The organism is Kitasatospora sp. NPDC097605 (assembly GCF_040302725.1).
Taxonomy (GTDB): Bacteria; Actinomycetota; Actinomycetes; order Streptomycetales; family Streptomycetaceae; genus Kitasatospora.
Genome location: NZ_JBEOSF010000007.1, coordinates 113,358 through 171,028, shown reverse-complemented (window position 1 = coordinate 171,028; position 57,671 = coordinate 113,358). Strand labels below are relative to the sequence as shown.

At 72.9% G+C, this 57,671-nt stretch carries 49 protein-coding genes and 3 tRNA genes (2 of these 52 cut by a window edge); 32 read left to right on the top strand and 20 right to left on the bottom strand.

The window, feature by feature from the left end; translation table 11 throughout:
• The 5 genes from ABTX81_RS11080 to trxA all read left to right on the top strand — a co-directional run.
• Nucleotides 1-1,583: the 3' portion of a protein kinase family protein gene (locus ABTX81_RS11080; RefSeq protein ID WP_350543114.1), read on the top strand. 430 nt of this gene lie to the left of the window's left edge; 1,583 of the gene's 2,013 nt are visible here — the last part of the coding sequence; its start codon lies off the left edge, out of view; it ends in the stop codon at nucleotides 1,581-1,583.
• Between the two features lie 46 nt (nucleotides 1,584-1,629).
• A complete protein-coding gene (gene sigM / locus ABTX81_RS11075; protein ID WP_350543112.1) occupies nucleotides 1,630-2,358 on the top strand; it encodes an RNA polymerase sigma factor SigM in 729 nt (242 codons plus the stop codon).
• A complete protein-coding gene (locus tag ABTX81_RS11070) occupies nucleotides 2,355-3,281 on the top strand; it encodes an anti-sigma factor family protein (RefSeq protein ID WP_350543110.1) in 927 nt (308 codons plus the stop codon). The genes sigM and ABTX81_RS11070 overlap by 4 nt, the downstream gene beginning before the upstream one ends.
• Before the next feature lie 173 nt (nucleotides 3,282-3,454).
• Entirely contained in the window at nucleotides 3,455-4,420 is a 966-nt protein-coding gene (gene trxB / locus ABTX81_RS11065; protein ID WP_350543108.1) for a thioredoxin-disulfide reductase, read from the top strand.
• Nucleotides 4,421-4,547: 127 nt separating this feature from the next.
• Complete coding sequence (gene trxA / locus ABTX81_RS11060) at nucleotides 4,548-4,874, top strand: thioredoxin (RefSeq protein WP_344330044.1); 327 nt, start codon at nucleotides 4,548-4,550, stop codon at nucleotides 4,872-4,874.
• Between the two features lie 94 nt (nucleotides 4,875-4,968).
• Here trxA and ABTX81_RS11055 read toward each other — a convergent pair whose 3' ends face one another.
• The 9 genes from ABTX81_RS11055 to rpmH all read right to left on the bottom strand — a co-directional run bounded on the left by ABTX81_RS11055 (nucleotide 4,969) and on the right by rpmH (nucleotide 11,831).
• The gene (locus ABTX81_RS11055; RefSeq protein WP_350543106.1) at nucleotides 4,969-5,586 is read right to left on the bottom strand and encodes a GNAT family N-acetyltransferase; all 618 of its coding nucleotides are present in this window, start codon (nucleotides 5,584-5,586) and stop codon (nucleotides 4,969-4,971) included.
• Between the two features lie 124 nt (nucleotides 5,587-5,710).
• Nucleotides 5,711-6,799 (bottom strand): ParB/RepB/Spo0J family partition protein, encoded by a 1,089-nt coding sequence (locus tag ABTX81_RS11050; RefSeq protein WP_350543104.1) that lies wholly within the window; start codon nucleotides 6,797-6,799, stop codon nucleotides 5,711-5,713.
• Nucleotides 6,796-7,770: a ParA family protein gene (locus ABTX81_RS11045; RefSeq protein ID WP_350543102.1), complete on the bottom strand. Its 975-nt coding sequence runs from the start codon at nucleotides 7,768-7,770 to the stop codon at nucleotides 6,796-6,798. Before ABTX81_RS11045 ends, ABTX81_RS11050 begins: the two co-directional genes overlap by 4 nt.
• 305 nt (nucleotides 7,771-8,075) lie before the next feature.
• Nucleotides 8,076-8,915, bottom strand: a complete 840-nt coding sequence (gene rsmG, locus ABTX81_RS11040; RefSeq protein WP_350543100.1) for a 16S rRNA (guanine(527)-N(7))-methyltransferase RsmG — start codon at nucleotides 8,913-8,915, stop codon at nucleotides 8,076-8,078.
• 173 nt (nucleotides 8,916-9,088) lie between these two features.
• Complete coding sequence (locus ABTX81_RS11035) at nucleotides 9,089-9,619, bottom strand: Jag family protein (RefSeq protein ID WP_350543098.1); 531 nt, start codon at nucleotides 9,617-9,619, stop codon at nucleotides 9,089-9,091.
• A gap of 84 nt (nucleotides 9,620-9,703) precedes the next feature.
• Complete coding sequence (yidC, locus tag ABTX81_RS11030; protein WP_350543096.1) at nucleotides 9,704-10,882, bottom strand: membrane protein insertase YidC; 1,179 nt, start codon at nucleotides 10,880-10,882, stop codon at nucleotides 9,704-9,706.
• The gene (gene yidD / locus ABTX81_RS11025; RefSeq protein ID WP_350543094.1) at nucleotides 10,879-11,250 is read right to left on the bottom strand and encodes a membrane protein insertion efficiency factor YidD; all 372 of its coding nucleotides are present in this window, start codon (nucleotides 11,248-11,250) and stop codon (nucleotides 10,879-10,881) included. Before yidD ends, yidC begins: the two co-directional genes overlap by 4 nt.
• Nucleotides 11,247-11,675: a ribonuclease P protein component gene (rnpA, locus tag ABTX81_RS11020; RefSeq protein ID WP_350543092.1), complete on the bottom strand. Its 429-nt coding sequence runs from the start codon at nucleotides 11,673-11,675 to the stop codon at nucleotides 11,247-11,249. Before rnpA ends, yidD begins: the two co-directional genes overlap by 4 nt.
• Nucleotides 11,676-11,693: 18 nt before the next feature.
• A complete protein-coding gene (rpmH, locus tag ABTX81_RS11015; RefSeq protein ID WP_030059672.1) occupies nucleotides 11,694-11,831 on the bottom strand; it encodes a 50S ribosomal protein L34 in 138 nt (45 codons plus the stop codon).
• Nucleotides 11,832-12,184: 353 nt separating this feature from the next.
• Between rpmH and dnaA the strand changes: the two genes are divergently transcribed.
• From dnaA to ABTX81_RS10950, 13 genes are all read left to right on the top strand, one after another.
• The gene (gene dnaA / locus ABTX81_RS11010) at nucleotides 12,185-14,038 is read left to right on the top strand and encodes a chromosomal replication initiator protein DnaA (protein ID WP_350543090.1); all 1,854 of its coding nucleotides are present in this window, start codon (nucleotides 12,185-12,187) and stop codon (nucleotides 14,036-14,038) included.
• Nucleotides 14,039-14,990: 952 nt separating this feature from the next.
• Nucleotides 14,991-16,121: a DNA polymerase III subunit beta gene (gene dnaN / locus ABTX81_RS11005; protein ID WP_350543088.1), complete on the top strand. Its 1,131-nt coding sequence runs from the start codon at nucleotides 14,991-14,993 to the stop codon at nucleotides 16,119-16,121.
• 128 nt (nucleotides 16,122-16,249) lie between these two features.
• The gene (gene gnd / locus ABTX81_RS11000; RefSeq protein WP_502892747.1) at nucleotides 16,250-17,245 is read left to right on the top strand and encodes a phosphogluconate dehydrogenase (NAD(+)-dependent, decarboxylating); all 996 of its coding nucleotides are present in this window, start codon (nucleotides 16,250-16,252) and stop codon (nucleotides 17,243-17,245) included.
• Between the two features lie 53 nt (nucleotides 17,246-17,298).
• Nucleotides 17,299-18,432 (top strand): DNA replication/repair protein RecF, encoded by a 1,134-nt coding sequence (recF, locus tag ABTX81_RS10995; RefSeq protein ID WP_350543084.1) that lies wholly within the window; start codon nucleotides 17,299-17,301, stop codon nucleotides 18,430-18,432.
• Between the two features lie 223 nt (nucleotides 18,433-18,655).
• Complete coding sequence (locus tag ABTX81_RS10990; protein WP_350543082.1) at nucleotides 18,656-19,177, top strand: DciA family protein; 522 nt, start codon at nucleotides 18,656-18,658, stop codon at nucleotides 19,175-19,177.
• Between the two features lie 250 nt (nucleotides 19,178-19,427).
• Nucleotides 19,428-21,458 (top strand): DNA topoisomerase (ATP-hydrolyzing) subunit B, encoded by a 2,031-nt coding sequence (gyrB, locus tag ABTX81_RS10985; protein ID WP_350543080.1) that lies wholly within the window; start codon nucleotides 19,428-19,430, stop codon nucleotides 21,456-21,458.
• Nucleotides 21,459-21,579: 121 nt separating this feature from the next.
• Entirely contained in the window at nucleotides 21,580-24,120 is a 2,541-nt protein-coding gene (gene gyrA, locus ABTX81_RS10980) for a DNA gyrase subunit A (protein WP_350543267.1), read from the top strand.
• 158 nt (nucleotides 24,121-24,278) lie between these two features.
• Nucleotides 24,279-25,010 (top strand): DUF3566 domain-containing protein, encoded by a 732-nt coding sequence (locus tag ABTX81_RS10975; protein ID WP_350543078.1) that lies wholly within the window; start codon nucleotides 24,279-24,281, stop codon nucleotides 25,008-25,010.
• 274 nt (nucleotides 25,011-25,284) lie between these two features.
• Complete coding sequence (locus tag ABTX81_RS10970) at nucleotides 25,285-26,679, top strand: class I SAM-dependent methyltransferase (RefSeq protein WP_350543074.1); 1,395 nt, start codon at nucleotides 25,285-25,287, stop codon at nucleotides 26,677-26,679.
• 16 nt (nucleotides 26,680-26,695) lie between these two features.
• Nucleotides 26,696-26,772 (top strand) — tRNA-Ile (locus ABTX81_RS10965).
• Nucleotides 26,773-26,916: 144 nt separating this feature from the next.
• Nucleotides 26,917-27,288, top strand: a complete 372-nt coding sequence (locus ABTX81_RS10960; RefSeq protein ID WP_350543265.1) for a DUF6191 domain-containing protein — start codon at nucleotides 26,917-26,919, stop codon at nucleotides 27,286-27,288.
• Between the two features lie 257 nt (nucleotides 27,289-27,545).
• Nucleotides 27,546-27,674, top strand: coding sequence for a DLW-39 family protein (locus ABTX81_RS10955; protein WP_014137031.1), 129 nt, complete (start codon nucleotides 27,546-27,548; stop codon nucleotides 27,672-27,674).
• 191 nt (nucleotides 27,675-27,865) lie between these two features.
• Nucleotides 27,866-27,938 (top strand) — tRNA-Ala (locus ABTX81_RS10950).
• 74 nt (nucleotides 27,939-28,012) lie between these two features.
• On the opposite strand, the gene ABTX81_RS10945 is transcribed toward ABTX81_RS10950, so the two are convergent.
• Nucleotides 28,013-28,696: a DUF5324 family protein gene (locus ABTX81_RS10945; protein WP_502892746.1), complete on the bottom strand. Its 684-nt coding sequence runs from the start codon at nucleotides 28,694-28,696 to the stop codon at nucleotides 28,013-28,015.
• A gap of 265 nt (nucleotides 28,697-28,961) precedes the next feature.
• Here ABTX81_RS10945 and ABTX81_RS10940 point away from each other — a divergent pair, with 265 nt between their 5' ends.
• Nucleotides 28,962-29,870, top strand: coding sequence for a rhomboid family intramembrane serine protease (locus ABTX81_RS10940; protein ID WP_350543070.1), 909 nt, complete (start codon nucleotides 28,962-28,964; stop codon nucleotides 29,868-29,870).
• 362 nt (nucleotides 29,871-30,232) lie between these two features.
• Here the strand turns inward: ABTX81_RS10940 and crgA are convergent, their stop codons facing one another.
• A complete protein-coding gene (crgA, locus tag ABTX81_RS10935; RefSeq protein ID WP_350543068.1) occupies nucleotides 30,233-30,481 on the bottom strand; it encodes a cell division protein CrgA in 249 nt (82 codons plus the stop codon).
• 120 nt (nucleotides 30,482-30,601) lie between these two features.
• Here crgA and ABTX81_RS10930 point away from each other — a divergent pair, with 120 nt between their 5' ends.
• From ABTX81_RS10930 to ABTX81_RS10910, 5 genes are all read left to right on the top strand, one after another.
• Nucleotides 30,602-31,357, top strand: coding sequence for a DUF881 domain-containing protein (locus tag ABTX81_RS10930; protein WP_350543263.1), 756 nt, complete (start codon nucleotides 30,602-30,604; stop codon nucleotides 31,355-31,357).
• Between the two features lie 73 nt (nucleotides 31,358-31,430).
• Nucleotides 31,431-31,610, top strand: coding sequence for a hypothetical protein (locus tag ABTX81_RS10925; protein WP_350543066.1), 180 nt, complete (start codon nucleotides 31,431-31,433; stop codon nucleotides 31,608-31,610).
• 55 nt (nucleotides 31,611-31,665) lie between these two features.
• Entirely contained in the window at nucleotides 31,666-32,328 is a 663-nt protein-coding gene (locus tag ABTX81_RS10920) for an aminodeoxychorismate/anthranilate synthase component II (RefSeq protein WP_350543064.1), read from the top strand.
• A 5-nt stretch (nucleotides 32,329-32,333) separates the two neighbouring features.
• Complete coding sequence (locus tag ABTX81_RS10915) at nucleotides 32,334-33,689, top strand: class E sortase (RefSeq protein ID WP_350543062.1); 1,356 nt, start codon at nucleotides 32,334-32,336, stop codon at nucleotides 33,687-33,689.
• Nucleotides 33,690-33,720: 31 nt separating this feature from the next.
• Nucleotides 33,721-34,617 (top strand): class E sortase, encoded by an 897-nt coding sequence (locus ABTX81_RS10910; RefSeq protein WP_502892745.1) that lies wholly within the window; start codon nucleotides 33,721-33,723, stop codon nucleotides 34,615-34,617.
• A 147-nt stretch (nucleotides 34,618-34,764) separates the two neighbouring features.
• On the opposite strand, the gene pknB is transcribed toward ABTX81_RS10910, so the two are convergent.
• The 6 genes from pknB to ABTX81_RS10880 form a co-directional block, all read right to left on the bottom strand.
• Entirely contained in the window at nucleotides 34,765-36,936 is a 2,172-nt protein-coding gene (gene pknB, locus ABTX81_RS10905; RefSeq protein ID WP_350543060.1) for a Stk1 family PASTA domain-containing Ser/Thr kinase, read from the bottom strand.
• 261 nt (nucleotides 36,937-37,197) lie between these two features.
• On the bottom strand, nucleotides 37,198-38,655 hold the full coding sequence (locus tag ABTX81_RS10900) for a peptidoglycan D,D-transpeptidase FtsI family protein (protein ID WP_350543058.1): 1,458 nt from the start codon (nucleotides 38,653-38,655) through the stop codon (nucleotides 37,198-37,200).
• Nucleotides 38,652-40,121: an FtsW/RodA/SpoVE family cell cycle protein gene (locus tag ABTX81_RS10895; RefSeq protein WP_350543056.1), complete on the bottom strand. Its 1,470-nt coding sequence runs from the start codon at nucleotides 40,119-40,121 to the stop codon at nucleotides 38,652-38,654. Before ABTX81_RS10895 ends, ABTX81_RS10900 begins: the two co-directional genes overlap by 4 nt.
• 141 nt (nucleotides 40,122-40,262) lie before the next feature.
• Complete coding sequence (locus ABTX81_RS10890) at nucleotides 40,263-41,936, bottom strand: PP2C family protein-serine/threonine phosphatase (protein WP_350543054.1); 1,674 nt, start codon at nucleotides 41,934-41,936, stop codon at nucleotides 40,263-40,265.
• A gap of 53 nt (nucleotides 41,937-41,989) precedes the next feature.
• Nucleotides 41,990-42,526: an FHA domain-containing protein FhaB/FipA gene (locus ABTX81_RS10885; protein ID WP_350543052.1), complete on the bottom strand. Its 537-nt coding sequence runs from the start codon at nucleotides 42,524-42,526 to the stop codon at nucleotides 41,990-41,992.
• A 13-nt stretch (nucleotides 42,527-42,539) separates the two neighbouring features.
• Nucleotides 42,540-43,403 (bottom strand): FHA domain-containing protein, encoded by an 864-nt coding sequence (locus ABTX81_RS10880; protein ID WP_350543050.1) that lies wholly within the window; start codon nucleotides 43,401-43,403, stop codon nucleotides 42,540-42,542.
• Nucleotides 43,404-43,821: 418 nt separating this feature from the next.
• On the opposite strand from ABTX81_RS10880, the gene ABTX81_RS10875 reads away from it, so the two are divergent.
• A tRNA-Leu gene (locus tag ABTX81_RS10875) sits at nucleotides 43,822-43,905 on the top strand.
• Between the two features lie 106 nt (nucleotides 43,906-44,011).
• On the opposite strand, the gene ABTX81_RS10870 is transcribed toward ABTX81_RS10875, so the two are convergent.
• Together ABTX81_RS10870 and ABTX81_RS10865 are read right to left on the bottom strand one after the other, a co-directional pair.
• Nucleotides 44,012-45,154, bottom strand: coding sequence for a sensor histidine kinase (locus ABTX81_RS10870; RefSeq protein WP_350543048.1), 1,143 nt, complete (start codon nucleotides 45,152-45,154; stop codon nucleotides 44,012-44,014).
• Nucleotides 45,151-45,804, bottom strand: coding sequence for a response regulator (locus ABTX81_RS10865; protein ID WP_502892750.1), 654 nt, complete (start codon nucleotides 45,802-45,804; stop codon nucleotides 45,151-45,153). The genes ABTX81_RS10870 and ABTX81_RS10865 overlap by 4 nt, the downstream gene beginning before the upstream one ends.
• 359 nt (nucleotides 45,805-46,163) lie before the next feature.
• Between ABTX81_RS10865 and ABTX81_RS10860 the strand changes: the two genes are divergently transcribed.
• The gene (locus ABTX81_RS10860; RefSeq protein ID WP_350543257.1) at nucleotides 46,164-47,933 is read left to right on the top strand and encodes a phosphatidylglycerol lysyltransferase domain-containing protein; all 1,770 of its coding nucleotides are present in this window, start codon (nucleotides 46,164-46,166) and stop codon (nucleotides 47,931-47,933) included.
• A gap of 219 nt (nucleotides 47,934-48,152) precedes the next feature.
• Entirely contained in the window at nucleotides 48,153-48,917 is a 765-nt protein-coding gene (locus ABTX81_RS10855; RefSeq protein ID WP_350543046.1) for a hypothetical protein, read from the top strand.
• Between the two features lie 65 nt (nucleotides 48,918-48,982).
• On the opposite strand, the gene ABTX81_RS10850 is transcribed toward ABTX81_RS10855, so the two are convergent.
• The gene (locus ABTX81_RS10850; RefSeq protein ID WP_350543044.1) at nucleotides 48,983-51,841 is read right to left on the bottom strand and encodes a SpoIIE family protein phosphatase; all 2,859 of its coding nucleotides are present in this window, start codon (nucleotides 51,839-51,841) and stop codon (nucleotides 48,983-48,985) included.
• Nucleotides 51,842-52,084: 243 nt separating this feature from the next.
• Between ABTX81_RS10850 and ABTX81_RS10845 the strand changes: the two genes are divergently transcribed.
• From ABTX81_RS10845 to ABTX81_RS10825, 5 genes are all read left to right on the top strand, one after another.
• On the top strand, nucleotides 52,085-53,254 hold the full coding sequence (locus ABTX81_RS10845) for a rhodanese-like domain-containing protein (RefSeq protein WP_350543042.1): 1,170 nt from the start codon (nucleotides 52,085-52,087) through the stop codon (nucleotides 53,252-53,254).
• 107 nt (nucleotides 53,255-53,361) lie between these two features.
• Nucleotides 53,362-54,048 (top strand): DUF5819 family protein, encoded by a 687-nt coding sequence (locus tag ABTX81_RS10840; RefSeq protein ID WP_350543041.1) that lies wholly within the window; start codon nucleotides 53,362-53,364, stop codon nucleotides 54,046-54,048.
• A 116-nt stretch (nucleotides 54,049-54,164) separates the two neighbouring features.
• Entirely contained in the window at nucleotides 54,165-55,295 is a 1,131-nt protein-coding gene (locus ABTX81_RS10835) for an HTTM domain-containing protein (RefSeq protein ID WP_350543039.1), read from the top strand.
• A 10-nt stretch (nucleotides 55,296-55,305) separates the two neighbouring features.
• Nucleotides 55,306-57,453: an FUSC family protein gene (locus ABTX81_RS10830; protein ID WP_350543037.1), complete on the top strand. Its 2,148-nt coding sequence runs from the start codon at nucleotides 55,306-55,308 to the stop codon at nucleotides 57,451-57,453.
• A gap of 34 nt (nucleotides 57,454-57,487) precedes the next feature.
• A protein-coding gene (locus tag ABTX81_RS10825; RefSeq protein ID WP_350543035.1) for a TrmH family RNA methyltransferase crosses the window boundary here: on the top strand, nucleotides 57,488-57,671 show its beginning. It continues 581 nt past the right edge of the window; the window shows 184 of its 765 coding nt (coding positions 1-184); its start codon is at nucleotides 57,488-57,490; its stop codon lies beyond the right edge, outside the window.

Here is a 57,671-nt window from a genome sequence, read left to right as displayed (position 1 = left end):
GGGACACCGCCACCCTGCCGCAGACCCTCCCCGCCCCGCTGCGGCACAGCGGCGACATGATCGGCCACCGCTACCGGCTGGAGGAGTGCATCTCCTCCACCGAGACCTTCAGCAGCTGGCGCGCCGTCGACGAGAAGCTGCGCCGGGCCGTCGGCGTCCACCTGATGGCCGCCGGCCACCAGCGCGCCCGCAAGGTGCTGGCCGCCGCCAAGTCCGCCGCCCTGCTCGGCGACCCGCGCTTCGTCCAGGTCCTGGACGCCGTCCAGGAGGGCGAGCTGGTCTACGTCGTGCGCGAGTGGCTGCCGCACGCCTCCGACCTCGCCAAGCTGCTCGGCGACGGCCCGATGGAGCCGCACGAGGCCTACCAGATGGTCCGCCAGGTCACCGACGCGGTGGCCGCCGCCCACCGGCGCGGCCAGGCCCATCTGCGGCTCACCCCGCGCTGCGTGCTGCGCACCGACAGCGGCCAGTACCGGATCAACGGCATCGCGGTGGACGCCGCGCTGCGCGGCCTGCCCGCCGAGGGCGGCGACGAGGACGCCGAGCGCACCGACACCCGGGCCATCGGCGCCCTGCTGTTCGCCGCGCTCACCCACCGCTGGCCCTTCCCCGAGGACCGCTACGACCTCCGGGGCCTGCCCAGGAACATCGGCGAGGTGGCGCCGGACCAGGTCCGGGCCGGGGTCCACAAGGGCCTGTCCGAACTGGCCGCCCGCGCCCTGTTCGACCACCCGCCGCACCACGCCGAGCCGATCACCACCCCCGAGGAGCTCGCCCGGGCGATCGCGCTGATGCCGCGCATCCGCCAGCCCGAACCCGAGCTGCCGGTCTTCACCAACCCGCCGCGCCACAACACCCACGCCCTGCCGACCGCGCCCAACCCGACCCGGGTGGTCGCCGCCCCCGGCACCGCGCCCGCCCCGGTGGTGGCCCCGGTGCGCAACGCCGGGCGACGACTGCGCCGGGTGGTCAAGGTGACCGCCTGGACGGTCGCCCTCGGTGCCATCGGCGTGGCCTCCTGGCAGCTGGTGGACAGCATGCGCCCGGGAAGCACGGCCTCCGCGGCCCCCCAGCCCAGCAGCACCAGCGCCACCCCCAGCGCCCACGCGGCGACCCACGACCCGGCGCCGGTCCAGGTCGCCGCGGCGATCTCCTACAACCCGCTGGGCGAGGGCCCCGAGGGCTCGGCCGGCCTGCCCAAGGCGATCGACGGGGACCCGAGCACCGAATGGGTCACCAGCTGGTACAACGACCCCTTCCCCAAGGCCAAGGACGGCACCGGGCTGCTGCTCGACCTCGGCACGGCGCAGCAGGTCTCCAAGGTGACCCTCAAGTTCGGCACCCCCACCACGGCCGAGCTCCGGGTGCCGAACAAGGGCGTCGGCAACCCGCCGGCGGCCAGGCCCGGTGACTACACGGTCCTCGGCAAGCAGGCCGGCACCACCCTCGAGTACCAGCTGGACAGCCCGGTCACCACCCGCTACCTCCTGGTCTGGCTGACCAGCCTGTCCACGAACCCGCCGGGGACCAAGGACGCGGGCAAGTACCAGGCCCACGTCCTCGACGCGAAGGTCTTCGGCTGACCCACGGACCGCGGCGGCGGCGGGGCACGAACGGCGAGGGGTGGACGTGGCGGACGACGGACCGGAGCGCGGCGACGACGACGCGGCGCTGCTCGCCCGGCACGTCGCGGGTGACCGGGAGGCCTTCGGCCGGCTGGTGAACCGCCACCGCGACCGGCTCTGGGCGGTCGCCCTGCGCACCCTCGGCGACCGCGAGGAGGCCGCCGACGCGCTGCAGGACGCCCTGGTCTCCGCCTTCCGCTCCGCGCACACCTTCCAGGGCCGCTCGGCCGTCACCACCTGGCTGCACCGGATCGTGGTCAACGCCTGCCTGGACCGCGCCCGGCGCACCGCCACCCGCCGGACCAGGCCGCTGGACGACGACCCGGGGCGGCTGGACGCCCTGGTCGGCGCCGCCGAGCCGGCCGACTCCCCGGTGGTCCGCGCCGAGGTGCACCGCGAGCTGTCCGCCGCGCTCGCCGAGCTGCCCGCCGAGCAGCGGGCCGCGCTGGTCCTGGTCGACATGCAGGGCTACCCCGTCGCCGAGGCCGCCGAGCTGCTGGGGGTGCCGGTCGGCACGGTGAAGAGCCGCTGCGCCCGCGGCCGGGCCCGGCTGCTGCCGCTGGTCCGGCACCTGCGCGAGGAGCGGACGGACGGGGTCGGTGTTTCACGTGGAACACCGACCGCCTCCGGGACCGCCCGCCCGCCCGGGAACCCACCGGGGCCCCGTACCGTCACAGGGACAGCCCCTGATCCAGCCCGGCCGATTCTGGAAGGAGACGCGAGCACGCGATGACGGCGCCCCTCTCCTCCCCCGATCCCGCCGCGGACGCGCACCCCGAGGTCGACGCGCTGGCCGACCTCGCCGAGGACCTGCTCGCCCCCGCCGACGCCGAGGCGCTCCGGCGGCACCTGGCCGGCTGCGCCGAGTGCCGGGAGACCGCCGAGGCGCTCGCCGAGGTGCGGACGCTGCTCGCCGGGGCCGAGCCGCCGGCCATGCCGGCCGATGTCGCCGCCCGGATCGACGCCGCCCTCGCGGCCGCGGCCCAGGAGGCCTCCGCCCCCGCCCCTTCCGCACCGGCCGCCCCGCCGACCGCTCCGCCGGCCCGGCCCGCCGCCGCCACCGGACCGGGCCGGGCCGCCCGCCCCCGGCGCCGCAGGGCGCTGCTGCTCGGCTCGGCGGCCGCCCTGCTCGCCCTCGGCCTCGGCGGCGCCTTCCTGTCGCTGTCCTCCTCCCCCCAGCGCGGGGACAGCCTCACCGCCAGCACGGCCGGCGCCCCCGCCGCCGCCTCGGCCGCCCCGGGCACCCCGGAGAGCGCCGACGCCAAGGCGGACCAGCCGGCCGGCGGCACCGTCTTCCAGGACGAGCGGCTCCCCGCACAGGTCCGGCAGCTGCTCGCCGGAGCGGTCACCGGCCGGCCGGAGCAGCCCGTCAAGCCCTCGGAAGGCTCCGGCGCGGGCAACCCCTCGGAAGGCTCCGGCGCGACCGCCGTACCCCCCGCCGAGGGCGGCCAGGGCCTGACCGGCGGCGGCCGCTCGGCCCCGGCCTGCCCCCCGCCCAGCACCGCCCCCCTGCTGGCCACCGACCGGGGCAGCTACCACGGGGCCCCCGCCGAGCTCCTCGTCCACGCCCTGCCCGGCCGCTCCGACCAGCTCGACGTCTACCTCCGCTCCGCCGACTGCCGGATCCTGCTGCACCGCACCGTTCCGAGCGGCTGACCGATGGTTCCCGTGCGATCCATGCCACGGGCCGCACGACACTCCCAGAGTGCGGGCGCCTGGTACTGATCCTCCTGGGAATGCGAGACACTGGTCAGTCGTTGTCCCGGGCGGCGGAGCAGGACCGCCCTCCCCGCAGCAAACGCGGGTCGCGATGCGAACCAGGAGATGCAGTGAGCGACGTCCGTAACGTGATCATCATCGGTTCCGGCCCGGCCGGCTACACGGCAGCGCTCTACACGGCCCGTGCCTCCCTCAAGCCGCTGGTCTTCGAGGGTGCCGTCACCGCCGGTGGTGCGCTGATGAACACCACCGAGGTCGAGAACTTCCCGGGCTTCCGGGACGGCATCATGGGCCCGGAGCTGATGGACAACATGCGGGCGCAGGCCGAGCGGTTCGGCGCCGAGCTGATCCCGGACGACATCGTCGCCGTCGACCTCACCGGCGACGTCAAGACCGTCACCGACTCCGAGGGCAACGTCCACCGGGCCCGCGCCGTGATCGTCACCACCGGCTCCCAGCACCGCAAGCTGGGCCTGCCCAACGAGGACAAGCTCTCCGGCCGCGGCGTCTCCTGGTGCGCGACCTGCGACGGCTTCTTCTTCCGCGACCAGGACATCGCGGTGGTCGGCGGCGGCGACACCGCCCTGGAGGAGGCGACCTTCCTCTCCCGCTTCGCCCGCAGCGTCAAGGTCATCCACCGCCGGGACACCCTGCGCGCCTCCAAGGCGATGCAGGAGCGCGCCTTCGCCGACGAGAAGATCAGCTTCGAGTGGGACAGCGCGGTGGAGGCCATCCACGGCGACCCGAAGCTGACCGGTGTCACCCTGCGCGACACCACCACCGGCGAGACCCGCGAGCTCCCGGTCACCGGACTGTTCATCGCCATCGGCCACGACCCGCGCACCGAGCTCTTCAAGGGCCAGCTGGAGCTCGACGCCGAGGGCTACCTCAAGGTCGAGGCCCCCTCCACCCGCACCAACATCCCGGGTGTCTTCGCCGCCGGCGACGTCGTCGACCACACCTACCGCCAGGCCATCACCGCCTCCGGCACCGGCTGCTCCGCCGCCCTGGACGCCGAGCGCTACCTGGCCTCGCTGGCCGACCTGGAGGCCCAGGCCGCCACCGTCGCGGTCTGACCCACCCCACCGTCCGGGTGGGTGTGTTCCACGTGGAACACGCCCACCCGCCAGGTCGAAACAGAACCGCCCCGCGCGGTGTTGTAGACCTGGCAGCCCCTCCCCCGCTTGACCCTTAGGAGTGATCGTGGCCGGCGCCACCACCACCGTGACCGATGCGACGTTCGATGCCGACGTCCTCAAGAGCGACAAGCCCGTCCTCGTCGACTTCTGGGCCGAATGGTGCGGCCCGTGCCGCCAGGTGGCCCCGGTCCTGGAGGACATCGCGTCCGAGGAAGGCGACAAGCTCACCATCGCCAAGCTCGACGTCGACGCCAACCAGCAGACCGCCGCGGCGTACAACGTCATCTCCATCCCGACCCTGATCCTCTTCAAGAACGGCGAGCCGGTGAAGCAGATCACCGGTGCCCGTCCGAAGGCCGCGCTGCTGCGCGAGCTGGACGGCCTCATCTGAGGCCGCTCCCCCGGCACGCCACGAGGGCGGGGCCCCCCACCGGGAGCCCCGCCCTCGTCCGTCGCCACCCGCCGTGAGCCGGGAGCGGCCGCGCTCAGAACGGCCGCAGCGCCGGCTCCTTCCGCCCGCCGCCCAGCAGCCGCTCCAGCGCCCCCTCGACGTCCCCCCGCCAGGAGAGCGTGGTGCGCGCCTCCAGCCGCAGCCGCGGATAGCGGTGGTGCGGGCGCACCGTCTTGAAGCCCACCGCCAACAGGTGCTCGGCCGGCAGCACACAGCTGACCGGCTGACGGCCCACCGCCCCGAACGCCTCGATCGCCCGGAACCCCCGGCCCAGCAGGTCCTTGGCGACCGTCTGCACCAGCACCCGACCGATCCCCTGCCGCTGGAAGCCCGGCAGCACCCGGCTGACCATCAGCTGAACGGCGTCCGAGGAGACCGGACTGGTCGGGAAGGACTGCGCGCGCGGCACGTACGCGGGCGGGGCGTAGAGCACGAAGCCGGCCGGCCGGTCGTCCACGTAGACCACCCGGCCGCAAGAGCCCCACTCCAGCAGGACGGCGGAGATCCACCCCTCCTTCTCCAGCTCGGGCTTGCCGGCCTCGACCGCCGCCCGGCCGCTGACCGGGTCCAGCTCCCAGAACACGCAGGAGCGGCAGGTCGACGGCAGGTCCGCGAGGTTGTCCAGCGTCAGCGGAACGATCCGGCGTCCCATGCCCCGCACCTCCTCGTCCACTCCACAGTCGAGCATTCCCCCCGAACGCCGATGGGTGCATGTTTCACGTGAAACAGCGCTCACGCGGAACATGCACCCATCGGCGCCGCAACGTCGGTCCGGCTCAGCCCTGCGACAGCCGCAGCCCGTCGTCGCCGGGCGCCATGCTGTCCAGGATCCGGTTGAGGTCCTCCACCGAGCCGAACTCCAGGACGACCTTGCCCTTGCCGAGCTTGCCGCCCCGCTGTGAGACCTCGACCTTCACCCGGGTGTCGAAGCGGTCCGAGAGCCGGCTCGCCAGGTCGTTGAAGGCCGGCGAGAGGATCTTGCCCGCCTTCGGCCGGGCCGAGCTCTTGGGCTTCGGCTCCTCACCGTTCATCAGCGTGACGAGCTCCTCGGTCATCCGGACCGTGAGCGCCTCGGCGATCACCCGGGCGGCGAGCTCCTCCTGCCGCTCGGGGTCCGCGAGGCCGAGGATCGCCCGGGCGTGCCCGGGCGTGATCGTCCCGGCCGCCAGCCGGCGCTGCACCCCGGCCGGGAGCTTCAGCATCCGCAGGGTGTTGGACACGTGCGAACGCGAGCGGCCGATCCGGTCGGCCAGCTCCTCGTGGGTGCAGGAGAAGTCCCGCAGCAGCTGGTCGTAGGCGGCCGCCTCCTCCAGCGCGTTCAGCTCGGCCCGGTGCAGGTTCTCCAGCAGGGCGTCCAGCAGCAGCTTGTCGTCCTCGGTGGCCCGGACGATCGCCGGGATCTGCGCCAGCCCGGCCTCCCGGGAGGCCCGCCAGCGCCGCTCGCCCATGATGAGCTCGAAGCGTCCGGGCGTGGTCTGACGCACCACCACCGGCTGGAGCAGGCCCACCTCCTTGATCGAGGTGACCAGCTCCGCCAGCTTCTCCTCGTCGAACACCTCGCGCGGCTGGCGCGGGTTCGGGGTGATCGCGTCCAGCGGCAGCTCGGCGAAGTAGGCACCGGCCACCCGTGCGAGCTCCGCCTCGGCGGCCTGCTCCCGCAGGCTCTCCGCGGCCGCCCTGGCCGCCAGCGTCCCCCGGCCGGACGGCAGCACCGGCACCGCGGCCGGCGAGACCGCTCCGGGCGAGGCCACCGGGGCCACCGCCGACTGCGGCGCGGCGCCGCTACCGGCTCCACCGCCCGCCGGGGCGGCGGGGCCGATCAGCGCCCCCAGCCCTTTTCCCAGTCCCCTGCGACCGCCACTCACCGATTGCCCTCCGTCGTACCGTGCTGTGCTCCCGGGGCGCCCTGCCCCGAACCGTCCCGCTGCTGCCCCACCAACGAGCCGCCGGCCCCTGCGGACACCGCCCGCAGCGCCAGCTCCCGGGCGGCCTCCAGGTAGGAGAGCGCGCCGGTGGAGCCCGGGTCGTAGGTGAGCACCGTCTGACCGTAGCTGGGCGCCTCCGAGACGCGGACCGAGCGCGGGATCGCGGTGTGCAGCACCTCCTGTGGGAAGTGCGTCCGGACCTCCTCGGCCACCTGGGCGGCCAGCCTGGTCCGGGCGTCGTACATGGTGAGCAGGATGGTGGAGACGTGCAGCACCGGGTTGAGGTGCGTCCGGACGAGGTCGACGTTGTGCCGCAGCTGGCCGAGGCCCTCCAGCGCGTAGTACTCGCACTGGATCGGGATCAGCACCTCCTGGCCGGCGACCAGAGCGTTGACCGTCAGCAGGCCCAGCGAGGGCGGACAGTCGATCAGGATGTAGTCCAGCGGCTGCTCATAGGCGGCGATGGCGCGCTGCAGCCGGCTCTCCCGGGCCACCAGCGACACCAGCTCGATCTCGGCGCCCGCCAGGTCGATGGTGGCGGGGACGCAGAACAGCCCCTCGACGTCCACCACCGGCTGCACCACGTCGGCCAGCGGCTTGCCCTCCACCAGGACGTCGTAGATCGAGGGCACCTCGGCGTGGTGGTCGATGCCGAGCGCGGTCGAGGCGTTGCCCTGCGGGTCGAGGTCGATCACCAGCACGCGCAGGCCGTGCATGGCCAGCGAGGCGGCGATGTTGACGGTCGTGGTGGTCTTGCCCACCCCGCCCTTCTGGTTGGCCACCACCATCACCCGGGTGGTCGCGGGGCGGGGCAGGCCTTCGCCCGCCCGGCCGATGGCCTGGACCGCAGCCTGGGCAGCACGCGCGATGGGCGTGTCATCGATCTGGTCGATGGTCTCCGAGTCCTGCATGGGGCTCAGTGTTTCACGTGAAACCGGAGCGGCAACAGTCGCCGCCCGGCTGCGCGAGAGGATTCCCGAGAGGAGAGAGCGACGTTTCACGTGAAACACCATGCCCGCAATGTCGGAATTCTGACGATGCGACACTCCGGTGGTCCGATGTCGTCCTGCCGTCCGCCCGCCCGTCACCCGGACGGCGGAAGGCACACCGCGGACACGACACCCGCCCGGACCGGAGCGGCCCGGAGGCGAGCGGACACGACACGGGCGGGGAGGTCCGTGGACCTCCCCGCCCGTGTTCAGGCATCACGCCCGGCTCAGCGGCCGCGCCGCCGGGGGCTGCGACCACGGTCGCCGCCGCGGACGGGGCCGCCCGCCCGGCCGGCCTTCGCCGCGGCCTTGGCCCGGCGGGTCGCCGCCTTCACGCCGCCCGGGCTCTCGCCCACCTTGACCTGGACCACCCGGGTCGAGGTCTCCAGGGTGCCCTCGCCGACCGCGATCACCGACCACTCCACCGCACCGAGCTTCGCCAGCCCGGCCCGGGAGTCGGTCAGCTCCTGCTCGGCGCTGTCGCCCTTGAGCGCCAGCATCTGGCCGTGCGGCCGCAGCAGCGGCAGCCCCCAGCCGGCCAGCCGCTCCAGCGGCGCCACCGCGCGCGCGGTCACCACGTCCACCGCCAGCTTGCCGACCATCTCCTCGGCCCGGCCGCGGAGCACGGTGACGTTCTCCAGCCCCAGCTCGCGGACCACCTCCTCCAGGAAGGTGGTGCGGCGCAGCAGCGGCTCCAGCAGGGTCACCGAGACGTCCGGCCGCGCCAGCGCCACCGGGATGCCGGGCAGGCCGGCACCGGAGCCGACGTCGCAGAGCGTCGTCCCGCCCGGCAGCAGCTCGGCGAGGACGGCGCAGTTCAGCACATGGCGGTCCCAGAGCCGGGGCACCTCGCGCGGACCGATCAGCCCCCGGGTCACCCCCGCGGTGGCCAGCAGCTCGGTGTAGCGGACCGCGGCGTCGTACCGCTCGCCGAAGACCTCCCGGGCCACGGCCGGCGGTGCGGGCGGCGGCTCGACCGCCGGCCGGCCGCCGACGCCCGCGCCCTCGGCATCCGGGCTTCCGGCGCCCGTCCCCGGCCCGCCGGCAGCCGCGCTCTCCGTGTCCATCTCGAACTCTCCGCTCCCCGGATCCACCGACCCGCTCCTGCACCGTTTCACGTGAAACATCTCTCGCCGGGCCACCGCCCGCGAAGGGACGACGACCCCGCCCGCGCGTGGCGGACGGGGTCGGGTCCTCGTGTCGCATGCCACCGCCCAAGCCATCGGCGGTCACCCTGCCGTCAGGCCGGCAGCACGACCACGCAACGCTCGGGCTCCTCGCCCTCCGACTCGCTGCGCAGACCGGCCGCGGCCACCGCGTCGTGGACGACCTTGCGCTCGAACGGGGTCATCGGGCTCAGCTTGACCTGCTCCCCCGAGCTCTTCACCTGCTCGGCGGCCTCGGCCCCGAGGGTCGCCAGCTCCGAGCGCTTGCGGGCCCGGAAGCCGGCGATGTCCAGCATGAGGCGGCTGCGCTCGCCGGTCTCCCGGTGGACGGCCAACCGGGTCAGCTCCTGCAGTGCCTCCAGCACCTCGCCGTCCTGGCCGACCAGTCGCTGCAGGGCGCGGTCGTTGCCGTCACCGACGATGGAGACCAGGGCGCGGTCGCCCTCGACGTCCATGTCGATGTCACCGTCCAGGTCGGCGATGTCGAGCAGACCCTCCAGGTAGTCCGCCGCGATGTCGCCCTCCTGCTCCAGGCGGGAGATGAGGCTCTCGTCGGCGCTGGCGGCGGCCTCGGCCTCGACGGCGGAGGTGATGCCTTCCGTCACTGATGGACTCCTTCGGAGATGGGCCCGGGTGGTGGGCCGGTAACGAGGTTCAGGGGGCCGTGGGAGCGGTCCGGAGCGGACCGGTCACTTCTTCTTCGGCCGCTGACCGCCGCCGCGCTTGGGCTGCTGCCGGCCGCCCTGCTGCCGGGCCGCACCCGACTTGGTGCCCGCGGGACGCGCCGCGGTCTGCTTGGCCGCACCGCCGCCCGAGGTGCCGGCGGCGGCGCCGGTCTCGGCGGACTCCGCCGGGGCGGCGTCGGCGGGCTGCTCGGCCGGGGCGTCCTTGGTCAGGCTCGCCGGCTGGGCGCCGCCGTGCTGGCGCTGCGACTTGGTCTGCTTCCGCGGCTGCTGCCGGCGCACCTGCACCGACTCCTCGACCACGGCCTCGGCGGTGACGGCCGACTTCTTCGCAGGGAGCAGGCCGAACAGCGGGCCCTTGATGACCGAGCCGTCCGGGTTCAGCCGGCTGGCCTTCTTCAGCCGGTCCTGGCGCTCGTCCCAGGCCTTGCTGCCCGGCGTCGGGTTGTTGCGGATGACGATCAGCTGCTGGCCCATCGACCAGACGTTGGTGGTCAGCCAGTAGACCAGGACACCGACCGGGAAGTTGATGCCCATCACGGCGAACATGATCGGGAAGACGTACATCAGCATCTTCTGCTGCTGCATGAACGGCGTCTTCACGGTGAGGTCGACGTTCTTCGTCATCAGCTGGCGCTGGGTGATGAACTGCGACGCCGACATCAGGATGATCATCACCGCGACGACGATCTTGACGCTGACGTCGCTGCTGCCGACGAAGGTCGCCGAGAGCGGGGCACCGAAGATGTGGGCCTGCTGGGCGCTGTCCAGCAGGGTGCCGTCGATCACGCCGATCGGCTTGCCGTCGGCGACCTTGGCGAGCACGCCGTAGAGCGCGGTGAAGAACGGAGCCTGCACGAGGATGGGAAGGCAGCTGGAGAACGGGTTGGTACCCGCCTCCTTGTACAGCTTCATCATCTCTTCGGACTGGCGCTGGCGGTCGTTCTTGTACCGCTCCTGGATGGCCTTCATCTTCGGCTGGATCGCCTGCATGGCCCGGGTCGCCTTGATCTGCTTCACGAAGAGCGGGATCAGGCAGATCCGGATGACGACCACCATCGAGGCGATGGCCAGACCCCAGGCCCAGCCACCGTTCGGATCGAAGACGTGGCTGTACAGCGAGTGGAACTGGACGATGATCCAGGACACCGCTGTGTACAGGGGGTTGAGGAAGGAGAAGGTCACCGGTCAGGCTCCTTGGACATTGGGATTGGCCCCACGGGACCAATGGTCGCCGGGCCCTCGGGGTCCGGACCGGCGGGGGGCGTGATCACCGGCTGGTCGGCGGCGGACCGGCCCTTGAGCCGGTCCCGCAGCCGGCGGTGCCACACCGGGTGCTTGCGCGGCGGGACGTGGTCGACCCCGCCGGGAGTCCACGGATTGCAGCGCAGGATGCGCCACACGGTCAGGGCGCCGCCCTTCACCGCCCCGTGCGTCTTCACGGCCTCGAAGCCGTAGTGCGAGCAGGACGGGTAGTAACGGCACACCGGACCGAGCAGTGGGCTGATGGTCCACTGGTAGATCCTGATCAGACCCATCAGCAGGTACTTCATCGACCTGTTCCCGTCGGCGCCGAGACGGCGTGCTCGGCCTTGAGCAGCCGCTTGAGCGCCGCGTCCAGGTCGCGTTCGAGGTCCTGGTACGAGGCGGACGCGGCCGGGGGCAGCGCACGCACCACTATCAGGCTACCGGCGGGCAGCCGGGACAGACGATCACGCACGAGATGGCGCAACCGGCGCTTGACCAGGTTGCGGGTGACCGCCGGGCCGACGGCCTTGCTCACGACGAAACCCGCACGCGCCGAAGGGGTCCCCTCGGCGACGTGCGGGCGGGTGTCGCTGGTCCGGTCGGTGCAGTCCCCGGGGGCGTCCTCTCTGGCGAGATGGACGACCAGCAGGGGCCTACCGGCCCGACGACCGCGTTTCACCGCGGTCGCGAAGTCCTGGCGCCGCCGCAGCCGATTCTCGGAGGGCAGCACAGCAGACTCTGGTGCGGATCAGGCGGACAGGCTGGCGCGGCCCTTGCCACGGCGGGCGGCCAGGATGGCGCGGCCGGCGCGGGTACGCATCCGCAGCCGGAAGCCGTGGGTCTTCGCGCGACGACGGTTGTTCGGCTGGAAGGTGCGCTTGCTCACTCGGGGGCTCCTGAGGTGAATCGTAGGATGACGGGGAGTCGCTTGGCCGTCACCGTGCGTCCGCGTGATCTCCCCTGTTACGGAAATCCGGCCCATCGCCCCAGTTCGGCTGGGGTTTGAGGCAATCCACGGCGCCCGTGCTGCGCGCCTTATGGAGCGGGTGGACCCGCGGACATGCGGCAGCGGCCATCGACAACTCGACCTGGTTACGGTACGCGGGACGGGGCGCGAGGGTCAAACCAGCCGACCGGAGGCCGTTTACCCACAGGCTGTGGACAACGACTTGATCCGTCTCTGTTCGCTGACTACCGTTGCAGGACTTGTCTGGTTTGTTCATCGGAAAGCGTGCACCAGTGGCTGAAGTCAACAGCGACCTTGTCCCGGTCTGGGCGAGGGTCGTCGAGCGGCTGGTCGGCGACCCGGACATCGGGGAGATGGACAAGCAGTGGGTGCAGCGCACCCAGCCCATGTGGATGATGCACGACACCGCCCTGCTGGCGGCCCCCAACGAGCGGGCCAAGCAGGTGCTGGAGGGCCGGCTGCTGCCGCAGCTGACCGAGGCGCTCTCCCGCGAGCTGGCCCGCCCCGTGCGGATCGCCGTGATGGTCGACGCCAACGCCATGCCGACCGCCCCCGCGCCGGGACCGCAGGCCCCCGCCGAGCCGTACCCGAGCCCGTCCGAGCAGGACGCCGGCGGCTACGGCGGCGACCAGGGCTACCCGCAGTCCTACGAACAGGACTACAAGCAGGACTACCGGCAGGACTACGAGCAGGGGTACGAGCGGCCCCGCTACGACCCCGGCGGCTACGAGCAGCAGCAGCCCTCGCCGTACGGCGGCCCGGCGGGCGGTGCCCAGGCCTGGCCCGGCGCCGGCTACCAGGAGCAGCCGCCGGCCTACCGCGAGCCCGAGGAGCCGGCCCCCCGGCCCGCGCCGCGGCACGTCCCCGCGCCGCCCTCGACCACCCAGGGCGACCTCTTCGGCGGCGCCTACGGCCCCGGCCCGGGCGAGCACCCGCGGACCGCCTCCGGCCGCCGCTCCCCCGCGAACCGCCCGTCCGGCGGCCGCGGCGGGGACAAGGCCCCCGCCGAGCGCGCCACCGACCGACCGGCGGTCCCCGGTGTGCCCGCCCCGCCCGGCGCTCCGCCGGCCGGCGGCCCCCGCAAGGACGAGCCGGCCGCCCGGCTGAACCCCAAGTACCTGTTCGACACCTTCGTGATCGGCGCGAGCAACCGCTTCGCCCACGCGGCGGCGGTGGCGGTCGCCGAGGCCCCGGCCAAGGCGTACAACCCGCTCTTCATCTACGGCGAGTCCGGGCTGGGCAAGACCCACCTGCTGCACGCCATCGGGCACTACTCGCGCAGCCTCTTCCCGGGCACCCGGGTGCGGTACGTGTCCTCGGAGGAGTTCACCAACGAGTTCATCAACTCCATCCGGGACGGCAAGGCGGACACCTTCCGCAAGCGCTACCGGGACATGGACATCCTGCTCGTGGACGACGTGCAGTTCCTGGCGAGCAAGGAGTCCACGCAGGAGGAGTTCTTCCACACCTTCAACACCCTGCACAACGCCAACAAGCAGATCGTGCTCTCCTCCGACCGTCCGCCCAAGCTGCTGACCACGCTGGAGGACCGGCTGCGCAACCGCTTCGAGTGGGGTCTGATCACCGACGTCACCCCGCCGGAGCTGGAGACCCGGATCGCGATCCTGCGCAAGAAGGCGATCCAGGAGCAACTCAACGCTCCTGCCGACGTGTTGGAGTTCATCGCGTCCCGGATCACCCGGAACATCAGGGAGTTGGAGGGGGCCCTCATCCGGGTCACCGCCTTCGCCAACCTCAACCGGGCGCCGGTCGACCTGGAGCTGGCCGGGATCGTCCTCAAGGACCTCATCCCGGGCGGCGACGAGGACGCCGGGCCGGAGATCACCGCCCAGGTGATCATGCAGCAGACCGCCGCCTACTTCGGGCTCGGTGTGGACGACCTCTGCGGATCCTCTCGCAGCCGCGTGCTGGTGACCGCGCGTCAGATCGCCATGTACCTCTGCCGGGAGCTCACCGACCTCTCGCTGCCGAAGATCGGCGCGCAGTTCGGCGGCCGCGACCACACCACGGTGATGCACGCCGACCGCAAGATCCGGTCACTCATGGCCGAGCGGCGCTCGATCTACAACCAGGTCACCGAGCTGACCAACCGCATCAAGAGCTAGCCGGCCGGCCCGTCGGGGGACGGGCCCCGGGTGGCCGGAAAAGGGCGTCAGGAGCGATCCTGGCGCCCTTTCGGCATATCCACAGGTGTGCACGACGGGCCGGCGGGGCAGGGATGCCGGTGACGGACGCTCCGCCAGTCCACAGCCCGCGCCGAACATCTGACCGGGGATTCGAACGCCACCGGTGCGCGAGGCGGAAATCCACAGGCGGGGCGGGTTCTCCGTCATCCACAGGCCCGGGCGCCGGGAGTTATCCAGAATTCCTCCACAGGCCCTCCGCCGCTACGCTCTTCCGCGCAGGTCAGGTGCCTGTGGACTTGTGCACAACCGTTATCCACAGGGTGTGGACAATTGTCGGCCCGTCAGTGGGCCGTCCGGGTTGTCCACCGGTTGTCCCCAGGGCGGGCGAGGTTATCCCCAGGTTGTCCACAGGCCTGTCCACAGTTCGACAACCTTCTGCCCTCGTTCACGCCCAGGTGTGAAAGCCGTCACGAAAAGTTGACCGGCGCCCGTGGATAACCACGCCCGGATCTGGGGACAGTGCTGGGGATAACCTGTGGATACCCAGCGTGCCCTGTGGGTAACGCTCCGCTGTCCACAGCGGGCCGTGTTCGTCCACAGCCCCGATCCACAGGTCCTGTGGACAAAAAACCAGGTCTGACCTGCGCAAACAGGGTTATCCACGGTTTCCACAGGCCCTACTACTACCACTACACCTATAGACCGTTCGCCTCGTTCAAAAGCGGGTGGGGTCGAAATCTGTGGACAACCGCTCCCCGACATCCGTTCGAGTTGCTTCCGCCCGTCTGCCCCGTCTGTCGGTGGAGTACGTCAGACTGTCCTCGGCGACTGGAAGCGGAGCGGCGGAGCTCGGCGGACAGCCGCGGCGAAGACCAAGATCAGAAGAACCAGACGTGCGAGCGGGAGCGCTCGATCCAGGAGGCGGTTACCGGTGAAGTTCCGGGTGGAGCGTGACGTCCTCGCGGAGGCGGTGGCCTGGGCTGCCCGCAGCCTCCCGGCACGGCCGCCGGTGCCGGTGCTGGCCGGCCTGCTGCTGACGGCCCAGGACGGCAGTCTGGCGCTGTCCGGCTTCGACTACGAGGTCTCGGCCCGGGTCGAGCTGGAGGCCGACATCGAGGAGGCCGGCACCGTGCTGGTCTCCGGCCGGCTGCTCAACGACATCTCGCGCAACCTTCCCAACAGGCCTGTGGAGATCTCCACCGACGGCCAGCGGGTCAGCGTGGTCTGCGGCAGCTCCCGGTTCACCCTGCCCACCCTGCCGGTGGACGAGTACCCGGCCCTGCCCCAGATGCCGACCGCGACCGGCACCGTCCCCGGTGACGTCTTCGCCTCCGCGGTCAGCCAGGCCGCCGTGGCCGCCGGCCGCGACGACACCCTGCCGGTGCTCACCGGTGTGCGGGTCGAGATCGAGGGCGACCGGATCACCCTGGCCGCCACCGACCGCTACCGCTTCGCCGTCCGCGAGCTGCTCTGGAAGCCCGAGCAGTCCGACATCTCGGCGGTCGCGCTCGTCCCGGCCAAGACCCTGCAGGACATCGCCAAGTCCCTGGGCAGCGGCGACAGCGTCTCGATCGCGCTCTCCTCGGGTGGCGCGGGCGAGGGCCTGATCGGCTTCGAGGGCGCCGGCCGGCGGACCACCACCCGCCTGCTGGAGGGCGAGTTCCCCAAGTACCGCAGCCTCTTCCCGACCGAGTTCAACGCGATCGCGGCGATCCAGACCCAGCCCTTCCTGGAGGCCCTCAAGCGCGTCTCCCTGGTCGCCGAGCGCAACACCCCGGTCCGGCTGAACTTCGAGGAGGGCGTGCTCACCCTGGAGGCCGGCTCCGGCGACGACGCCCAGGCCACCGAGCGGATCGACGCCTCCCTGGAGGGGGACGCCATCTCGATCGCGTTCAACCCGGGCTACCTGGAGGAGGGCCTCAAGGCCATCGACTCCGCCTACGCCCAGCTGAGCTTCACCACCCCGACCAAGCCCGCGCTGCTCAGCGGCAAGGCCGCGGTGGACGCCGAGGCCGACGAGGCCTACCAGTACCTGATCATGCCGGTCCGCCTCTCCGGCTGAGCCGACGCCGCTCCCGGGCCGGTCCGGCCGCCACCGGACCGGCCCGGGAGCCGTTCGTCCACAGCCCCGGTCCACGGCCCCGCCCGCGGCGCAGGCCCGCCTCCGTCCACAGCCCTGTGAACAAACCTGTGGAACCCTCCCCCGGTCGGCCCGACCGCGAGGAGGCCCTCCCGCTCCAGCACGTAGGCTCAAGGAAGCGCGGCAACGGCGCCGCCCGCAGGGACGTCACCACAGGTAAGGATTTGGCTATGGAGCTCGGCCTCATCGGTCTCGGCAAGATGGGCGGCAACATGCGCGAGCGGATCCGCCGCGCCGGCCACACCGTCATCGGCTACGACCGCAACCCCGACATCTCCGACGTCGAGACCCTCCAGGAGCTGGTTTCCAAGCTGCAGGGCCCGCGCGTCGTCTGGGTCATGGTCCCGGCGGGCGCCGCCACCCAGGCCACCGTGGACGAGCTGGCCGAACTGCTCTCGCCCGGCGACGTGGTGGTCGACGGCGGCAACTCCCGCTGGACCGACGACATCAAGCACGCCGAGGCGCTGGCCGCCAAGGGCATCGGCTTCGTCGACTGCGGTGTCTCCGGCGGTGTCTGGGGCCTGGAGAACGGCTACGCGCTGATGTACGGCGGCGACGCCGAGCACGTCGCCAAGGTCCAGCCGGTCTTCGACGCGCTCAAGCCCGAGGGCGACTTCGGCTCGGTGCACGCGGGCGCGGTCGGCGCCGGCCACTTCGCCAAGATGGTCCACAACGGCATCGAGTACGCGATGATGCAGGCCTTCGCCGAGGGCTGGGAGCTGCTGGAGGCCGCGCCCGAGGTCACCGACGTCCGCGAGGTCTTCCGCAGCTGGCAGGAGGGCACCGTGATCCGCTCCTGGCTGCTCGACCTGGCCGTGCGCGCCCTGGACGACGACGAGCACCTGGCCAAGCTCAAGGGCTGGGCCGCCGACTCCGGCGAGGGCCGCTGGACCGTCGAGGCCGCGATCGACCACGCCGTCCCGCTGCCGGCGATCACCGCCTCGCTGTTCGCCCGCTTCGCCTCCCGCCAGGAGGACTCGCCGCAGATGAAGATGATCGCCGCGCTGCGCAACCAGTTCGGCGGCCACGCGGTCGAGTCGAAGTAGTCCCCCCAGGTCCGTCCCCCGGAAGTCCCAGAAGGCGAGCGCAGTCCACCGTCATGCACGTCGCGCACCTGTCGCTCGCCGACTTCCGCTCCTACGCCCGGGCCGAGGTCCCCCTCGACCCGGGCGTGACGGCCTTCGTCGGCCCCAACGGCCAGGGCAAGACCAACCTGGTCGAGGCGGTCGGCTACGTCGCCACCCTGGGCAGCCACCGGGTCGCCACCGACGCCCCGCTGATCCGGCTGGGCGCCGAGCGCGCGGTGATCCGCACCTCGGTGGTGGACCGCAGCCGATCCACCCTGATCGAGCTGGAGATCACCCCCGGCAAGGCCAACCGGGCCCGGATCAACCGCTCCGACAACGTCCGCCCGCGCGATGTGCTGGGCCTGCTGCGCACCGTGCTGTTCGCCCCCGAGGACCTCGCCCTGGTCAAGGGCGACCCGGGGGAGCGCCGGCGCTTCCTGGACGAGCTGCTGACCGCCCGCGCGCCCCGGCTGGCCGGCGTCCGGCAGGACTACGAGCGGGTGCTCAAGCAGCGCAACGCCCTGCTGAAGACCGCCGCGATGGCCCGCAGGGCCGGCGGCGGCAAGGGCGCCGACCTCTCCACCCTGGAGGTCTGGGACGGCCACCTGGCCCGGGCCGGCGCCGAACTCACCGCCTTCCGCCTCCAGCTGGTGGCCGCCCTGCAACCGCTGGTCGCGGCCGCCTACGGGCAGCTCGCGCCGGGCGGCGGCGACACCGCGCTGGAGTACCGCAGTTCCTTCGAGGGCGAGCTGCCGACCAGCCGCGAGCAGGCCGAGGAGCAGCTGCTGGAGGCGCTGCGGACGGCCCGCAAGCAGGAGGTCGAGCGCGGGGTCACCCTGGTCGGCCCGCACCGCGACGAGCTGGTGCTCAAGCTCGGCCCGCTGCCCGCCAAGGGCTACGCCAGCCACGGCGAGTCCTGGTCGTTCGCGCTGGCGCTGCGGCTGGCGTCGTACGAGCTGCTGCGCTCCGACGGGGGCGAGCCGGTGCTGATCCTGGACGACGTCTTCGCCGAGCTGGACGCCGCCCGCCGCGACCGGCTGGCCGAGCTGGTGGCCGGCGGCGAGCAGGTGCTGGTGACCGCGGCGGTGGCCGAGGACGTGCCGAAGGCGCTGGCCGGGACCCGGTACGCGGTCGCCGACGGCGCCGTCCAGCGCGTCACCGGCTGACCGGCGCCCCCACCCCGCGTTCCACCCCGCGTTCCGCCCGCGTCCCGCCCGGGCCGGACCCGCGCCCGACCGCGCCCGACCGCGCTCCACCGGCCGCCGCCGGCGCTCGCACACTCCACCGCCGTCCCCCCGGTGACGCCCACCCGAGCCGCCGCCCGCCCGCCCGGCTCCCGTACGCTGGACGGCTCACCGTTGTCCACAGGGTGGGGATAAGGAGATCGCCGTGAGCGATTCGGCGGAGCACCCCGGGCCGACCGGTGCCGACCTGGCGCGTTCGGCGCTGCGGGCGGCCCGGGCGCAGGCCCGCCAGCGCGGTGAGCAGGTGCGCGAGAAGCGCGAGGCGAAGCGGCACGGTCTGCGCAGCGGGGCCCGCTCGGACGGCCGCGACCCGGTGCCGCTGGGGGCGGCGCTGACCCGGCTGCTGACCGAGCGGGGCTGGGAGTCCTCGGCCGCGGTCGGCGGGGTGATGGGCCGTTGGCCGCAGATCGTCGGACCCGACATCGCCGCGCACTGCACGCCCACCGCCTACGACGACGAGGCCGCGGTGCTCACGGTGCAGTGCGACTCCACCGCGTGGGCCACTCAACTCCGCTGGCTGGCCCGGCAGTTGGTGGCCCGTCTGAACCACGAGCTGGGCCATGGCACGGTCCGCACCATCAAGGTGCTCGGCCCCGCCGCCCCGGTGCGCGGCTACGGCCGGCTGCGTGCCCCCGGCAGCAAGGGCCCCGGCGACACCTGGGGATAGCGCGGAGCGTTCACGGGTGGAGCGGACCGTAATCCTCCGGAACCCCTGACGGCCCCGCCAGGCGCTCTGAGCCCCCCAGGCGAGTATCGGGACATGTCCCGAGGGGATTCAGGGCGCCATTTCTGCCCTCAGAGGCTGCCAAACGCCCATCGATGTCAGTCGTACCGGTAGACTGGAAGCCAAACACTGTTGCTAGTGGCAACCGAGTCGAAACGCCGTGGTCGCACGCCCGCCCGTAGAGAGAGCGGGGATGCGGCCCGCGCTGTGCCAGAGAGGGCGCTTCGTGGCCGATTCCGGCAACCCCAGCCAGATCCCAGACCAGACCGACCAGTCCGACAGGTCGTACGACGCGAGCGCCATCCAGGTGCTGGAGGGCCTCGACGCCGTCCGCAAGCGCCCCGGCATGTACATCGGCTCGACCGGTGAGCGCGGCCTGCACCACCTGGTGCAGGAGATCGTGGACAACTCCGTCGACGAGGCGATGGCCGGGCACGCGGACACCATCGACGTGACCCTGCTGGCCGACGGCGGCGTGCGCGTGGTCGACAACGGCCGCGGCATCCCGGTCGGCATCATGCCGGGCCAGGGCAAGCCGGCCGTCGAGGTCGTGCTGACGGTTCTGCACGCGGGCGGCAAGTTCGGCAACGGCGGCTACGCGGTCTCCGGCGGTCTGCACGGCGTCGGCGTCTCCGTGGTGAACGCGCTCTCCACCCGGCTCGCGGTGGAGATCCACACCGACGGCCACCGCTGGACGCAGGAGTACAAGGCCGGCACCCCGACCGCCCCGCTCTCCCAGCACGAGGCCACCGAGCGCACCGGCACCAGCGTCACCTTCTGGGCCGACCCGGAGATCTTCGAGACCACGGTCTACTCCTTCGAGACGCTCTCCCGCCGGTTCCAGGAGATGGCGTTCCTCAACAAGGGCCTGACCATCGCGCTGACCGACGAGCGCCCCGAGCACGTCGACGAGGAGGGCAAGCCGCTCTCCGTCACGTACAAGTACGACGGCGGCATCGCCGACTTCGTCGCCCACCTCAACTCCCGCAAGGGCGAGGTCGTCCACCCCTCGGTGATCGACTTCGAGGCGGAGGACAAGGACAAGGCGATCTCGGTGGAGATCGCCATGCAGTGGAACTCCTCGTACACCGAGGGGGTCTACTCCTTCGCGAACACCATCCACACCCACGGCGGCGGTACCCACGAGGAGGGCTTCCGCGCCGCGCTGACCGGCCTGGTCAACCGCTACGCGCGGGACAAGAAGCTGCTCCGGGAGAAGGACGACAACCTCTCCGGCGAGGACATCCGCGAGGGTCTGACCGCGATCATCTCGGTCAAGCTCGGCGAGCCGCAGTTCGAGGGCCAGACCAAGGACAAGCTGGGCAACACCGAGGCGAAGACCTTCGTCCAGAAGGTCGTCCACGAGCACCTGAACGACTGGCTGGACCGCAACCCCAACGAGGCCGCGGACATCATCCGCAAGTCCATCCAGGCCGCCACCGCGCGCGTCGCCGCCCGCAAGGCCCGCGACCTCACCCGCCGCAAGGGCCTGCTGGAGTCCGCCTCGCTGCCCGGCAAGCTCAGCGACTGCCAGTCCAAGGACCCGGCCGAGTGCGAGATCTTCATCGTCGAGGGTGACTCCGCCGGCGGCTCGGCCAAGCAGGGCCGCGACCCGCGCATCCAGGCCATCCTCCCGATCCGCGGCAAGATCCTGAACGTCGAGAAGGCCCGGATCGACAAGGTGCTGCAGAACACCGAGGTCCAGGCGCTGATCTCGGCCTTCGGCTGCGGCATCCAGGAGGACTACGACGAGTCCAAGCTGCGCTACCACAAGATCGTGCTGATGGCCGACGCCGACGTCGACGGGCAGCACATCCGCACCCTGCTGCTGACCCTGCTGTTCCGCTTCATGCGGCCGCTGGTCGAGGCCGGCTACGTGTACCTGGCGATGCCGCCGCTGTACAAGATCAAGTGGGGCAAGGACGACTTCGAGTACGCCTACTCCGACCGCGAGCGCGACGCGCTGATCGCCGCCGGGGTCGAGGCGGGGCGCCGCCTGCCGAAGGACGACGCGATCCAGCGGTTCAAGGGTCTCGGCGAGATGAACGCCGAGGAGCTCCGGGTCACCACCATGGACCAGGCCCACCGCCTGCTGCTCCAGGTCACCCTGGAGGACGCCGCCCGCGCCGACGAGCTGTTCTCGATCCTCATGGGCGAGGACGTCGAGGCCCGCCGCTCCTTCATCCAGCGCAACGCCAAGGACGTCCGCTTCCTGGACGTGTGACGCCTGCCCGCAGGCCCCGCATGTACCAGTCCGCGTGAAAGGAAACTGACCACCAGTGGTCGACGACAACCGTCCCGAAGGCGAGCAGCCCGAGACCCCCGAGGCCGCCGCCGCGGTCGCCCTGCGGATCGAGCCGGTCGAGCTCGAGACCGAGATGCAGCGCTCGTACCTCGACTACGCGATGAGCGTCATCGTCAGCCGGGCGCTGCCCGAGGTGCGCGACGGCCTGAAGCCGGTGCACCGCCGCGTGCTCTACGCGATGTACGACGGCGGCTACCGCCCCGAGAAGGGCTACTACAAGTGCGCCCGCGTCGTCGGCGACGTCATGGGCAACTACCACCCGCACGGTGACACCTCGATCTACGACACCGTGGTCCGCCTGGCCCAGCCGTGGTCGATGCGGATGCCGCTGGTGGACGGCAACGGCAACTTCGGCTCCCCGGGCAACGACCCGGCGGCGGCGATGCGCTACACCGAGTGCAAGATGGCGCCGCTGGCCATGGAGATGATGCGCGACATCGACGAGGAGACCGTCGACTTCGCGCCCAACTACGACGGCCGCTCGCAGGAGCCCACCGTCCTGCCCGCGCGCTTCCCCAACCTGCTGGTCAACGGCGCCACCGGCATCGCGGTCGGCATGGCGACCAACATCCCGCCGCACAACCTGCGCGAGGTCGCCTCCGGGGCGCTCTGGTACCTGGAGAACCCGGAGGCCTCCCACGAGGAGCTGCTGGACGCCCTGATCGAGCGGATCAAGGGCCCGGACTTCCCCACCGGCGCGCTGATCGTCGGCCGCCGCGGCATCGACGACTACTACCGCACCGGCCGCGGCTCGGTCACCATGCGCGCCGTCGTCGAGGTCGAGGAGATCCAGGGCCGGCAGTGCCTGGTGATCACCGAGCTGCCCTATCAGGTCAACCCGGACAACCTCGCGCTGAAGATCGCCGACCTGGTCAAGGACGGCAAGGTCGCCGGCATCGCCGACGTCCGCGACGAGTCCTCCTCGCGCACCGGCCAGCGCCTGGTGATCGTGCTCAAGCGCGACGCGGTCGCCAAGGTCGTGCTGAACAACCTCTACAAGCACACCGACCTGCAGACCAACTTCGGCGCCAACATGCTGGCCCTGGTCGACGGCGTGCCGCGCACCCTGTCGCTGGACGCCTTCATCCGGCACTGGGTCAACCACCAGGTCGAGGTCATCGTCCGGCGCACCACCTTCCGGCTGCGCAAGGCCGAGGAGCGCGCCCACATCCTGCGCGCGCTGCTGCGCGCCCTGGACATGATCGACGAGGTCATCGCGCTGATCCGGGCCTCGGCGAGCGCCGACGCGGCCCGCACCGGCCTGATGGAGCTGCTGTCGATCGACGAGCTCCAGGCCAACGCGATCCTGGAGATGCAGCTGCGCCGGCTGGCCGCCCTGGAGCGCCAGCGGATCATGGACGAGCACGACGAGCTGCAGCGCAAGATCGACGAGTACAACGCGATCCTGGCCTCGCCGACCCGCCAGCGCGGGATCATCTCCGAGGAGCTCACCGCGATCGTCGAGAAGTACGGCGACGAGCGGCGCTCCACCCTTATCCCCTCCGACGGCGACCTCTCCATCGAGGACCTCATCGCCGAGGAGGACATCGTCGTCACCATCACCCGCGGCGGCTACGTCAAGCGCACCCGCTCCGACCTCTACCGTTCGCAGAAGCGCGGCGGCAAGGGCGTGCGCGGCGCCCAGCTCAAGCAGGACGACATCGTCGACCACTTCTTCGTGACGACGACTCACAACTGGATCCTGTTCTTCACCAACAAGGGCCGGGTCTACCGTGCCAAGGGCTACGAACTGCCGGACGCCGGGCGCGACGCCCGCGGCCAGCACGTGGCCAACCTGCTGGCCTTCCAGCCGGACGAGCACATCGCCCAGGTGATGGCCGTCCGCACCTACGAGGACAAGCCCTACCTGGTCCTCGCCACCCGGGCCGGCCTGGTGAAGAAGTCCCCGCTGAAGGACTACGACTCCCCGCGCTCCGGCGGCCTGATCGCGATCAACCTGCGCCAGGACGAGGAGGGCCGGGACGACGAGCTGATCGGCGCCGAGCTGGTCTCCGCCGAGGACGACCTGCTGCTGGTCTCCAAGAAGGCGCAGTCGATCCGCTTCACCGCCACCGACGAGGCGCTGCGCTCCACCGGCCGCGCGACCTCGGGCGTGAAGGGCATGGCGTTCCGCGAGGACGACGAACTGCTCTCGATGAACGTGGTCCGTCCGGGCACCTTCGTCTTCACCGCGACCGACGGCGGCTACGCCAAGCGCACCGGTGTGGACGAGTACCGTGTCCAGGGACGCGGCGGTTTCGGCACCAAGGCGGCGAAGATCGTCGAGGGCCGGGGCTCGCTCGTCGGCGCGCTCGTCGTCGACGAGACCGACGAGATCATGGCGATCACCCTGTCCGGAGGAGTGATCCGCACGAGGGTTTCCGAGGTTCGTGAAACCGGACGTGACACGATGGGCGTCCAACTGATCAACCTGGGCAAGCGCGATGCGGTCGTGGGCATGGCCCGCAACGCGGAGGCCGAGGACGACGAGGCGGCGGAGGACGAGGTGGCGGGCACCGAGTCCACCGAGGTGGCCGAGGGTACGGAGACGGCTCCGGGCGGCGAGACCGCCCAGGCCTGACCTCGTACCGCGTCGGCCGGTACCGTCACGTCCGTACATCCGTACACGACGTGGCGGTACCGGCCGCCGACCAGTTCCGGGCAATCCCGCCGGGCGCTGGATGACGAGTGACGAAGCAGGGCGGCGCCGCCGTCCTGGTGGGAAGTGCGGGAGGACCAGTGAGTGGAGCCACGGGTGCTGGGGGAGGCGCCACCGGCGGCCGTCCGGGCGCAGCACAGGGCGGCGCGTACGGCGTGCCGCAGCCGCCGGCCGAGCACCCGGCCGCGTCCACCTCGCTGATGCCGCCGGTCGGCGGGGCGGGCCAGGGCGGCACGTACGGCGGCCAGCCGACGCCTCCGCCGCCGGGTGCTCCGGCGCCGGGCGGCAGCGGGTTCTCGCAGCCGACCACCTATGCCAAGGGGCAGCCGACCCCGCCCCGGGGCACCCGGGTCGGCGGCGGCAACACCCCGCCCGGCGGGACGCCCGCCGCGGGCGCGCGCCGTCCGGCCGCCCCGCAGGCCGCCGGCACCCTGGGGCGGACCAGGAAGGCCCGGCTGCGGGTGACCAAGGCCGACCCGTGGTCGGTGATGAAGGTCAGCTTCCTGCTGTCGCTGGCGGTCGGGATCATCATCATCGTGGCGGCCGCGGTGCTGTGGATGACGCTGGACTCGCTCGGCGTCTTCGACTCGCTCGGCAAGACCCTGAAGGACGTCACCGGTTCGGAGAACAACGGCGGCGGTCTGAACATCATGGACTACGTGGGCTTCGGCAAGGTGATGACCTTCACCTCGCTGATCGCCGTGGTCGACGTGGTGCTGCTGACCGCGCTCTCCACGCTCTCGGCGTTCATCTACAACGCGGCGGCCGGCTTCACCGGCGGCATCGAGCTCACCCTGGCCGAGGAGGACTGATCCCCGGGGCGTGACCCGGGCTCAGTTCCCGCCCTCGGCGGGGCCTTCCGTCCGCGGACGGAATCAGCGGGCCCCACCGGCTGTTGCAGCCGGTGGGGCCCGTCGGCATTTCGGGTGACAGCCGCCTGGCGCGGCGTGCCGCCCGGACGGGCCGGGGGCGCGGTGGGCTTAGCTTGGTCCGCTCGTGCCGCGTCACCCGGTCGCCGCAGGCCTCCCCGGTCCCGCCGGACGGGTCCGGGACGGCCGCTCAGGCACGGCAGGACGGAGGCGCGCGATGGCGGAGCTCGCAAGGCGGCTGGTCGAGGCCCTGGACGGGCTGCTGGGGATCCCGGTGCCGCTGCGGGTGCGGGCCTGGGACGGCAGCGTCGCCGGACCGCCGGGGGCGCCCACCGTGGTGCTGCGCAACCGCCGGGCGCTGCGCCGGCTGCTCTGGCGGCCGAACGAGCTGGGCCTGGCCCGCGCCTACGTCTCGGGGGACCTGGAGGTCGCCCCGGGCAGCGACCTGTACGACGTGCTGCGGGCCGTCGCGCACTTCGCCGAGCGTCCGGAGATCCGCCGGCTGCGGCTCGGCCCCGGCGATGTGCTGGGCGGCAACGGGCGCCGGGTGGCGGGCGCGCTGCTGCGGGCCGGCGCGCTCGGCCCCGAGCCGGTGCCGCCGCCGGAGGAGGCCCCGGTGGGCCGGGGCCGGCTGCACAGCCGTGGCCGGGACCGCGCGGCGATCCACCACCACTACGACGTCGGCAACGACTTCTACGCCCTGGTCCTCGGCCCGTCGCTGGTCTACTCGTGCGCCTACTGGGAGCCCGCCGCGAAGAGCCTGGAGGCGGCGCAGGAGGCCAAGCTGGACCTCATCTGCCGCAAGCTCGGCCTGCGGCCCGGGATGCGGCTGCTGGACGTCGGCTCCGGCTGGGGTTCGCTGGTGCTGCACGCGGCCCGGCACTACGGGGTGACGGCGGTCGGCGTCTCGATCTCCGAGGAGCAGGTCGCGCTGGCCCGGCGGCGGGTCGAGGAGGCCGGCCTGGCGGACCGGGTGGAGATCCGGCTCCAGGACTACCGGGAGGTCCCGGACGGCCCGTTCGACGCGATCTCCAGCGTGGGCATGGCCGAGCACGTCGGCGAGGCCCAGTACCGGGTCTACGCCGAGGGCCTGTACCGGCTGCTGGCGCCCGGCGGCCGGCTGCTCAACCACCAGATCGCCCGCCGTCCCGACCACCCCGGTGAGCCGTACCGTCCCAGCCCGTTCATCAACCGCTACGTCTTCCCGGACGGCGAACTGTCCCCGGTCGGTTCCACCGTCTCCCGGCTGGAGGAGGCGGGCTTCGAGGTGCGCGACGTCGAGTCGCTCCGCGAGCACTACGGGCTGACCCTGCGTGAGTGGGTGGCCAATCTGGAGGCGCACTGGACGGAGGCGGTCGGGCTGGTGGGGCGCGGCCGGGCGCGGGTCTGGCGGCTCTACATGGCGGCCTCCGCGCTGGCCTTCGAGGAGAACCGGATCGGGGTCAATCAGATCCTCGCGGTGCGCACCACCGACGAGGGCGCCGCGCGCCTCCCGGCGACCCGCGCGGAGTGGCTGGCCGCCTCCGGCACCGCCTCCGACCTGCCCGTCCCGGAGGGCCCCGGCGCGGGCCCGGCCGTAACGGATTTGGGGGATCGGGGATCGGTCCGCTAATCTTTCAGTGCGGCAAGGGGCTATAGCTCAGACGGTTAGAGCGCTTCCCTGATAAGGAAGAGGCCACAGGTTCAAGTCCTGTTAGCCCCACCACCGCGAAGGGCCCGGAGCATCGCTCCGGGCCCTTCGGCGTTCCGGTGCCCGTTCCAGGAACCACCGGCGCCGGCCGGGTGTTCTACCCGTGGAGGCCGGGGCTCGCCCCGGCGGCGGCGTCCGACGGTGGAGGCGGTGGCACACATGGGTCTGGTCTTCGCGATGACCATCCCGGGCCTGGTCTGCGTGCTGGTGGTGCTGGCTTTCGTCGATCAGCTGGCGCTCAGGGCGCGGCGGTCGCGCCTGGTGCCGTGGCGGGGGACCGGCCGGGAGGGGCAGATCTCGGCGACCGGCTTCGAGCAGCTGCACGCGCAGTTCGCGGCCGGCAAGCAGCACCAGCTCGACGAGCGGCAGAGCACGCTGATGCTGCGCGACGAGGAGGACGACGGGGCTCCGCCGCGCACCCGGGTGGACCTGGCGTCCGGGGTGGCGGTGGTGGTGCCGGCGTCCGGTTCCACGCCCGCTCCGGCGGCCGGTTCGAGGCCCGGTCCGCCGTCCGGTGGGCGGGAACGGTGAGGGCTCCGTGGGGGCTCCGTACCGGGCCGACCGTACGACAGGAGGTGTGGCGTCAATCCTCCGGCCGGACCGGTCGGTTGGAGGCAGCGGTGGCTGGTCACGATTGGGACACCGGTGTGTATCATCGGCCGCAAGGGCAGTGCGGCATCCCGACCGCCCGTTCGTGCTCGTAACACAACCACGGACTCGTCGGCCCGATCGGAACGATCGGCGCCCGGCTGCTGAGTCCGTCAACGCAAGAAGGACGAGGTCCCGCGGTGAAGAAGCTTCTCCTGGTCGCCCTGGTCGCCCTCGGCGGCTTCTTTGTCTACCGTCAGGTCCAGGCGGACCGCGCCGAGCAGGACCTGTGGACCGAGGCCACCGACCCGGTTCCGGCCGGTCGCTGAGGCCCCCGGCGATCTGACGATCGACAGTCTTCGGAGGCGCCGCGCCGCGCCTCCAGGGCCGGTCGGCCCGGTCTGACGACCGGGTCGGCCGGACGTTCCCGGTCCCGCACGGCAGGCGTGCCGGGACGGGGCACCGCATCGGTGCCAGAACCGGGTACGCTAGTGCCCGGCGGTGCGCTCGGTGCCGCCCCGGGGCTTTAGCTCAGTTGGTAGAGCGCTGCCTTTGCAAGGCAGATGTCAGGAGTTCGAGTCTCCTAAGCTCCACAGTTCCTTCTCCACCGCGTGTGGACGGCGATCGGCCGCTGACCTGAATCCGGGTCAGCGGCCGATCCGCGTTCTCAGTGCGGTTTGCGCGGGTCCTGCGGCTCGGAGCGGTCCTCGGTGGGGGCGGAGGACGGTGCGGTGCCGCCGGCCTCCGGCGAGCCGTTCACCGGGGTGTCCGGGCCGGTACCGGCGCCCGGGGCGGGCGAGGCCGGGCGGGCCACGGACGGGGGCTCCACCAGCCACTCCGGGTTGCTGCGGTGCCGCCACCACTGCCAGGTGACGATGCCGCTGCCGATCGCGATCACGCCGGCCACGGCCAGTCCGGTGGCCCAGCCGGCCCGGCGCGACCTGCGGGCGTTGCGGGCCGCCAGATCGCTGATCTCCGCCGAGGTGACGTTGCCGCGCATGGCGGTCAGCGCGGCGGCGCCGCGGGTCTGGGCCTCGTGGGCGACCGGGGCGACGACGGCGCGGGCCTCGTCGACGGCGTGCACGACCTTGGGGACGACCGTGCACCGCGCCTGGTCCGCGGCCCGGGACGCGGTGTGGCGGGCGGCCAGGGCGGCCTCCTGGGTGCGGTGCAGGGCCTTCAGGGCGTTCTGCTGGGCCTCCGGCGGCAGGCTGGCGAAGGCGTGACCGACCTGGGGGGCGATGCGCCGGTCGTACTGGACGCGGACGGTGTGGGCGGCCTGGGAGGCCTGGTGCCGGGCGTTGTCCGCGAGGTTGCCGGCCGTCGCTCGGGCCGAGTCCAAACGGGTCACGAGTCTCTCCTCCTGGTGGCGTCCTTTATGCACATATCCACCTAAATGCTGATCATGCATCCCTATTCGTCCGATGGCACTCCGGAGTGGGCCGTACGCGGGGCGTGCTGGTCCGGTGGGAGGCCGGTGGGGGGCCGGCGGCGGCAGGCGGGAGGCGACTGGGCCCTTCGGTCGCGGGGAGGGCCGCAGTAGGCTGGCGGTTCCGGCGGGTCCCCGCCGGGAGCGCGCAGATGTCGTCGCAAGTCGTGGCAGAAGGGGATAGCCGATGCTCCCGGACGAGCCGAGGCCGCCGATCGACCCGACCCCCGGGGCGGGCGGCGGGAGCGGGCTGTCCCGTTGCCACCGGCACCCCGAGCAGGAGACCGGCATCGGCTGCTCGCGCTGCGGCCGGCCGATCTGCCCGCAGTGCATGGTGAACGCCTCGGTGGGCTTCCACTGCCCGGACTGCGTCAGCGAGGGCGGCCGCCAGGTCCGGCGGGCGACCACCCGCTTCGGCGGGCGCCCGACCGCGGACGGCGCGCTGGTCACCAAGACGCTGATCGGCATCAACCTGGCCGTCTTCGTGCTGGCCGGCTACGTGCTCACGCCCTGGCTGGCCATCGACCTCGAACTGCGCAGCTTCGCCCCCGACTGGTCCTACCCGTACCCCGTCGGCGTGGCCGAGGGGCCGGGCCAGTGGTACCGGCTGCTGACGGCCGTGTTCCTGCACACCGCGCCCTGGCACATCGCCACCAACATGCTGGTGCTCTGGGTGCTCGGCCCGCAGCTGGAGTCGGCGCTCGGCCGGGCCCGCTTCCTCGCGCTCTACCTGCTCTCCGGGCTGGCCGGCAGCGCCTTCGCCTTCGTGCTGGCCGGCGACGGGATGCGCTCGCTGGGCGCCTCGGGGGCGGTCTTCGGCCTGCTGGGCGCGACCGTGGTGCTCTACCGCCGGGTCCGGGCGCCGCTCGGGCCGATCGTCGCGCTGCTGGTGTTCAACCTGATCGTCACCTTCTCGGTGCAGGGGATCGACTGGCGCGCGCACCTCGGCGGCCTGATCGCCGGAATGCTGACCGCGGCCGGCCTGATGTACGCCCCGCGGGCCCACCGGGCGGCCGTGCAGGGGCTGACGCTGGCGGGCGTGGCCGGCCTGGTGCTGGTGATGGTGCTCGCGGGGACGGCCGCCTACGGCGGGTGATCCGCCGGCGCCGGGGTGTCGTACGGCCGTACGGTGCCCGCACGGTTGTCCACAGCAGGTGCGGGGTTGTGCACAGGCTGTGCGAACGACCGGGCCCGGACGACTGTTCTACGCGTGTCCCGCTGTGCGGATCCGATCGTGACGGAAGGGCGCGCGACGATGTGGAAAGCGCCCCCGGTGTGAGTTATCCACAGGCCCGTGTGACTTTTCCCCACTGTGGATAACCATGTGGATAAGCACGATAAGCGGATGACCCGAGAACGGGTTCCGCCATGCGTGCCCGCCGTCCGGGCACACCGACGCCGCCCCGGGACGAACCGTCCGGGGCGGCGGTGAAGGAGCTCAGGGCAGCAGCCCCGGCGTCACTTCCACTGGGTGGAGACGCCGAAACCCGCCGCGATGAAGCCGAAGCCCACCAGGATGTTCCAGTTCCGCCAGCTCTCCACGGGCCAGCTGCCGCTGGTCACGTAGTAGGTGACGATCCAGACCAGACCGACCAGGAACAGCGCCAGCATCAGGGGGGCGACCCAACCGCGGCCCGAACTGATCTTCACCGTGGCCGTGGTCGGCGGGGTGTAGTCGGCCTTCTTGCGGAGTCGAGACTTCGGCACGAGGAGCTCTCCTGTCGATGCGCTGTGACCGCGCAGGGGTTCACGGTGGTGTGGCGGCGTCCGTTAGCGTAGTGGTTCGGCGGGTCCGAAGGAGATAAGGGTACGGTGCCTAATTTGTCGATTCCCCCTCGGCCGGCCCCTATCCGCGGCTCCGGCACCCGAATTGTCGGCCGTGCCCTGACCTGCGCCGTCTTCGCGCTCGCCGGACTGCTCTTCTACATCAGCGCGCAGACCGCCCGCGGCACCGACCTGCGCACCGACAACTCGCTGCTCAGCCTCTCCGACGTGATACGCCAGCGCAGCGCGCAGAACCAGCAGTCCCAGGCCCAGCTGGCGGACCTCCAGGAACGGGCCCAGCGGCTCACCGACCAGCAGGGGAGCCCGGCCGACGCCGCGCAGCTCACCGCCCTGGAGCAGGCCGCCGCCCTGGACCCGCTGCAGGGCCCCGGCCTCACCGTCACCCTCAACGACGCCCCGGCGAACGCGACCGCGCGCATCCCCGGCGTGCGCGAGCCGGACGTCAACGACCTGGTCATCCACCAGCAGGACATCCAGGCCGTGGTCAACGCGCTCTGGCGCGGCGGCGCCGAGGGCGTCCAGGTGATGGACCAGCGGCTGATCTCCACCAGCGCCGTCCGCTGCGTCGGCAACACCCTGCTGCTCCAGGGCCGGGTCTACTCGCCGCCGTACGTGGTCAAGGCCGTCGGCCGGACCGACGCGATGCGCGCCGCGGTGGAGTCGGACCCGACGATCCGCAACTACCTGCAGTACGTACAGGCGTACGGACTGGGCTGGAAGGTGCAGGAGAGCGGCGACCTCTCCCTGCCCGGCTACTCGGGAACGGCGGACCTGCGCGCGGCGACCGGCCAGCAGTAGACCGCCGGGACGCGCCTGTCAGCCCTGGGACGGGGTCTAGTCTTGACCCAGTCCGCTACGTCGAGGGAGCACCATGTACGGCTGGATCTGGCGTCATCTGCCGGGGAACACCCTGGTCAAGGCCGTCATCTCGGTGCTCTTCGTGCTGGGGATCGTCTACCTCCTCTTCACCTATGTCTTCCCGTGGGCGGAACCGCTCCTCCCCTTCGGTGACGTCACAGTGGACGGAGACGGCGACGGCGCCGTCGGCTGACCCGGCGGTACCGTCCCCCGCCCCAGTCCCCGCACCCCCCGGAGAACGCGCCCCCATGACCTCCCGGCCGACCCCGCCCCGCATCCTGGTCGTCGACAACTACGACAGCTTCGTCTTCAACCTGGTCCAGTACCTCTACCAGCTCGGCGCCACCTGCGAGGTGGTCCGCAACGACGAGGTGACCGTCGAGCACGCGGTGCGCCGCGACGGCGACCGCGGCTTCGACGGGGTGCTGCTCTCCCCCGGCCCGGGCGCGCCCGAGGAGGCCGGCGTCTGCATCGAGATGGTGCACCACTGCGCGCGGATCGGACTGCCGGTGTTCGGCGTCTGCCTCGGCCTGCAGTCCATCGCGGTGGCCTACGGCGCCGTGGTCGGCCGGGCGCCCGAGCTGCTGCACGGCAAGACCTCCCCGGTCGAGCACGAGGACGGCGGCGTGTTCGCCGGGCTGCCCTCGCCGCTCATCGCGACCCGCTACCACTCGCTGGCGGTCGAGCCCGGCACCGTGCCGGACGAGCTGGTGGTCACCGCGCGCACCGGGAGCGGCGTGATCATGGGTCTGCGCCACCGCGACCTCGCGGTGGAGGGCGTGCAGTTCCACCCGGAGTCGGTGCTCACCGAGGGCGGCCACCGGATGCTCGCCAACTGGCTGGCCGAGTGCGGCGACCCGCAGGCCGTCGACCGGTCGGCCGGGCTCGCCCCGGTGATCGGCCGGGGCTGAGCGGCGTGACCGCGGTGCGTCCGGAGCGGCGCCACCCACCGGAGGCGGACCCGCAGGGCGGGCCGTACCCGCAGCAGCACCCCGCGGACGCGTACGGGCAGGCCCCGGATCCCCACCAGCCGGATCCCTACCAGCAGGGCCAGTACCAGCAGGGCCCGTACACCGGTCAGGGGCAGTACGGCGGTCAGGGCCAGTACGGCGGCCAGTACGGCGGCGGCCCGGAGCAGTACCCCGGCGGCCAGTACGGCGGGCCGCAGCAGCCCGGGCCGTACCCGCAGGGCCAGTACCAGGGCTACGACCCGTACCAGGGGCAGCAGCTCCGGCAGGGCGGCTTCATCCCCGCCCAGCCCGGCCCGGACCAGGGCTGGGCGGGCCAGCACGGGGCCGAGGACGGCTGGAGCGTCTACGAGCAGGCCGCGCCCCCCGTCGCGCCCGAGCGGGCGGAGGAGACGCTCCGGCTGCACCTGGAGAGCCCGGAGGCGCCCGGGACGGCGCAGGCGGTGCTCGCCACCGCCGAGACGGTCACCATGGAAGCCGTGGCCGGCGAGCCGGAGCCGCCCGCCCCCGGCGGCCGGGCCGAGCGCCGCCGGGCCGCGCAGGGCCGCGGACGGCGCCGCACCGGCGACCGCACCGCCGCCGCGGGCCGGCCCCGGCCGAAGGAGTCGCCGGCGGTGGTCCTCGCCCGCTTCCTCGGCGAGCTCTGCATCACCCTCGGCCTGGTGATGCTGCTCTTCGTCTCGTACCAGCTCTGGTGGACCAATGTGCAGGCCGACGCGGCCGCCGACGGGGCCCGCAGCCAGCTGGAGGAGCAGTTCGACGCGGCCGCCCCGGCCCCGGTGGCGCCGGGACAGCCGGCGCCGGATCCGGCCAAGCCGGAGACCTTCGAGCCCGGCAAGGGCTTCGCGATCATCCATCTGCCGAAGCTCGGCCAGAAGTTCCCGATCGCCGAGGGCACCGCCAAGGCGTCGGTGCTCGACAAGGGCCTGGTGGGGCACTACACCGGGACCGGCATGCCGGCCGACAAGGCGGGCAACTTCGCGCTGGCCGCGCACCGCAACACCCACGGCGAGCCGTTCCGGCGGATCAACCAGCTCGGCAAGGGCGACAAGATCGTGGTGGAGACCGCGACCGCGTACTTCACCTACGAGGTCACCGGTGGCATCCCGGAGACCCCGCCGTCCAACGTCAGCGTGATCAAGCCGGTGCCCAACGGCGCCGGGTACGGCGGCGCGGGGCGGTACATCACGCTGACCACGTGCACGCCGGAGTTCAGTTCGAAGTACCGGCTGATCGTCTTTGGCAAGATGATCGAGGAACGGCCGCGCAGCCAGGGCAAGCCGGCCGCCCTCACGGGAGGCTGACCGCGAGCGGGCGAGTAGCAAGGGGAGAGACGTGACGCAGGAGACCGAAGCGGTCGTCGAGGAGGCCTTCCCGCAGCCCGGGCCGAGGGCCGGGAACGGTCGTGGGCCGCGGCGCGGGCGAGGGCGGGCGCTGGCCGTGCTGGGGGTCTTCGGCGAGCTGCTGATCACCCTCGGCCTGGTGCTCGGCCTGTTCGTCACCTACTCGCTCTGGTGGACCGACGTGCTGGCGGACCGCTCCGCCGCCGCGGCCTCCGACCAGCTGCGCGAGTCCTGGGCGGCCGGCGGACCGGCCGTTCCCCCGTCCGGCCCCGCGGCCACCCCGGGCGCGTCGGCCACCGCCGGCACCGAGGGCGCCGAGGACGCGCCGGGCACCCCCGGCGCCGTGGCGCCCACCGGCGGCCCGACGGGCGGTGCGGGCGGTACCGGGCAGGCCGCGGCGGGCAGCGGGGTCGGCTTCCTGCACGTCCCCGCGATGGGCCGGAACTACCAGGTGCTGATCCGGATGGGCACCGACACCGACACCCTGGCCGAGGGCGTCGCCGGGGTCTACGAGCAGCCGTACCGCGCGGCGATGCCCTGGGACGCGTCCGGCAACTTCGCCCTGGCCGCCCACCGGGACGGGCACGGGGCGAAGTTCCACAACCTGGACGCCCTCCACAAGGGCGACCCGATCGTCGTCGAGACCCGGGACAAGTGGTACGTCTACCGGGTCGACAACACCCTGGCGGAGACCTCCAAGTACGACACCGGCATCGTCGCCCCGGTGCCGAAGGGCTCGGGCTACACCGAGCCCGGCCGGTACATCACGCTGACCACCTGCACCCCCGTCTACACCTCGCGCTACCGGATGGCGGTGTGGGGGAGCCTGGTGCGGGTGGACGACATGGACGCCAAGCGCACCCCGCCCGCCGAGCTGCGGCGCGGCTGAGACCGCCCGGGGCCGCCCGCGGGCGCAACGCCCCGTGAACACCGGAGGGCCCGTCGACACCGTGTCGACGGGCCCTCCTCGCTGTACGGGAACGACCTCACCCGGCCGGTCCGGCCCCGGGGGGCTCAGAACCAGGGGAACCAGGGCTTAGTTGTTGCCGTTGGGTCCCCCTTTGGTGTTCGTGGGGTTGGGGATGCCGGGGAACCCGGGGAGTGTGGGGGTGTCGTTCCCTTTGGGCGGGTCCACCGGCTTCGTCGACAGCCCGACCGAGGTGTTCGGGTCCACCTGGGTCCCGGCCGGCGGGTTCGTCATGATGACGATCGCGTTCGGGTCCTGCGGGCCCGAGACGACGCTGTACTGCAGGCCCATGCCCAGGAGGGTCTTCGAGGCCTTTTCGAGCGGCTGGTTCACCAGCGGCGGGACGGTGACCTTGTCCGGCGCCTTGTAGATGGTCAGGGTGATCTTGGTGTTGGCCGGCTGCTTGCCGCCCGCCGGGCTCTGCGAGGCCACCGTGTTGACCTTGTTCTGGTCGGTGGTCGGCGTGGTCTTGGAGGCGTCCACCTGGAAGCCCGCGCCCTCCAGCGCGGCCTGCGCGGCCTCCTTCTGCTGGCCGACCACGCTCGGCACGTTGATCTTGGCCTTGCCCTGCGAGACGGTCAGCTTGACCGCGGCGGACGGGTCGGCGCCGCCGGTGGCCGGGTCCTGTGCGATGACCTGGTCCAGCGGGGCGTTGTCGTCGTCCTTGTACTCGGTCGTGACGTTGGCGAAGCCGGCGTCCGAGAGCGCCTTGATGGCCTGGTCCTTGGTCTTGCCGACCACGCTCGGCACAGTGGCCTTGGCCGGGCCTGAGGACAGCTGCACGGTGATCGTGGCGGCCTCGGCGACCTGGGTGCCGGCCGCCGGGTTCTGCGCGCAGACCTGGTCCTTCTTGACGTTGGTGTCCGGGCAGGCGATCTTCTCGCCCTCGGTGACCACCAGCTTGGGACCGGCCTGGGTGACGGCCGTCCTGGCCTCGGCCAGGGTCTTGCCGACCAGGCTGGGCGCCGCGATCTTCGGGGCCTCCTTGGGGTCGTCGGCCTTCTTGTTGCTGAACATCGCCTGGGCGACGAAGAAGGTGCCGACCAGGACCAGCACGGCGGCGACCGCCAGCACGATCCAGGAGGTGTTGCTCTTCTTCGGCGGTTCCTCGGCACGCCGGCCGCCGCGGCCGTAGCCGTCGTCGTAGCCGTCGTTGCCGCCGCCCTGGGCGCCGGCGTAGGTCTGGCCGTAGCCGTCGTCGTAGCCGCCGGCCTGGGGCTGGGCGGGGTAGCCGGCCGGGGCGGCCTGCGGCAGGACGGTGGTCGGACCGCCGGGGGCCTGCTGCGGCAGCACATTGGTCTGACCGTACGGGTCGTGCTGCTGCGGGTAGCCGTTCTGGTCGTAGCCGTACCCGGCGGCGCCCATGCCGTACGCGGCGGCCTGCTGGGCGGCGGCCACCGGCAGGCCGTCGAGGAAGCGCTCGATGTCGTCGCGCATCTCGTCGGCGGTCTGGTAGCGGTAGTCGCGGTCCTTGGCGAGCGCCTTCAGCACGATCGCGTCGACCTCGGGGCGCACCTCGGGGTCGAAGACGGACGGCGGCTGCGCCTCCTCCCGGACGTGCTGGTAGGCGACCGCCACGGGGGAGTCGCCGACGAACGGCGGGCGGACGGTGAGCAGCTCGTAGAGCAGGCAGCCGGTGGAGTAGAGGTCGGAGCGGGCGTCCACCTGCTCGCCCTTGGCCTGCTCCGGGGAGAGGTACTGGGCGGTGCCGATGACGGCGGAGGTCTGCGTCATCGTCATGCCGGCGTCACCCATCGCGCGGGCGATGCCGAAGTCCATCACCTTGACGTTGCCCTGCCGGGTGAGCATGACGTTGGCGGGCTTGATGTCGCGGTGCACGATGCCGGCCCGGTGCGAGTACTCCAGGGCCTGCAGGATGCCGATGGTCATCTCCAGCGCGCGCTCCGGCAGCAGCCGGCGCCCGGAGTGCAGCAGCTCGCGCAGGGTGGAGCCCTCGACGTACTCCATCACGATGTACGGGATGGAGATGCCGTCGATGTAGTCCTCGCCGGTGTCGTACACGGCGACGATCGCGGGGTGGTTCAACGAGGCCGCGGACTGTGCCTCGCGGCGGAAACGGGCCTGGAACGACGGATCGCGGGCCATGTCGGCCCGGAGCGTCTTCACGGCGACGGAGCGGCCGAGCCGGGTGTCATGGGCGAGGTACACCTCGGCCATGCCGCCGCGTCCGAGGACGCCGCCGAGCTCGTACCTGCCGCCGAGGCGACGAGGCTCTTCCATAGATCCGACCCTCTCCCTCACCCGCCGGTGAGGTTGTGACGTAGGTGTCCCCGCACGCTCCGTGTGACGCCGTCCGGGCCCCGGTTGGTTCTGCGGTCAGGACCGTCCGGCACCGCGCGGACGGCAACGGGTACACCCGTTGCTGCGGATACGCTACCGGTCGGACCGCGCCGGACCCGAGTCGGCCGCAGGCCGATACCAGACCGGTATCCGGACAGGGGTCCCGATCGTGACATATCCCTCACCCGCGGACGTCCGCCGTCATTTGCCGAGGACCGCCTGCATCACCGACTTGGCGATCGGCGCGGCGAGCCGGCCGCCGCTGATGCCGTCACGGTTGTTGGAGCCGTCCTCGACGACCACCGCGACCGCGACCGAGCGGCCGTCGGAGGCCTTGGCGTAGGAGGTGAACCAGGCGAACGGCAGTCCGGCGTTGCCCTCGCCGTGCTGGGCGGTACCGGTCTTGCCGCCGACGGTGAGGCCGGGGATCCGGGCGTTCTTGCCGGTGCCGTTCTCGACCACCGAGACCATGAGCTCCTGCAGCTTGGCCGCGGTGGCCGGGCTGACCGGCTGGGAGAACTGCTTGTCGGTGTGCTTGGAGATGGTGGTCAGCGAGGCGGAGCGCTCCTCGGCGACCAGGTAGGGCTGCATCAGCGTGCCGTTGTTGGCGATCGCCGCCGAGACCATCGCCATCTGCAGCGGGGTGGCCTGGGTGTCGTGCTGGCCGATCGAGTCCTGGGCGGTGCCGTCCGGGGTGGAGTTGGACGGGAAGACGCTCTTCTCCGAGCGGATCGGGGTGTCCACGGTGCTGTTGAAGCCGAACTTCTCGGCCTGCACCCGCATCTTGTCCTTGCCCAGGTCGGCGCCCATCTTGGCGAAGACCGTGTTGCAGGACTGGTCCATGCCCGACTTGATGGTGGCGTTGCCGCACTTCTCGTACTCGGACTCGTTCTTCAGCACGAAGTTGGTGCCCGGCAGGGTGTACGGGTCCGGGGTCGCGGTCTGGTCGTCGATGTTCTGGTAGAGCCCGTTCTCGAACGCCGCCGCCGCGGTGACCAGCTTGAAGGTCGAGCCGGGCGGGTACGTCTCGCGCAGCGCCCGGTTGAGCATCGGCTTGTTCGGGTCGGCGTTGAGGTCGGTCCAGGCCTTGGTGTCCGAGTCCTCGTTGCCGGCGAAGCTGGCCGGGTCGTAGGAGGGCGTGGAGACCAGGGCGAGGATCGCGCCGGTCTTCGGGTCGAGCGCGACGACCGCGCCCTTCTTGTTGCCGAGCCCGTCGAAGGCGGCCTTCTGGGCCTTGGAGTTGATCGTGGTGACGACGTCGCCGCCGCGCTTCTGCTCCCCGGTCAGCATGTCCAGGGTGTTGCGGAAGAACAGCCGGTCGTCGCTGCCGGAGAGGATGCCGTCCTCCAGCTGCTCCAGCTGGCTGGACCCGAAGGCCTGCGAGGAGTAGCCGGTCACCGGCGCGTACATCTGGGGGTCGTTCCAGGACCGCTTGTACTTGTAGCGCAGGCCGTTCACGAAGGTGGACTGGGTGATCGGCTGGCCGTCGACGACGATGTTGCCGCGCGGGTAGGCGTAGCGGTCGTAGACCTGGCGCTTGTTGTACTTGTTGCTCGCCCAGGCCTCGGCCTGCACGCCCTGGATCCAGTTGGTGCGCACCATGAGGGCCAGGATCAGCACGAGGCAGAAGATCGAGACCCGGCGGATCGGCTTGTTCACGAGGCGGTACCTCCCGGGATCTCGGGTGTCGGGGTGGGTTCCACCCCGGGTCTGCGGGCGTTGTCGCTGATCTTCAGCAGGATCGCGACCAGCGCCCAGTTGGCGACCACCGAGGAACCGCCCTGGGCGAGGAACGGCATCGTCATACCGGTCAGCGGGATCAGTCCGGTGACACCGCCGGCGACCACGAAGACCTGCAGCGCCATCGCCGAGGAGAGGCCGACGGCGAAGAGCTTGCCGAACGGGTCGCGCGCGGCGACCGCGGTGCGCAGGCCGCGCTGGATCAGCAGGGCGTACAGCATGAAGATCGCCATCATGCCGGTGAGGCCGAGCTCCTCGCCGAAGGAGCCGAGGATGAAGTCGCTCTTGGCGGCGAAGCCGATCAGCCAGGAGCGGCCCTGGCCGAGGCCGGTGCCGGTCACCCCGCCGGAGCCGAAGGACATCAGCGCCTGGCCGATCTGCTCGGTGGAGCCGTCCGGGCGGTTCGGTCCGAAGGCGGCCATCGGGTCGAGCCAGGCGTCGATGCGGGTCTTCACGTGGCTGGTGGTGGAGGCCACCATGACCGCGCCGCCGATCGACATCAGCAGGCCGAAGACGATCCAGCTGGTCCGCTCGGTGGCGACGTAGAGCATCACCACGAAGAGCCCGAAGAACAGGAAGGACGAGCCGAGGTCGTTCTCGAAGATCAGGATGAGCAGGCTGAGCAGCCAGATCACGATGATCGGGCCGAGGTCGCGCCCGCGCGGCAGGTACAGGCCCATGAAGCGGCGGCTGGCCAGCGCCAGGGCGTCCCGCTTGACCATCAGGTAGCCGGCGAAGAAGACGGTCAGGATGATCTTGGCGAACTCGCCGGGCTGGATCGAGAAGGAGCCCATCCGGATCCAGATCTTGGCGCCGAAGTCCTCCTTGCGCGCCGGGAAGAACGCCGGCGCGGCGAGCAGCACCAGGGCCACCGCCATCGAGATGTAGGTGTAGCGCTGGAGGACCCGGTGGTCCTTCAGGAAGACCATCACCACGATGAAGAACGCGATGCCGAGGCCCGACCACATCAGCTGGTTGGCGGCGGCCGGGAAGTTGCTCTTCAGCAGCGGACCGGCCTTGTCGAGCCGCCAGATCATCACCACGCCGAGCCCGTTCAGCAGGGTGGCGATGGGCAGCATCAGCGGGTCCGCGTACGGCGCGAACCTGCGCATCACCAGGTGGGCGATCAGCGCGAGGGCGCCCATGCCGAGGCCGTAGCCGAGCATGCCGGCCGGCAGTTCGCCGTCCATCGCCAGGCCCACGTTGGCGTACGCCAGGACCGGCAGCACCACCGCGAAGGCGAGCATCGCCAGCTCGGTGTTGCGCCGGTTCGGCGAGGACTGCGGGGAGATGGTGGTGTTGCGGCGGCGCCGCGAGGACGCGCGGTCGGCCGGCACGCCGGAGTCCCGCCGGTTGGCGTCGCTGCTCACATCGAAGGTGCTCATGCTCCCGCCTCGCTCCGCTCGGCAGGGGCATTCGCCCACACGCGCCTCTGAATGGCTCGTTCGCTTCGCTCACTCACGTCGTAGCCGCTCCCTGACGGCCGGCGGGCCCGCGTCGGGCGGGCCTATGTCGGGTCGCGTCCATCACGGCTTCGGGCAGGAGTCGGCGCGCTGCCGCTCCTCGTCGGTCAGGCCGGGCAGGTCGCCCTGCGGGGCGGCGGGGGCCGCCGGAGCCGCGGCGCTCTGGCTGGGCGTGGCGGCCGGGGCGGTGGCGGTCGGGGTCGGCGTGGGGACGCCGGCGGCCGGGGCGCGGCCGGTGGCGGACGGGCCGGGCGGCGTGGTGGCCGTCACGAACCCGGCGTGCGTCGCCACCGTCCCGGCGGCCTGCTGGGCCTGCTGGGCCGGCTGCTGGCCGGGCGCCGGGGTGCCCTGGGCCGGCGGGTTGGCGGCCGCGGCCCGGACGTCGGCGACCTTGCGGCAGAACGCGGCCTGCTCGCCCAGCTTCTTCACCTTGTCGTCGGCGTCGACGAGGCTGCTCGCCGAGATGGTGTTGGTGACGTGGCTGCGCTGGTCCTGCGGGAGGTACTTGAGTTCGATGTCCTTGTACGGCGTGTGCACCGAGGACAGGCTCAGCCCGGCCAGGCTCTGGTTGACGCCCTGGTAGACGGCGACGTGGTCGCCCTCGGCGCCGACGTAGTACTGGCTCTGGGTCCACTGGTAGCCGAAGAAGCCGCCCGCGCCGAGCAGGCCCACGGTGACCAGGCCGACCAGCGAGAAGGTCAGCGCCCGGTTCTTGCGCCTCTTCCGGGGCGCCACGTCGTCGTAGTCCTCGGTCCCGTAGCCCGCGGGCTCGGCGCCACGGCCCTCCGGGTAGCCCTCGGCCGGTCCGAAGCCGTCCTGGCCGTCGGGGTGGCCGGCGCCGTAGCCCTCGGCGGGCCCGAAGGCGCCCTGCGGGCTGCGGCCGAGACCGGCGGCGCGGCCGGCCGGGGTGTCCGCGATCGAGCGGTCGGCGGCGGCCGAGGACGGCGGGGTCTCGGCGACCGCGCCGACCACCACCGGCACGTCGTTGAACTGGCCGCTCAGGGTGTCCGTGGCGCCGACGTCGAGGACGTCCGCCACGATGCAGGTGATGTTGTCCGGACCGCCGCCGCGCAGGGCGAGCTGGATCAGCTCCTGGACGGTCTGCTCGGGCGAGTAGAAGCTGCCCAGGGTGTCCTGGAGGGTCTGGTGGCTGACCGGGCCGGAGAGGCCGTCGGAGCAGATCAGGTAGCGGTCGCCGGCCCGGACCTCGCGGATCGACAGGTCGGGCTCGACCTGGCCGCGGCCGTCCAGGGCGCGCATCAGCAGCGAGCGCTGCGGGTGGGTCTCGGCCTCCTCGGGCGTGATCCGGCCCTCGTCGACCAGCCGCTGCACCCAGGTGTGGTCCTGGGTGATCTGCACCAGCGCGCCGTCCCGCAGCAGGTAGGCGCGCGAGTCGCCGACGTGCACCAGGCCCATCCGCTGGCCGGTCCAGAGCATCGCGGTGAGGGTGCAGCCCATGCCCTCCAGCTGCGGGTCCTCCTCGACCATCTGGCGGAGCCGGTCGTTGGCGCCCTGGACCGCGTCGCCGAGCAGGGTCAGCAGGTCGGCGCCCGGCACGTCCTCGTCGAGCCGGACGATCGAACCGAGCACCTCGGAGGACGCGACCTCACCAGCCGCCGCGCCGCCCATGCCGTCGGCCACGGCCAGCAGCCGCGGACCGGCATAGCCGGAGTCCTCGTTCCCCTCCCGGATCAGTCCCTTGTGGGAGCCGGCGGCGAAGCGCAGCACCAGGGTCATGCGACCTGTGCCCCCCTCTGGGTCATGGACGGGATGCTGTCCCTCATGCGCTACTACTTCCGCAGTTCGATGACGGTCCTGCCGATACGGATCGGCATGCCCGGCTGGAGCGGGGTCGGCGCGGTCAGGCGCTGACGGTCCAGATAGGTGCCGTTGGTGGAGCCTAGATCCTCCACCGTCCACTGCCCAGTCTGGTCGGGATAGATCCTGGCATGCCGGGAGGACGCGTAGTCGTCGTCCAGCACGATGGTGGAGTCGTGGGCGCGGCCCAGCGTGATGGTCTGGCCCTGCAGCGCGACGGTGGTGCCGGCCAGCGAGCCCTGCACCACGACGAGCTGGGTCGGGGCGCCGCGGCGCCGCCCGCCGCCCTGGGTCGGCGGGCCGCCGGGGGCCGGCTGGCCCTGCGGGGCGCGTCCGACGGCTCCCGGGGCGGGCGCCGTGGCGGTGGCACCGCCGCCGCGCCGGGAGGCCCGGGGGTTCACCCGGGTACCGAACAGGTCGCTGCGGATCACCTGGACCGCGACGATCACGAACAGCCACAGCACGGCCAGGAAACCCAGCCGCATGACCGTGAGGGTCAGTTCTGACATAACCGCGCCCGCTCTACCCTTCGACCTGTCGGTAGACGATGGTGGTGGAGCCCACGACGATTCGAGAGCCGTCGCGGAGCGTAGCGCGCTGGGTGTGCTGCCCGTCCACCACGATGCCGTTGGTGGACCCCAGGTCCAGCACCATCGCGGGGGTTCCCGGGCGGATCTCGGCGTGCTTGCGGGAGACCCCGGGGTCGTCGATGCGCACGTCCGCCTCGGTGGAGCGGCCGAGCACGCAGGCGTTGCCGGTGATCTGGTGGCGGGCGCCGTTGACCTCGATCCAGCGGCGGACCGCGGTGCCGTGCCCGGCGCCCGGGAACGGGCGCACATTGCCGCCGGCCGGGGGCGGGCCGGGGGGCATGGCCGGGGGCGCGGTGGGCGGCGGGGGCGCGCCGTACGGGGCGGCGCCGGGCTGCTGCCACGGCGCGCCGGGGGCCTGGGCGGCCGGCGGGCGGCCGTAGCCGGGCTGGGTCGGCTGCGCGGGCGCGTGCTGCTGCGGCTCCTCGGCGGCGAGGGTGCGGCTGCGCACCCGGTACAGGCCGGTGTCGAGGTCCTCGGCCTTCTCCAGGTTCACCTGGAGCGGGCCCATGAAGCTGTAGCGCTGGGCCTCCGCGTACTCGCGGACCATGCCGGCGAGCTCGTTGCCCAGCTGCCCGGAGTAGGGGCTCAGCCGCTCGTGGTCGTGCGGGCTGAGTTCGACGATGAAGTCATTGGGCACGACGGTGCGGTCGCGGTTCCAGATGCTCGCGTTGTTGTCGCACTCGCGCTGCAGCGCACCGGCGATCTCCACGGGCTGGACCTCGGACTTGAACACCTTGGCGAAGGTGCCGTTGACGAGACCCTCGAGTCGCTGCTCGAACTTCTTCAGCACTCCCATGGGGCACCCCCTTCCAGGGTTCGTTCGCCTGCCTGCCGACCGGTTTCCGGGGGGAGCCGGTCGCGCCTACTTGCGGTACTTCCGTACTGATCGTATCCACGCCGGGGCCATCCGTACGGTTCCCGGACCACGTGGTGCCCGGGGGTGGGCTCGGACACACAGGGTGACGCATCCGGGCGGCAACATGCCAGGGCTACCCGCCGGGCGGGGCCGCCACCCTTCGCCCGCCTGTTCTCCGGGCATCCGTTCGGTTGCGCTCGGGTGCCCCGGGGAACGGATTCGGAGGCGACCCGCAGGTCGTGCTACTGTTTTCCATGTCGGAAGGGGCGCCCACCGGGTGGCCCGATCGAAGAACCGCGAAGGCCACATGGTACCGAGCGGATCGGCTGATCGACCGGCAAGCGGTGAAAACACCCATGCGCGGGTGGCGGAATAGGCAGACGCGCTGGATTCAGGTTCCAGTGCCCGAAAGGGCGTGGGGGTTCAACTCCCCCCTCGCGCACAGCGAAGCCCCGCAGATCTTCGGATCTGCGGGGCTTTTTTGTCGTCCCGTCCGGACCTGACCCGTCCGCGGGCCCCGCCGGGCCCCTTCGGTTCGGCAGGGCGGTTCAAGACGACGGGGCCGGCAGGTCGGCGCGGACCTCGAAGCCGCCGTCCGGGGTCGGACCGGCGGTGAGCGAACCGCCGAGCAGCTGGGCGCGTTCGCGCAGGCCGACCAGGCCGTGGCCGCCGCCCGGCAGGATCTGCGCCGGGCGGACCGGCGGCGCCTCGTTGCGCACCTCGACCCGCAGCCGCCGCCCGCGGGCCCGGACCCGGACGTGCACCGCGGCCTCGGGCGCGTACTTGGTGATGTTGGTCAGCGCCTCCTGCACGGTGCGGTAGGCGGCCCGCTCGACCGCCTCCGGCCAGGGGCGGTCGCCCGGGACGAGCTCGGCGTCCGCGGACAGTCCGCTCTCCTCGATCAGCCGGGGCAGGTCGGCCAGCCGGGGCTGCGGGGCCAGTGGGGTGTCCATCCGCGGACCGCCGGCCCGCAGCACCCCGACCATCTGGCGCAGCTCCTCCAGGGTGCGCACGGACAGTTCGCGGATGGTCCGGGCGACGCCCGCGGCCGACGGGTCGGGCGTGGACACCTGGAGCGCGCCGGCCTGGATGCTGATCAGGCTGACCTGGTGCGAGACCACGTCGTGCATCTCCCGGGCGAGCCGGCCGCGCTCCTCGCTGAGCACCCGTTCGGCCAGCAGCCGGCTCTCCCGCTCCTGGCCGCGGGTCAGCTCGTCCAGCCGGGACGCCAGCTCGCGCCGGGTGCGGGAGAGCATGCCGGTGGCCGCCGGGCCGGCCGCGAGCATCACGGACTGGATGGCGTACAGGGCGGTGTCCCGGCTGACCGTGAAGGTCTGCTCGGAGACCGGCCAGTGGAAGAACTCGACCAGGGCGAACAGGGTGGCGCAGGGCACCACCACCCGGCGCCGGGATCGTTCGGCGGCCACCGTGTAGACGGCGGTGATCGGGGCGAGCCAGATGTCGTCGAGGTAGCTGCCGGGCATGGTCAGCAGCAGCACGGTGACCGGGAAGCGCCGCCGCCACAGCAGCGCCACGGCGGCCAGCACCGACAGCAGGGTCTGCCAGAGCGGGGCGCCCCGGGCCACCAGGGCGGCGTCCACGAGGGAGTAGAGGGTGGGGAGCAGGAGCATCAGCCAGGGTGCGGTGAACCCGGCCGGCAGACGTCGTGCGGGTAGGGCTTCGCCGCTCATGCCCCGTTGCTCGGCTTCGGGCGGACCAGACCGGCCCGGTGGGCGATCACGGCCGCCTGGACCCGGTTGGCGGCGCCGAGCTTGCCGAGGATCGCGCTGATGTGGTCCTTCACCGTGCCGGTGCCCAGGAACAGCCGGTCGGCGATCTCGGCGTTGGACAGGCCCTCGCCCAGCAGCGCCAGCACGTCCAGCTCCCGGCCGGTCAGCGTGCGGGCCAGGGTGGCGGCCTCGGCGTCCGGGCCGCCGCCGTCGACGTAGCCGCCGATCACGGTGCGGGTCACCGTGGGGGAGAGGATGTTGCCGCCGGCCGCCAGCACCCGGACAGCGTGCACCAGCTGCTCGGGGGCGGTGTCCTTGAGCAGGAAGCCGGAGGCGCCGGCCCGCAGCGCGGTGCCGATGTACTCCTCGGTGTCGAAGGTGGTGAGCATCGCCACGGCCGGCGGGTCGGGCAGCGCCCGCAGCCGGCGGAGCACCGAGATGCCGTCCAGGTCGGGCATCCGGATGTCGAGCAGCACCACGTGCGGGCGCAGCCGCCGGACGTGCTCCTCGGTCTGCGCGCCCGAGCAGTCGCCGACCACCTCCAGATCGGGGGCGGAGCCGACGATGAGGCCCAGCCCGGACCGGACCAGGATCTCGTCGTCCACGATCAGCACGCGGGTGGTGGTGATGGGGCCCTCCTCGGTTCGGCGGCCGGGCCGGTCCGGTCCGCATGACTGGAATCGAGGGTAGGCCCTGACCGGCGGCTTCGCCGGGGTCGGACCGGCCGGGTGACCCCCGCCGAACGGCGGGGGTGTGAATCCGCTACCTGGTTCACGCGATTCTCACCGTCAGTGGGGAACCATGGAATTGGCTGCCGCTCAGTCGGCCTGCCGGCCGGGGTGGGCGTCCAGCCGGGTCGCGTGCGGATGCGACCCACCACCTGATCGTTTGGAATTGAGCTGTGTCGTCCACTGTGAAGCCGGAGCCGTCCACCTCCCCCACCGGGTCCGGGTCCGAGCCCGGCGCGTTCATGGCGCGCTGGCGCCCGCGGGCCGCCGCGGCGACCGTCTGGTACCTGCGGCTGATCGCCCTGCTCAACCTCGTCACCGTGGTGCTGGCGCAGTTCCGGGACCAGGTCGAGACGCACAACGAGGGTGAGTACTTCACCCCCTACCTGATGACCGCGGGCCTGAGCAGCGCGGTGCTCTCGGTCTTCCTGGCGATCGCCATGCGGCGCCGCAAGCGGGCGGCGTGGATCTTCAACATCGCGCTGGCGGGCCTGTTCGCGCTGCTCTACCTGGCCGCCATGCTGCTGACCGACGAGGGCTTCGACCGGCACCCGCTGAACTATGTCTCCACCGTGCTGACCTGCGGTTTCGTGCTGGCGCTGCTGATCGGCCGGAAGGAGTTCACCTCCAAGGGCGACCGCTCCAACCCGAAGACCGCCGCCGCCACCTTCGTGGCCGGCCTGGGCTTCGGCGGCGTGGTCGGCGCCGGCCTGGTCGCGCTGACCAACGACCTGCCGGACGCGGATTTCTGGGACATGTTCCGCTACTCGGTCGGCCGGATGATCACCATCACCCCGTCCGAGCACCTGCGCTCCGTGATCGACGCGCCGACCTGGGTGAACGCGGTCATCAACGCGATGGGCGCGCTGCTCTTCCTGCTCGTCCTCTACGTGGCCTTCCGCAGCCCGCGCGGCAGCGAACTGCTCACCGCCGAGGACGAGCAGCGGCTGCGGGTGCTGCTGGACAAGCAGGGCGAGCGGGACTCGCTCGGCTACTTCGCGCTGCGCCGGGACAAGGCGGTGATCTTCTCGCCGAGCGGCAAGGCGGCGGTCGCCTACCGGGTGGTCGGCGGTGTCTCGCTGGCCTCCGGCGACCCGATCGGCGACCCGGAGGCCTGGCCGGGCGCGATCGACGCCTGGCTGTCCGAGGCCCGCGAGCACGCCTGGGCGCCGGCCGTGATGGGCGCCTCCGAGGAGGCCGGCGTGATCTACGCCCGGCACGGCCTGGACGCGCTGGAGCTGGGCGACGAGGCGATCGTCGAGCTGGACGAGTTCTCGCTGGACGGCCGGGCGATGCGGGTGGTGCGCCAGGCGTACAACCGGGTCAAGCGGGCCGGGTACACGGTGCGGATCCGCCGCCACGAGGAGATCCCCGAGAGCGAGATGGCCGACCTGGTCGCCAAGGCCGACCAGTGGCGCGACGGCGCGACCGAGCGCGGCTTCTCGATGGCGCTGGGCCGGCTCGGCGACCCGGGCGACGGGCGCTGCGTGATGCTGGAGTGCCACGACGCCGACGGCGAGCTGAAGGCGCTGCTCAGCTTCGTGCCCTGGGGTGTGGACGGGCTCTCGCTGGACCTCATGCGCCGGGCCCGGGACACCGAGAACGGCCTGATGGAGTTCATGGTGATCGAACTCCTGCAGCGCGCCCGCGAGGTGAATCTGGCCAGGGTCTCGTTGAACTTCGCGATGTTCCGTTCCGTTTTCGAGCGCGGCTCGAAGCTCGGCGCCGGACCGGTGCTGCGGCTCTGGCGTTCCGTTCTGGGCTTCTTCTCGCGCTGGTGGCAGATCGAATCGCTCTACCGGGCCAACGCCAAGTACCGGCCGATCTGGGAGCCGCGTTATCTGCTCTTCGAGAAGAGCAGCGAGATTCCGCGGATCGGCATCGCCAGTGCCCGGGCCGAGGGCTTCATCACCGCACCGAGCCTGCCCGCGCTGTTCCGTCGCCGGCACCAGGGGCCGCCCGCCGTCGAGGCGCCCCGCGTGCCGGTGGCGGCACGGGGCGGGAAGGGGTAGACCCTCCGCCGGGGGGCGGAGGGGACCGGTCGTCCGGATGGGGGGATTTCGGGGTGGCTCCTCCCCCCTGAGGATGACGGGGATCGGCACAAATGCCGATGTGGATTCGATAAGCGGCTTCTAATGTGGGGGTAGTCGGGAAGGCGCTTGCGCCGACGGGGATTTGGAGAACCGGTTGTGATGCGGAGCACCCACGCGGGGGGCGTGCGAAAGGGGCCGGTGGCTATTGCCAGAGAGGCCGCTGTCGCCGAGTGGGGAACGCTGTTCGGTACGGTCCGGGAGCAGGTGGTCCGCAAGAAGTTCGCGGCCGTCCCGTTGGCCACCGCGGCGACCTGTCTGATTCTGCTGTTCAGCATCGTCCAGCACCTGCCGGGCGGGGAGCGCTTCGTCACCCAGATCGGGGTGGTGAAGGCGGCGCTGCCGCTGGAGGTCTCGCTGCTGCGGACGCCGCTGTCGTTGTACGTGCCGGCCCTGGACCTGCCGGTGTGGGGGGCGCTGGCGCAGGTCTTCGTGGTCTTCGGGATCGCCGAGATCGTGCTCGGCCGGCGGCTGACCCTGGTGGTGGCCTACACCTGCACGCTGGCCGGGACGCTGTTCGCCCGGGTCGGCGTGGCGATCGGGCCGGACCACCTCTTCGGCTTCCCGAAGTGGGTCGCGCACGTGCGGGACACCGGGCCGTCGGCCGCGGTGGTGGCGCTGGCGATCTGCATCGCGTTCCGTTGCCGGGCCTGGTTCACCGCCGGGCTGGTGGTGGCGCTGATGGTCGGTGAGGCGGTCGTGCTGCCGAACCTGGCGGGCATGGAGCACGTGGTCGCGGTGACAGCGGCGCTGCTGATCGCGGTCTCGGTGGAGGTGTTCGGGGACTTCTGGCCGCGGGTGCTGGCCGGGGTCGGGGCGGCCGCCGTGGTGGCGGCGGCCACCGCCTCGCTGGAGGCGGCCACCGAGGCCCGCCGCCGCACCCCGGCCGGCGCCGCCGTCCCGTAGCCGCCCGCGCCCCGAGCGCCCCGGGCACGCGGCCCGCGAGCGGCCCGGAGGCGAGTGGGCTCCTATCAGAGCGGCAGTTCGAACCAGACCACTTTTCCCACCGCCTTGCGGGCGGTGCCCCAGTGGTCGGCGAGTTTGGTGACCAGGGTGAGGCCGCGGCCGGTCTCGCCCAGTTGTTCGGCGGGCTCCAGCGAGGGCAGGTTGTGGTTGTCGTCGCTGACCTCGACCAGCAGCTTGTCGACCCGGATCAGCTGGAGCTGGACCCGGTCGCGGGCGACCCGGACGGCGTTCGTGACCAGCTCGCTGACCAGCAGCACGACGGTGTCGCTGAGCGACTCCAGGTGCCAGGCGGCGAGCTGCTCGCGGACCAGGACGCGGGCCCGGCCGACCTCGCGCTGGTCGACGGTGAGGTCCCAGGTGGCGACCTCGCTCGGCGCGACCCCGTCGAAGCGGGCCACCAGCAGCGCCACGTCGTCCTTGCGGTCGTCCGAGTGCAGCCGGTCCAGGACCACGTCGCAGGCCTGCTCGGGGCTCTGCGTGGGGTCGATCAGGTTGCCGCAGAGCGCGGCCAGTCCCGCTCCTATGTCGCCGCCCCGCACCTCGACCAGGCCGTCGGTGCAGAGCACCAGCATCGAGCCGTCCGAGACGTCGATGGTCTTGGCGACGAACGGGACCCCGCCCACGCCGATCGGGGCGCCGGCCGGGATCTCCAGCAGTTCGCCGGTGCCGTCGGGGTGGACCAGGACCGGCGGGACGTGGCCGGCGCTGGCCAGCTCGCAGGTCCGGTTGATCGGGTCGTAGACCGCGTACAGGCAGGTGGCGAGGTGGTCGTCGCCGAGCTTGTGGGCCAGGTTGTCCAGGTGCCGCAGCAGTTGGCCGGCCGGGAGGTCGAGGGCGGCCAGGGTCTGCATCGCGGTGCGGAAGCGGCCCATCGCGGCGGCCGAGTGCAGGCCGTGGCCCATGACGTCGCCGACCACCAGGGCGACCCGGCTGCCGGGCAGCTGGATCGCGTCGAACCAGTCGCCGCCGACCTCGGCCCGGGAGTCGCCGGGCAGGTAGCGGTGGGCGATCTGGACGCCGGGGATCTGCGGCGGGCGGGTCGGGATCATCGACCGCTGGAGGGTGGTGGCGACCCGGGACTCGGCGCGGTGCAGCCGGGCGTTGTCGAGGGAGAGCGCGGCCCGGGCGGCCAGCTCCTTGAGGGTGGCGGCGTCGCCCTCGTCGAAGGGGCCGCGGTCGGGGAGCCGGAGCAGCTTGAGGATGCCGAGCACGGTGCCGCGGGCGGAGAGCGGTACCACCAGCATCGAGCGGCCGGAGACCACCGGGACGAGCTCCGGTCCGCCGAGCGCGGCGGCGTAGTCGACGGCGACGTCCCGGGCGATCACCGGGACCAGCACCGGCTGGTTGAGCTGGAGGGCCATGCCGGGCGGGGTGCGGCGGGGCATGGCGACCAGGGAGCCCTCGGCGAGCACGTGGTCCCACTGGCCGGTGGACTCGTTGCAGGCGAGCGCGACCCGGCGGAGCATCGTGTCGTCGTCCGGGCGGGCCTCGGGCAGCTCGGAGTCGGAGATCAGGCCGTCGACGAGGTCGACGCAGGCGAAGTCGGCGACCCGGGGGACCAGCACCCGGCACAGCTCGTGGGCGGTGAAGCCGAGGTCGAGGGTGGTGCCGACCTTGCCGCCGACCTCGTTGAGCAGGGCCAGCTGCTCGCCGGCGTGGCCGTTGGTGAGGAACGGGCCGAACCGGCCGGCCGACGGCGCGGGGCCGGCCGACGGCGCGGGGCCGGCCGACGGCGCGGGGGCGGGCGGCGGCGCGGGGGCGGGCGGCGGCACGGCGGCGGGCGGCGGCACGGCGGCGGGCGGCGGCACGGCGGCGGGGGGCGCGCTCGGCTCGCCCGGGTGGAGCCGGTGCCCGTTGGCGGGCGGTCCGACGGTGGTCTGCTCGATGGTGGTGCCTCCTCTCGGCGGCGCCGGGACGACCGGGCCGGCGGCCGGCGTGCCGAGGCCGGCCGCCGGGGTGGCCGCGGTCGGGGCGGCGGCGGCCTGTGCGGCGGCGCCCTGCGGGGCCGTGGACTCGCGCTGGACGGGCAGCGGACCGGCCGGGCGGCGGCCTGGCGCGGACTGCTCGGGCTGCGGCGGTGGGCCGAGCCGGGCGGTGCGCTGCTGCGCGGTCGGGTAGCGGCGGCCGATCCCGGCCGCGGCGTGCGCGGTGCCGGCCGCCGGGTCGGCCGGGCGCAGCGGCAGCACGGTGGCCGGGTCCAGCCGCAGGGCGGGCAGCCCGGCCCGGGCCAGCGCGGCGAGCAGCGGTCCGCGGCGTCCGGCGGAGCCGGGCAGCAGCGCGGCGAGCGGTTCGGGGACCGGTCGGCCGGGGGTGGTCAGCGCGGCGGAGAGCCGGTGAAAGCCGCCCAGGGCGCCGGGGGCGGCGGCGAACGGCAGCTGCCGCTCGCCGACGGCCAGCCGTGGTCCGGAGGAGCGCAGCGGCCGGGCGTCGGCGGCCAGGGCCAGCAGTCCGCCGGCCGGGCCGTCCACCGGGTAGGCCCACCAGAGCACGTCCCGCAGGTGCTCCTCGCGGTCGACCACCGGCAGCTGTCCCGCCCAGGCGGCGCCGGCCGCGGTCAGTCCGGCGAGGGTGGTGAAGGTGTCCCGGAGGCGGCCTGCGCCCGGGAGCGCGGCCGGGCCCGGCCCGCCGCGCGGCGCGGCGGCGGGCAGCAGGCCGGCGGCCGGGCGGTCGCGGACCGCCTCGGCGCGGTGTCCGAACAGCTCCTCGGCGGCCCGGCTCCACTGGGTGACCCGCCCGTCGCGGTCGATCAGCACGAGGGCGAGCCGGACCAGGGCGGCCACCCCTGACGGCTGGTCACCCGGTGCCGGGCCGGGCCCCGGGTCGGTGCCCGCCGGACGCGGTGTGGAGTTGGGATCGTCCACCATGGATTCGGTCTGCTCCCGCCTGGCCGCCGTGTCGGGAGACGGCCGTTTCTCCGGAGGAAGGCACGCTGTGCGGATACCAGCGAAGCACGGACGGGGCGGGAGTCGAAAGCGAAACGGGGAGATTCCTCGGTATCAGTTGCGTGTCACGTGCCGTGCGCCGGTCCGCACTCCCCGTCCACCCCGCGATGGCACCGCGCGGGCGGGCGGTAGGGTCGCAGGACGGCACGCAGGAGGAGGCGAGAGGTGACCGCGCAGATCCCCGTCCGCTGGACGGATCCGGAACAGCAGGAGCTGGAGGAGCGGGTCGAGGCCGCCGAACTCGCCTGGCTCACGATGGACGTCGACGTGCGGACGCTGCGGGTCGAGATCGACAACTTCGCGCTGATCCACCACCAGCTGCTCGGGCCGCTGTACGCCCGGCTGGACGAGCTGGACGCGCTGCTCGCGGAGGCCGTGGCCGCCCGCACCGGGGACCCGGAGGACCTGCGGCGGGCCCACGAGGCGCGCGGGCGGGTCGAGGACCTGCCGGACCTGGACGCGCTGTTCGACAGCGTCCGGGAGCGCGGCGAGCAGGGCGAGACCCCGCCGCCGCCGGCCGCGCCGGCCCGGGTGCGGCCCGGCCGGGACGCCCAGCGGATCTACCGCGAGCTGGTCCGCCGCGCCCACCCCGACCTGTCCACCGACCCGGAGGAGCAGGGCCGCCGGGCGGCGTTCCTGGCCCGGGTCAACGAGGCCTACGCGTACGGCGACACCGGCGCGCTGGAGGCGCTGGCCGCCGAGTGGTCCACCGCGCCCGAGGCGGCGCCCGCCGTCGACTCCCCCGACCGGCTCGGCTGGCTGCGCCGCCGGCTGGAGTGGCTGACCGGCCGGATCGGCGAACTCGCCGCCGAACAGGTCCGGTTGGAGCGCAGCGCGATGGGTGAGCTGCTGGCGCTCGCCCCGCAGGACCCGGACGGGCTGCTGGCCGAGCTGGCCGAGCAGCTGCTGGCCAAGGCCGCCGCCCAGCAGGCCGAGCTGGCGAACCTGCTCGGCGGCCCGGTGGGGGACAATGGCGGGGCCGATCCCGACGCCCAGGAGAACCAGACGATGTTCGCGCAGATCCCCACCATCGACGCCGCCGCCGTGCCCGCCGAGGCCGCCCTGCTGGATGTCCGCGAGCAGGACGAGTGGGACGCCGGTCATGTGGAGGGCGCGCTGCACATCCCGATCGGCGAGGTGGTCGCGCGGCTCGGTGAGCTGCCGGACGGGAAGCTGTACGTGCTCTGCCGGGTGGGCGGGCGCTCCGCGCAGGTCGTCCAGTACCTGGTGCAGAACGGCCGGGACGCGGTCAACGTGGACGGCGGGATGTACGCCTGGGACGGCGCGGGCCGTCCGATGGTGAGCAGCGACGGCCGGGACGCCTTCGTCCTGTAGCGGGGGACCGGGGGGAACCGGGGCTCCGCAGGGCGCCGGGAGTAGGGCAGGATGGGCGCGCGACCGGGCCGGCGCGGTGCCGGCCCCACCCGTCCCCGGGGGAGTTCATGGCCGAGAGTGCCGAGGACGCCGAGAACGCCGAGAGACCGCACGAGCCGCCCGTCCGCCGGGTCCGGTCGACGGCCGCCCGGGTCGTCCTGGGCACGGCCGCCGTCGTGCTGGTGACGGCCACCGGGCTGTTCCTCGGCGCCGTCTTCCTGCACGTGGCTCCCGCCAATTCGCTCTCCCGGGAGTACCGGGAGCAGTTGGACGGCCTGATCTACCCGGAGTTCGAGCAGAACTGGAAGCTGTTCGCGCCCAATCCGCTGCAGCAGAACGTCGCGGTGGACGCCCGGGTGCGCACGGCGTCGGCGGACGGCGACGCCGTGGTGCACGACTGGGTGGGGCTGACCGCGCGGGACATCGCGGCGATCCGGGGCAATCCGGCGCCCGGCCACGCCGACCAGAACCTGCTGCGCCGGGCCTGGGACTTCTACGACGGCTCGCACAGCGCCGAGGACGAGTCGCCGACCACGGCGCGCGGGCGGCTGGCCGAGGAGTACCTGAAGCGGATCGCGGTGCAGCGGATCGGCCGCAGCGTGGACGGGCGGCCGGTGGTGGCGGTCGAGCTGCGGGTGACCACGGCGACGATCGCGCCGCCGGAGTGGAGCGGGGAGGCGGCGCCGCCCGCGCCGAAGGTGCGCGAGCTGCCCTGGTGGCCGGTGCGGGACGCGGACCTGCGGGGGCTGTGGTGAGCGGCCCGCCCCCGGCCGGGGCGCCGGAGCGGCCGGTCGACGGAGTGCCCCGCCAGCCGGGCCCGCGGGACGGTGCCGGCGCGCCGGCCGCCGCGCGACGGCCGGGCCAGGACGCGTTGGCCGCGTCGGCCGCCCGTGCCTTCGAGGTGTTCGCCGGCCGGGTGCTCGGGCGGTACCAGGCGGCGGCGGTGCGGATCGGCTTCGGGCTGGTCTGGCTGGCGTACCTGCTGCGCGAGTGGCCGAACCGGCGGCTGCTGTACGGCGACACCTCGCCCTGGTCGATGGAGCTGGCGGAGCGGCTGCTGGCCGACAACGGGGCGCTGACGGTGCTGCCCTGGTTCGGCGGGCGGCCCTGGTTCGAGCTGGTCTACCACCTGGCGGCGCTGGCCGCGCTGGCGGTGCTGCTGGGCTGGCGGACCAGGGCGGCCACGGTGCTGTTCCTGGTCACCGTGCTGTCGCTGCAGAACCGCAATGTGTTCCTCGGTGACGGCGGCGACAACATCGTCCACCTGATGGCGGTGTACCTGGTCTTCACCCGGTGCGCCGAGGTGTGGTCGCTGGACGCCCGGCGGGCCCGCTCCGGTCGGGACGGGGTGGCCGGGGTGCCGCTGTGGGCGGTGCTCGGGGCGGTGCTGCTGGTCTGCCGGCTGGGCGGCTTCGCCGGGACGAGCCTGGACTGGACGGTCCCGGCGTTCCCGTACGTCGGCTGGGGGGCGCTGTTCTGGCTGCTCTGGGCGGTGGCCGGGCTCTGGTGGCTGGTGGACCGGCTGGCGCCGGAGGGCGAGACCAGGGCGGTGCTGGACGCGCTGGCGACCATGGTGCACAACTGCGCGATGCTGGTGATCGCCGTCGAGGTGGTGCTGATCTACGCCACGGCCGGCTGGTACAAGGTGCAGGGCTCGCGCTGGCAGGACGGCACCGCGCTGTACTACCCGCTGCACCTGGACTACTTCACGCCCTGGCCGGGGCTGTCCGGGCTGGTCGGCGGGGCGCTGCTGCCGGTGTTCCTGATCACCTACGGGACGGTGCTGCTCCAGGTGGCCTTCCCGTTCACGCTGCTGAGCCGGCGGATCAAGAACGCGCTGCTGGTGGTGATGATGGCCGAGCACGTGGGGATCGCGGTGCTGCTCGGGCTGCCGGTGTTCTCGCTGGCGATGATCGCGGCGGACGCGGTGTTCCTGCCGACGGCGGCGCTGCTGTGGGCCGGGGAGCGGGTCGCGCGGATCGGGCCGGGGCGCCGCCACTAAGCTGACCGGTATGTCCTGGTTCGCCGCGCTTCGAGACACCGCGCGGACCGGACTGACCATCGACCGGACGCTCACCGACCCCAAGCGGGCGGTGCGCGGTGCCTTCGCCGTCGCCCTGGTGCTCTTCCCGACCCTCGCGCTCGGCGACGCCCGGCTCGCCACCTCGGCCGCGATGGGCGCGTTCATCGCCGGGACCGCGACCTTCCAGCGCAGCTTCCGGCCCCGGGCCACGCTCGCCGTCGCCGCCGGGGTCGGACTCGGCGTCAGCACCTTCCTCGGCTACCTGGCCGCCGGGGTGACAGGGGCGTTCCCGGTGCTGCTGGCGGTCTGGGCCTTCGGCGCCGGACTCGCCTGGGCGATCGGGCCGACCGCCGGGGTGGTCGCCGCCAACACCCTCTCGGTGATGCTGATCGTCGTCCAGCTGCCGGTCAGCCCGCTCACCGCGCTCGGCCACGGGCTGGTCTGCGCGCTCGGCGGCGCCGCCCAGGCCCTGGTCATCACCGTCTGGCCGATCGGCAGCTGGACCGCCCAGCGCGAGGCGCTCGCCGACACCTACGCCGAACTCGCCGACTACGCGCGCCGGTTGCGCCAGGACCCGACCGCGCACGTGGACCCGGAACCGTTCATGGAGGCCCGGCACGCCGCCGCGCTGACACCCTGGCAGGACCGGCGCCGACCGCCCGAACTGCGCGGCCTGCGCGGGCTCGCCGAGCGGATCCGGCCCACCCTGGCGGCGATCGCCGACCCCAAGGTCGGCGCCCCCGAGGAGGGCCCGGAGCGCGACCGGGCCCGGGAGGTGCTGGCCGCCTCCGCCGAGGCGATGGACGCGCTGGCCCGGGCGATCCGCACCGGAGACCCGCTCCAGTTGCCCCGCTCGGCGCCGGCGCTCACCCTGGTCGCCCGCACCGAGGGCCCGGAGCTGCGCGGCGCCGCCCGCCGGGCCGCGCGCCGGCTCGCCGGGCTGCTCCGCAAGGCCGCCGACGCGCTGGACCGGGCCTCCGAGGACACCATCGACACCCCCGTCGTCCAGCCCGGCGGAGCGCTGCGCAAGCCGCCGCTGGTGCGGATGCTGCCGACGGCGCTGCGCGCGGTGCGGCGGCAGTTCCATCCGCACTCGGCGGTGTTCCAGCACGCCGTGCGGCTGACCGGGGTGGTCACCGCCGCCTATCTGCTGGCCCGGCTGGCCGGCTTCCACCACGGCTACTGGGCGCCGATGACGGCCGCGATGGTGATGCGGCCGGACTTCGCGCAGACCTACAGCCGGGGCGTGGCCCGGCTGGCCGGGACGGTCGTCGGCGTGGCCGCCTCCACCCTGGTGGTGCAGCTGGCCCGGCCCGGTGAGTGGGTGCTGGCCGTACTCGCGGTGCTCTCGATCGGCGGCGCCTACCTGACCTTCCGCACCGGCTACGCGGTGATCACCACCTGCATCTCCTCCTACGTGGTCTTCCTGCTCGGGCTCCAGGAGGGGAACCCGCTGGCCACGGCGGTGGAGCGGGTCGGGCTCACCCTGCTCGGCGGCTCGATCGCGCTGCTCGTCTACGCGCTCTTCCCGACCTGGCAGACCGCCCGGCTGGGCGAGCGGCTGGCCGAGTGGCTGGCCGCCGCCGGGCGGTACGCGGCCGAGGTGATCGCCGTCTACGAGCGGCCCGCCGCGCCGCGCGGCCGGGAGGTCCGCTCGGCGCTGCTGGACTCCCGGGAGGCCCGCTCGGAACTGCTCCAGGCGATGCAGCGGGCGGACGCCGAGCCCGGCCGGCACGCCTCCGGGCTGCCCGGGGTGAGCCGGCGCCAGCTGGACCGGGCGCGCGCGGCGGTCGGCCACCTCGGACGGGTCGCCGTGCTGCTGGAGGCCCACCTGCCCGGCGCGGACGCCGAGCCGGTGCCGGGGGCGGCCGAGTTCGCCGAGGAGCTGCGGCTGGCCACCGCGCTGGCGGCCGGCGCGCTGCTGACCGGGCAGCCGGTGGAGTTCGGCGCCGTCCGGGAGGCGCAGGAGCGGCTGGAGCGGCGGCTCGCCGAGGAACCGCCCGGGGTGCAGCGGGACGTCGTGCGCTCCGGCACCCGGCTGCTGCTCCAGGCGCTGAAGGACCTCGAACGGGCGCTGCGCGGCGGTGGCACGGCGGCCGCCGTCGAGCAGCGCGAGCCGGAGCCCACCGGGCGTTGAGGCCGCTGCGGCCGGGGATGGCAGAGTGGGCGGGATGAACGAGGAACTGCTGCGGGCCTGGCGGGCCGGGGCCGAGGAGCCGGGGACGGTGCTGCTGGACGGGTTCCACCCGTTGAAGCACGCGCTGCGGTTCGGCGGCGCCGTCCGGCAGGTGCTGACCGCCGACCGGGCCGCGCTGCTGGCGTTCGCCGCCGAACTCGCCCCGGACGTGGCACCGG

What these genes read in the sequence shown, in the direction of transcription:
- ABTX81_RS10925 (WP_350543066.1), top strand. Translation starts at nt 31,431, where the DNA reads ATGTACGGCTGGATCTGGCGTCATCTGCCGGGGAACACCCTGGTCAAG.
- ABTX81_RS10860 (WP_350543257.1), top strand. Translation starts at nt 46,164, where the DNA reads ATGGCGCGCTGGCGCCCGCGGGCCGCCGCGGCGACCGTCTGGTACCTG.
- ABTX81_RS10890 (WP_350543054.1), bottom strand. Translation starts at nt 41,936, where the DNA reads ATGACCCTGGTGCTGCGCTTCGCCGCCGGCTCCCACAAGGGACTGATC.
- rsmG (WP_350543100.1), bottom strand. Translation starts at nt 8,915, where the DNA reads ATGGACACGGAGAGCGCGGCTGCCGGCGGGCCGGGGACGGGCGCCGGA.
- ABTX81_RS10840 (WP_350543041.1), top strand. Translation starts at nt 53,362, where the DNA reads ATGGCCGAGAGTGCCGAGGACGCCGAGAACGCCGAGAGACCGCACGAG.
- ABTX81_RS10920 (WP_350543064.1), top strand. Translation starts at nt 31,666, where the DNA reads ATGACCTCCCGGCCGACCCCGCCCCGCATCCTGGTCGTCGACAACTAC.
- ABTX81_RS10970 (WP_350543074.1), top strand. Translation starts at nt 25,285, where the DNA reads ATGGCGGAGCTCGCAAGGCGGCTGGTCGAGGCCCTGGACGGGCTGCTG.
- ABTX81_RS10870 (WP_350543048.1), bottom strand. Translation starts at nt 45,154, where the DNA reads ATGAGCGGCGAAGCCCTACCCGCACGACGTCTGCCGGCCGGGTTCACC.
- pknB (WP_350543060.1), bottom strand. Translation starts at nt 36,936, where the DNA reads ATGGAAGAGCCTCGTCGCCTCGGCGGCAGGTACGAGCTCGGCGGCGTC.
- ABTX81_RS10885 (WP_350543052.1), bottom strand. Translation starts at nt 42,526, where the DNA reads ATGTCAGAACTGACCCTCACGGTCATGCGGCTGGGTTTCCTGGCCGTG.
- ABTX81_RS10895 (WP_350543056.1), bottom strand. Translation starts at nt 40,121, where the DNA reads ATGAGCACCTTCGATGTGAGCAGCGACGCCAACCGGCGGGACTCCGGC.
- ABTX81_RS10830 (WP_350543037.1), top strand. Translation starts at nt 55,306, where the DNA reads ATGTCCTGGTTCGCCGCGCTTCGAGACACCGCGCGGACCGGACTGACC.
- ABTX81_RS11055 (WP_350543106.1), bottom strand. Translation starts at nt 5,586, where the DNA reads ATGGGACGCCGGATCGTTCCGCTGACGCTGGACAACCTCGCGGACCTG.
- ABTX81_RS10960 (WP_350543265.1), top strand. Translation starts at nt 26,917, where the DNA reads ATGGGTCTGGTCTTCGCGATGACCATCCCGGGCCTGGTCTGCGTGCTG.
- recF (WP_350543084.1), top strand. Translation starts at nt 17,299, where the DNA reads ATGCACGTCGCGCACCTGTCGCTCGCCGACTTCCGCTCCTACGCCCGG.
- ABTX81_RS11045 (WP_350543102.1), bottom strand. Translation starts at nt 7,770, where the DNA reads ATGCAGGACTCGGAGACCATCGACCAGATCGATGACACGCCCATCGCG.
- gyrB (WP_350543080.1), top strand. Translation starts at nt 19,428, where the DNA reads ATGCGGCCCGCGCTGTGCCAGAGAGGGCGCTTCGTGGCCGATTCCGGC.
- ABTX81_RS10850 (WP_350543044.1), bottom strand. Translation starts at nt 51,841, where the DNA reads ATGGTGGACGATCCCAACTCCACACCGCGTCCGGCGGGCACCGACCCG.
- ABTX81_RS10940 (WP_350543070.1), top strand. Translation starts at nt 28,962, where the DNA reads ATGCTCCCGGACGAGCCGAGGCCGCCGATCGACCCGACCCCCGGGGCG.
- ABTX81_RS11070 (WP_350543110.1), top strand. Translation starts at nt 2,355, where the DNA reads ATGACGGCGCCCCTCTCCTCCCCCGATCCCGCCGCGGACGCGCACCCC.
- yidD (WP_350543094.1), bottom strand. Translation starts at nt 11,250, where the DNA reads ATGAAGTACCTGCTGATGGGTCTGATCAGGATCTACCAGTGGACCATC.
- ABTX81_RS10880 (WP_350543050.1), bottom strand. Translation starts at nt 43,403, where the DNA reads ATGGGAGTGCTGAAGAAGTTCGAGCAGCGACTCGAGGGTCTCGTCAAC.